We start from the raw sequence: 57,671 nt of genomic DNA, 5'->3' as shown, positions 1-57,671 counted from the left end.
ATAGTTTGTTAAAAAGGACATATGAATAGGGTAATCTTCATTACTGAAGCCTTGATAAAATTCAATTTCATTTTCTAAACCTGATGTGCCGCCACCCATATATTCTGCAGTAGCAATAATACCGTTCACTTTTGCGTTTTCTAAATATAAATTTTTCCCTTTTTCTAGATTGTCATTATTATAGAGAATTGGTGCTAAATAGCTGATATAAGGCATATAGGCTGTTTCGGTAAAGACGCCATTATAATTACCATCTTCAGTTAATCCACAACCAAATGTCTCTTTAGGAATTTTGTTAAATCCGAATTTTTCCATTGAACAAGTATTCATTACTGCACCATGACCTGTTCCATAGAGTAATACAACAGGTTTTTGATCTTCTAATTGATCAAGCTCTTTAGCAGTGATTGTACCGTGGCGCTGCTTATTATATCCGAAGAATAAAAAGGAATCTTTTTCTTTTTTAGCAACTTCTTTTTCTAATCGATTCATCATATCTTCAGGAGTGAGGCAAGCAGGCGCTACACCATATTTCCCAAAATCCCAATGTTTAAAATCAATTAAAGTACAATTTCCTAAAAAGTAGGAAGTAAGCATAGGATGTGAATGAGGTTCGACAAATCCTGGATATAAGTAATCATTTTCATAAGTCATTATTTTTTCAGCTTCAGGATATTTGTTAACAAGCTCTTCAAAATTACCAGTTTCAATGATTTTTCCGTTTTCTTCTACTACTCCTGTAGCAGTTGAAAAGTCATCGTCCATTAAATAAACTTTTTGTCCTTTGAAGATTTTCATTTTGTATCATCCTTTTCTGAATTATTTTTAATACCAGTAGTTCCTAATAGAAAGAGTACTGATATCAATCCCATAGTGTATAGAGCATATTTAGTAGATTGAATACGGCCCTGCGAGTTAACTTCTAATAATGTTTGTTTTTCTCGCTTAGTTAGAGGTACTGTATTAAATTGGTGAAGTAAATCGGCATCACTTTTGAAGGTGATTCTTTCATTTTGAATCTGTGATTTTACTTGTTCTGAAAGGTTAGATCCTTTTTGAATGGCAGAATCCCAACCAGCAGATAATGAAAACAACATGACCATTCCTAATATTGCTACACCGATTGCTTGACCAATATTACGTGAAGTTGTTTGAATCCCACCAGATTGCTCAGCATCTCGAGTATTAATTGCTGTAGCAACAATTGTTGAGCTTTGTGAACTGATAAGTCCCATTCCAATCCCTGCTATAATTAATCCGAAATACATAAGTTTACTAACGCCATTTGGTAATAAAGAGATACTCATAGGAATCACCCCTATACCAAGTAAAAGATACCCAAGGCGTAATAAATATTTAGGATGAACATGAGGGAAATATTTTGGTGTAAGTAAAGAGACTAAAAACATAGGTAATCCCATAAATCCCATAGCAAATCCTGTTTGTAAGGCGTTAAAGCCGTTAACAATCTGTAGATAAGGATTGACGATCATAATCATTCCACCTAGATAGAAGAAAACGATCGCAGAAGCATATAGGCCCTCCCGTACTTGGGCATTTGAAGTAAAGGAAGATGGAATTAATGCGCAACCATGTTTTTTCTCAACATATTTTTCTACTTTTAATAAAAAGCTCAGTATAATAAGTCCTAGTATAGCTAGTGGTAATGAAGGTGAGTATCCAAACACTGTGAATGGAGCGTTAATGGGTTGAACTAATCCCCAAACATTTATTTTTGAGATCCCAATTAAAAATAAAAAGAGACCACAAGCGGCAATCATGATACCTAGATAATCTAAACGTAATTTTGATGATGATTTTGGGATTTTAGGAATTATGCTAGAAGCAATTAAAACGATAGCGAAATAAGTTGCTAAAAAACCAAATGCTATTCGAAATCCAAAATTATCAATTAAGATTCCTGCTATAATTGGTCCGGCTGCAGAAGCAATCCCTGTTGCTGCACCGATTGCCCCAAACGCAAATGCACGTTCTGTTCTAGTTTTGTATATTCCCGGGATCATTCCTAATACAGAGGGAATCATCAAACTAGCACCTAACCCAACAATGAGCCTTCCCCCCCATGTGAATAACATTATATTGTGGGAAATTGCCAACATCACTTCTCCAACAAATATAAGAGCTGCTCCAATTCGAAAGTTTTTATTCCAACCGATGATAATTCCTAACATGCCACCAACAACCATAAATGCTCCTGCACAAAGCGAGTAAACCATATTGGCTAGTTGAATATCATTCATTGAAGCATTCAATGCTGAAATTAACGAATTTGTTGCAACACTTAGGACAGAATTATCGGCAGATGTTCCAATTTGTGCACACATTAAAACTAATAGCGGTGCCATCAAAAATGTTTCTTGTTTTTCCTGAGCCAGTTTCATAAAGCTAACGTCCCTTCCATGTTAATTACCTTCATTTTGCTTGCAAGCAAATTAGCTGTATTCTTTCTTACTAATATGGGTTTATTTTAGGATATAATCATCATATGAGAAATAATTCATTTTACCGTAGTTCCGGTAAAATAAGGAGAAGTCTGTATGAATACTAGGCAAAAAAAATTAGCAGAAATGTTATTGGATCATAAAGGGGATTATCAGGTCATTGATTACTACAAACAAAAATTAGCCTGTTCAGAAAAAACAATTCGGAATGATTTAAAAGTGATTCAAGAATTTATTTCGAATCATCATATCAAGGCGTCTCTTAGTAAGATACCCGGCAGAGGAGTTTGTCTATCCTTAATGGATGAAGAGGTAGAACATCTAGAATACTTATTGGATATTTATCGACTTCAAATTGACTCACGTTATGCTTTATTTTACGACACTTTTCATAAATTGTTATTTAGTCCTACTGCGATTTCTATTCCTGAGTTGGCAGAAATGGTGTTCTCAAATCCAAATACGATTAAGTATGAACTCAAGCATTGGGAAACCCTATTGGACAACTTTTCATTAAGTCTAAACAAAAGAAAGGGTTTAAGAATTACCGGTGATGAAAAAAAAATTCGCTTGTTCGCACTGTACTATTTTTTTGGTTTTTCAAATAATGCCTTTTCTTATGAATTTATGAGAGCTCCAAAAGAGCAAATAGATTATGTCCATCAGCACTTTATTTCTCAACTTTTAAACGAAATGAAAGTCACCTTCACTTCAAATGCTGTTTTGCATCTTGCTATGTATTTAAAAATAATGATTGGACGTTTGGAAATTCAATGTCCCATTACAACTCATTATCAAACAAAAGTTCAGGATCATGAAATGGAGTCTATCAATTTGGTTCAAAAGTTATTTTTACAACATTACAAGATGCCTTTACCGAAGGAGGAATGTATGTTTCTTTTAAATCTCATGCAGATTGGTACGAAGCAACTTACAATGGAGCAAATTCAGAATTTCCAACCTACCGCTATTGTGAAAGGCGCTATTGAGTCTTTTATTAAAGAGCTAAAAAAGATAATCGCTTGTTCTCTTGATTCGTTAACGATTAAAGCACTCCAAGTAGAATTTGATCGCGCTATCACTCGGTCGACGAATGGAATTCGCGTAATCAATACACTTTATAATGAAATCATACAAAAAGATCCCTTTTTATTTGGGATTATCAGTTTTATATTTAGATCAACGCCAACTTTAAAAGCACTGAATTTTAATCGAATGGATATAAGCCGTTTTGTCATGATCATCAAAAATAATATTGATCAATTTTTCCTTGAATATCCAAAGCTGAATGCGGCGCTTATATCTAATACGGGACTTGATCAATTGTTTTATGCAAAACAAACAATTGAAAAGTATCTTCCATTTGTAAAAATCAATCATTTTCTGTCTCCAAAACAGTTAGAAACGTTTGCGATACCAATTGATTTTGTCATCTCTTTTGAATATTTAAGTCACTCCATTTATCCAACTATTTATACGGATTATTTGCTTACCTATGAGAAATTGATGATTTTAAAACGAAAAATACAAGATATTACCTCCAATGACAATGATTTAAAAGAAACTGTTTATCCATCAGTCTTATTATCGAAAAATACTATTTATTATTTAGTGGATTTAAAAGCTTTTCTAACAAAATTTTTTAATGAACAGAATTATAAAATCGATGCATCACTTGTTCAAGATATGATTGATCAAGCTGCTTTTACAATTGAAGATACGCTGTATGTTATTTTATTTTCACTAGATATTGGTAAGAGAGAGAAAATCATTTTCCAGTTAAGAAGACAATTAATTGTTGGAATGAATCAAGTCGTAAATGTTATTGTTTTCGTTGCCGACTTAAATGAAGTGTATAAATTTTATGGTAGACCTGATATTCTTTTCACGAGAATCAATTAATTTTAACGGTTTATCATAATTAAGAATTCTCCTTAAGTGAATATAGAATATAAAAGAGTATTTGCCTTTTTAAGAAGAACATGTAAATTGAAATCAGTTTACTTCATTTGATTATTTCTCAATGCAAGTACTAAAAATAATACAAAACTATTCTATGAAATAGTCATGATACAATGGATATATGGTATAAAATGTAAGATGGTGACTTGGGGGGATAAACATTTGGGGGAGGATATGTGGTATAATTTTAAAAGTTTATAATGAATGAAATATGGAGGACTATACTTATGGCAATACTTGTAACGGGTGGAGCAGGATATATTGGTAGTCACACATGTGTAGAGTTGTTAAATAGCGGTTATGAAATTATCGTAGTAGATAATCTTTCTAATAGCTCAGAAGAAGCAATCAATCGTGTGAAGGAGATAACAGGTAGATCGTTTCCATTTTATAAAGAAGACGTTTTAAATCGTGAAGCACTTCATGCAATTTTTGAAGAAAATACGATTGAAGCGGTGATTCATTTTGCTGGCTTAAAAGCAGTGGGAGAATCGGTTGAAATTCCGCTTACGTATTATCATAATAATATTACAAGCACATTAGTGTTATGTGAAGTGATGGAAAAGCATAATGTGAAAAAGATGATCTTCAGCTCATCTGCAACAGTATACGGTATTCCAGAGACATCACCAATTACAGAAGACTTCCCGTTAAGTGCAACCAATCCATACGGTCAAACGAAATTAATGATTGAACAAATTTTACGCGATGTCGTTGTGGCAGATCCAGAATGGAGCGTAGTATTACTTCGATACTTCAACCCATTTGGTGCTCATGAAAGCGGGCGCATTGGAGAAGACCCAAATGGTATTCCGAACAACTTAATGCCGTATGTAACACAGGTAGCAGTTGGGAAATTAAAAGAATTAAGTGTATTCGGAAATGATTATCCAACAAAAGATGGCACAGGTGTACGTGATTACATTCATGTTGTGGACCTAGCAAATGGCCATGTGAAGGCTCTTGAAAAGGTGCTCAAGACAACAGGAATAGATGCCTATAACCTTGGAACAGGAACGGGTTATAGTGTATTAGAAATGGTGAAAGCTTTTGAGAAAGTTTCCGGAAGAAAGGTACCTTATAAAATTACAGAGCGCCGTCCTGGAGATGTGGCAATATGTTATGCAGATGCATCGAAAGCAAAAAGAGAACTAGGATGGGAAGCAAAACGTGGACTCGAGGAAATGTGTGCGGATTCTTGGAGATGGCAAGTTAATAATAAAAATGGGTATCGAGAAGAGGAATAAAAAACATACTAAGATTAGTAGCACAGACCATGACTATGGTCTGTGCTACTATTTTTTTATAGTAGAAGTGAGGAATAAATCGGAGGCAGCCTTTTTCGTTACATAAAATCAGACTTCCATCCATTTTCCTTGTTTCTTTAGTAAGTTTAAAAATAAGAGAATCTCACAGGAATTTCATACTTTTTGTGAGGAAATTTAGTAACATAAAAGAGGTTATTGATTTCGTTATTTTAAAATAGGGAATGGGAAGGAATGACGGATATGGTAAAGATATTAGTTTTAGGGGGAACACGTTTTTTTGGCAAACGGTTAGTTGAGAAACTGTTGCAAGAGAAACATGAGGTGACGATTGCAACGAGAGGGGTAACAGCAGATGAGTTTGGCAATCGCATAAAGAGGCTTATTGTAAATCGTGAAGATGAGGAAATGCTGCAAGAATTATTGGATGGAGAGTTTTATGATGTTGTGTACGATAATTTATGTTATAACCCTAATACAGCAAAAATAATATGCAATGTCCTGCAAAAGAAAGTAGGAAAATATATTATGACGTCTTCAATGGCTGTTTATGAGCCAGCATTATCTCTGAAGGAGGATGATTTTGATTCGTATCAATATCCAATTGTTTATGGAGATAGAAAGGATTTCTCTTATGAAGAAGGGAAGCGATTAGCAGAAGCTGTTCTATTTACATATGCGACATTTCCAGTTATAGCGGTTCGATTTCCGGTTGTAATCGGAGAAAATGATTATACAAAGAGGTTGCAGTTTTATGTAGATCATATTGTAAAACAAACCCCTTTTGGAGTGGAGGATATAGAGGGAAGAATGTCCTTTATACATGAGAAAGAAGCAGGAGATTTTCTAGCATGGCTTAGTACAATAGAGACGGAAGGGCCGATTAATGCATGTAGTAATGACACGATTTCTATGCGTGAAGTGATTGAATATATTGAGGAACATACAGGTATAAGAGCCTATATTGAAACAAAGAGAGATCCTATAGCCCCATATAACGAAATACTAAATTGTACGCTTGATAATACGAAAGCAAAAGAGTTAGGATTTCGATTTAATTGGGTAAAAACGAATATAAATGATGTACTGCAATATTATATTGAACAGCTAAGGTAATTTATACATAAATCCCCCGGTGGCAATCCAGGGGATTTTGGAGGATTTCGATGATACTAGTTTACATTACCAAATTTACCTTATACGCATGACTAACGTTTCTGTGATTGAATTGCTTGTAAATACTTTTCATTCACACGGTCCCAATTGACCGTATTCCACCAATTTGTAACGAATTCTGGACGACGATTTTGATACTTCAAATAATAAGCGTGCTCCCATACATCGATTACAAGTAGCGGAATTTTTCCTTCCTGTAGTGGTGTATCTTGATTTGGTGTACTCATAACAGAGAGTTGTTCCCCATCCAGTACAAGCCATCCATATCCACTTCCGAATCGACTAATGGCCGCTTTGGAAAGCTGATCTTTGAAGTTATCAAAGGTATTAAAGTAATAATCAATGACTTTTGCAACGTCTCCATTAGGTTCGCCTCCGCCTTTCGGACTCATGACCTCCCAAAAAAGGCTGTGGCAGTAATGCCCACCACCATTATTTCTGACTGCTGTCATAATATCGGGTGGTAGTTCATTTAAATGGCTCAGTAATTCTTCTAAAGGCTTGTTCTGCAATTCTTTATAATTTTCTAAAGCAGCATTTAAATTTTTAACATATGTTGCGTGATGCTTTCCATGATGAAGCGCCAAAGTGTCACCATCAATGTAGGGCTCTAATTCATCATAGTCATATGAAAGCTTAGGCAAATGAAATGAAGACATAAACCTCCCCCCCTTTTCTTCTGAAGTTGCCCATGGTAAAAAAAATTTACCTAACTCAAAAATACACTTGTTTTTTGAATAAGTCAACAATAAAACAAACAATTCTATTTATTTTCTGAAAAGGATTGTTTGTTAATAATGTAAAATAATTTGGTTTGTTCCTACGTTTCTTTTTGCTTATACTGTAAAATAGTAGCGTTTTGTTGAAACAAAAGGAGATTTTTTATGAATAAAATGAGGGTATTAATAGATGAGGCAAGAAAATTTATTACAACTTGCTATCAAGAACTCGGTAAAGAAAAACAAATAGAAGAACGTATGAATCAAGTTGTGTTGGAAATCGAGCAGACAGGTACATATGAACATACTTTTGAGGAACTAGTTCATGGGGCACGGATGGCCTGGCGAAATAGTAATCGATGTATTGGAAGACTGTTTTGGAATAAAATGCATATATTGGATGCTCGGGAGATCAATGATGAGGAAGGTGTATATCGTGCACTAATTCATCATATTCAATATGCGACAAATGGTGGGAAAATTAGGCCAACCATTACGATTTTTAAGCAGTATAGAGATGAACAGAATCATATTCGCATCTATAATCACCAATTAATTCGCTATGCAGGATATAAAACGGAAACAGGTGTGATTGGGGATCCGCATTCCTCTTCCTTTACATCTTTTTGCCAGAAACTAGGATGGAGTGGGGAAGGAACGAATTTTGATGTGTTACCACTTGTATTCTCAATTGATGGGCAAGAACCTGTATATAAGGAGATTCCGAAAGAAGAAGTAAAAGAAGTAAATATTGAACATCCAGAATACCCATTCTCCTCTCTTAGAGTGAAGTGGTATGGTGTACCGATGATTTCAGATATGCGTTTAGAAATTGGCGGAATTTCTTATACAGCAGCTCCTTTTAATGGATGGTATATGGGGACTGAGATTGGTGCTCGTAATTTAGCTGATGTGGATCGTTATCATTTACTGCCAGCTATTGCAGAAATAATGAATTTAGATACAACTAGAAATAGTACGTTATGGAAAGATAAGGCGTTGGTCGAGTTAAATATAGCTGTCTTATATTCATTTAAAAAACAGGGAGTAAGTATCGTTGATCACCATACAGCAGCGCAGCAATTTGCTCAATTTGAAAAACAAGAGGCGGCATGTGGTCGCGTTGTGACTGGAAATTGGGTATGGCTAATTCCGCCATTATCGCCAGCTACCACTCATATATATCATAAACCTTATCCAAACGACATTTTGACCCCTAATTTTTTTCATAATGTTAAGAAATAAAAATGAATCACGAATATCATTTTATCCAAAATGTAAAGAGCTCGTTCAAAACATAACTTTTGGACGAGCTCTTTTTGCATTTTTTAGTAGAAGCAAAGTTTTGTGTCGAATTGCTCATATAGGCTGCTTTATGGGACAAACCTTTTTATTAATCCAATTCTTTTCCTTTCGTTTCAGGAACGCATATAAACATGGTGAGAAGGCCTAGTGGATAAATGATAAAGACAAGGGATAGAGCACCAAATAAATTACCGCCTGTCGCCAATAATCCAATAATAACTGGTCCCAATCCAGCTAAGCCGCGTCCAGTACCGAAAATAAAGTTTTCAGCTGTGGAACGTGCTTCGGATGGATAGTTTTCAGCTAATATTGCTCCGAATCCTCCCATCATGCCGTTTGCAAAGAAACCAAGTAAGGCGCTTCCCCACAGTAATAATGTTGCGTCTGTAAAGAGGAAAAAGTAAATCAAACAATATATAGTACCGCCTATATAGTAAAGGGAAAATGTTTTACGGCGTCCAATTTTATCAGCCAAAATGCCAAATGTTGCGATTCCAATTAACATTCCAATTGTAGAAATGAACATCCAGCCGCTTGCTTTTGCCAATGTATAGTTATATTTATTTGCCAAAATTGTAGGCATCCATGTAAAAATACCATAGTATCCAAAGTTTTGGATGAAAGACATAATAATAAGTCCAATTGTTGTCATCGTTACTTTTTTACTAGAAAATAGCTTACGTAAAGGAAACTTCTTCATATGTTGGAGCTCTTCTGCTTCCATAGCTGTTAAAGTTCCTTGGCGCTCTTTTTGTAACAATTCTTTTTTATATAGTTGTTTTTGTTCCCAAATTTTCGGTTCACTTAAGCTTTTACGAACATATACGGCAAGTAAAGCTGGAATGAGACCAAATAAGAAAACAGCTCTCCAGCCGAAGTGTGGAACGATAAAGGCTGGAAGGAGTGAAGCAACGAGTACTCCAAACTGCCATCCAAGTGCAACAACGGAAGTTGCTTTTGCCCGCATTTCCTTAGACCATGTTTCTGTTACAATCGCCATTCCGATACCAAATTCTCCACCAACACCCATTCCTACTAGAAAACGAAGTGTTAATAATTGCCAATATTCTGTTGTGAAATAAATGAGTGCAGTTGCAAGTGAAAATAATAAAATAGTAAAAGCCATTGTTCGAATGCGACCCAATAAGTCAGCGATAAATCCAAATAAATAGGAACCAATTAGCATCCCAATAGTTGTTGCTAATGTAAGGTTTCCGCCTTCTACTGGTGTTAAGTGAAATTCTTTCAAAATGTAAACGAGTACGAAGGATAGAAGTAGCATATCTAATCCCTCTGCTGCATACCCTAATGCAGAGCCAAGCAATGTTTTATAACGTTTTGCTTTTGATTCATTTGTTATGTCCATTATTACTCCCCCTTACTTTTATACAGTCACTATGGAAGAATAATAAAAGGCCTTCTCACGTCAGTTGTGTGAGAAGGCCTAAAGAGCAGGCGTATCCATTGGAAAGAATGGGCCTGCTTTTTTTATATTCCGACTTCCTTCTCAACCTCACGGGGTTGTGTTAAAGGACTGCAATTAAATTACCTTATTATTAGCACTCTTCGATTCTATTGTCAAATATGAAAGATAGTTTTTAAGGATATTATTGTGAAAGATTATAAATGATAGATGATTTTCCTTGACGTTCACTTCATTATTTTTCGATAATAAAATGAACAAAATAAATAAAGGAGGACTAAAGATGTTAGATTTAGTACTCATGATGATTGAGCGCGTTGGATTAATTGTTATATTAGGTTTTTTACTTTCGCATATTCGAATTTTTCGACATCTCCTTCATAAACAAGATGGATATAAGGATAAGCTTATGCTAATTTGTATTTTTTCATTATTTACAATTGTAAGCAATTACACAGGAATTGAAATTGCAGGAAATACAATTATGAATGAAAATTGGTTACAAGGCGTTTCCTCGTCAAGTACGATTGCAAATACGCGTATTATGGGTGTCGGAATTAGCGGTTTACTAGGGGGACCCATTGTCGGAATTGGTGTTGGGTTTATTTCTGGTATTCATCGCTATATGCTAGGGGGGACGACAGCTTTTAGCTGTGCTATTTCATCTATTTTAGCAGGGATCATTACAGGATATATTGGCCGAATTTTTCAAAAGCATAATCGTACAGTTACACCTAAGTATTCAGCGTTTTTAAGTGTGGGTATTGTTTCGGTGGAAATGGTTATGATTTTATTTATTGTGAAAGATGGATGGAATATAGTGAAAACGATTGCGATGCCGATGATTTTTGTAAATGGTTTTGGTAGTTTTATTTTACTTTCCATGGTGCAAGCAATTTTGCGACAGGAAGAGAATGCAAAGGCATTACAAACGCATAAAGTGCTTCGAATTGCTGATAAAACATTACCTTACTTTCGTCAAGGGTTGACAGAAGAATCATGTAAACATGTGGCACAAATTATCCATTGTTTTACGGGAACGGATGCGGTATCCTTAACAGATACAAAAAAAATATTAGCGCATGTGGGATTAGCATCGGATCATCATATCCCTTCGCATAGTTTAATTACGGGATTATCAAAAAAAGTATTACATACAGGGAAAATAATGAAGGCGAAATCAAGAGAAGTCATTAACTGTCAGCATGAAGACTGTCCATTACAAGCGGCAATTGTTATTCCTTTAACATCGCACGGCAATACAATTGGGACATTAAAGTTATATTTTAAAAATCCAAATCAGTTAAGTCGTGTAGAAGAGGAACTAGCAGAAGGATTAGCAAAAATTTTCTCGACCCAGCTTGAATTAGGGGAAGCAGAGCTGCAAAGTAAATTGCTTCAAGATGCTGAAATCAAAGCGTTACAAGCACAAATTAACCCACATTTCTTATTTAATGCGATTAATACAGTTTCAGCACTTTGTCGTACAGATGTAGAAAAAGCAAGGAAGCTCTTACTACAGCTTAGCGTCTATTTTCGTTGTAACTTACAAGGAGCGCGGCAGCTGTTGATTCCACTAGAGCAAGAGCTGAATCATGTGAATGCGTATTTATCGTTAGAGCAAGCGAGATTTCCAAATAAATATGAGGTTAAAACCTATATAGACGAAGGATTAAAGACAATGTTAATTCCACCATTTGTGCTTCAATTGTTAGTTGAAAATGCTCTTAGACATGCATTTCCGAAGAAGCAACCGATTTGCCAAGTAGAAGTGTATGCGCACGTTGAAGATGATTTGATTCATTTTAAAGTGAAGGATAACGGTCAGGGGATTGAACAAGAGCGTTTAGAACAATTAGGAAAAGCTGTTGTAACATCCAAAAAAGGAACAGGTACAGCTTTATATAACATTAACGAACGGTTAATAGGGTTATTTGGGAAAGAAACGACACTTCATATTCAAAGTGAATTACAGAAAGGAACCGAAGTTTTCTTTGCAATTCCGATTCAATATGTAGAGGGGGAAGGAAGTAGTGGTAAAGGTATTAGTAGTAGATGATGAAATGTTAGCAAGAGATGAGCTGAAATATTTATTACAACGAACGAAAGAAGTAGATGAAATTGAAGAGGCAGATTGTATAGAAGATGCTTTAGAAATATTGATGGATGATAAACCAGATATTGTTTTTTTAGATATTCAGCTTTCAGATGATAACGGATTTGAAATTGCAAACATACTAAAAAAGATGAAAAGTCCGCCAGCTATTGTATTTGCGACAGCATATGATCAATATGCATTACAAGCATTTGAAGTCGATGCATTAGATTATATTTTAAAGCCATTTGATGAAGAACGCATCGCACAAACATTAAAAAAATATAAAAAGAGAAAGCAAAGTGAAATAGAAAAGAAGGTAGATATGAAAGTACCGGATGTAACTGCTGAGATGCATAAACTTGCACTTCCAATCGAAGAATCCATTGTTCTTGTAAGTATGGAAGATATTGTCTATGTAGGACTTGTAGATGGAAAAGTAACTGTAAAGACAATTCGAGAAACATATGTAACTCATGATACGCTTGTTATTTTGGAGAAAAAATTACCACAAACGATGTTTATGAGAGTTCATCGTAGTTTTATTGCAAATGTAAATCATATTTCAGAAGTACAACCTTGGTTTAACTCTACTTATAATTTAATTATGAAAGATGGATCGAAAGTACCAGTAAGTCGTACATATGCAAAGGAATTAAAAAAACTGCTTCGTATTTAAGAAGCAGTTTTTGTATTTCATCCTGTAATTTTTGTAACTGATTCTCCATATTCGACGTTCCGATTTGTAAACGCTTACCTAAGCGTTTACATCATATACAATAAAGGTACCAAATCGAAAGAGGTGGCCAAAATGAGTACAAAAAAAGTATATAGTTTTTTATCACAAGCATTTATTTTTTCAGCTATTATGTTAGTTTCTCATATGATTGCATCACATTTACCAATTCCAATGCCTTCTTCAGTAATTGGATTAGTCATTTTATTTAGCTTATTATGCTTAAAGATTATTAAATTGGAACAGGTTGAGTCACTTGGAACGGCATTAACAGGCATTATCGGCTTCTTATTCGTTCCATCTGGAATTTCCGTTATCAATTCTCTTGGGGTAATGGGGCAATATTTTGTACAAATCATCACTGTAATTGTTGTTGCAACAGTTATTTTATTAGCAGTAACAGGTTTATTTGCTCAATTTATTCTAGGAAAAGGTGGAAAAGAACCGATAGATACAAAACAATTAGACACTTTAGGTAAAGGACATAAGCACGGAAAAGTTGCGTAATAGATTGTATACGTGGTTAGGAGGTAATGGACATGGCAAGTACAATGACTCCATATTTCGGAATTGTTGTTTCATTAATTGCATACGGGATCGGAACATTCTTATTTAAGCACTCAAAACAATTTTTCTTATTTACACCGCTATTTGTAGCAATGGTATTAGGGATTGGCTTTTTAAAGGTTGGAAATTTCACATTTGAAGAATATAATACTGGTGGTAAAATCATTAGCTTCTTTCTAGAGCCAGCTACAATTGCTTTTGCAATTCCATTATATAAACAAGCTGATAAATTGAAAAAATATTGGTGGCAAATCTTATCTGCTATCATTGTCGGTTCTATTTGTTCAGTAGTGGTTGTGTTCATTGTTGCAAAAGCTATTCATTTAGATACAGCTATTATGAATTCTATGTTGCCACAAGCAGCAACAACAGCAATTGCATTGCCTTTATCAGAAAGTATCGGTGGTATTCCAGCCATTACATCTTTTGCTGTTATCTTTAACGCGGTAATTGTATATGCGCTTGGAGCATTATTCTTAAAAACATTTAGGGTCAAAAATCCAATTGCGAAAGGATTAGCATTAGGAACAGCAGGACACGCACTCGGCGTTGCAGTCGGAATTGAAATGGGTGAAGTGGAAGCAGCGATGGCAAGTATTGCAGTAACAGTAGTTGGGGTTGTAACAGTTGTTGTTATTCCATTGTTTATGCCGCTGATTGCGTAATCAGATATCAGTTTAATCCTGATAGAAGCAAGCTATTTGTAGAACAGATTTCTACTGATAGCTTGCTTTTTATGTTACAGTAGTGGTATGACCTATTTTATTTTTCCTTAAATCTTTATTAATACTTTATATAATGCGTTCTGAAAAGGACTATTATATTGTAAAATAGAAAGGAAAGGCCAGATCTTAATCTAGCAGAAAGAAGATAAGAAATGGATTTTAATCAACACAAAAAATTTGTGGGGAAGAGAAAGAGAACCTACTTATGATAAGTCTTACTTTATAGGACAGGAGAGATTACTCGTCGATTATGCAAATGAAAAACCTGTTTCAAAGCAAAGGATTTCAAAGGTTACTGATACTTTTATTATTAGCTCTTATATTATATGGGCTAAAAAGCATGTTTAATTTAATTTTAATTACGTTTATCCTGACATATTTAATGGATCGATTCCAGAAATTTATTTCTAGAAAACTCGATCATTTTATGCTGATTAACCGAAAAATTATTATAGCGTTTTTATATATCATGTTTGTTGGTGGAATTACAATTACATTATTTAAATATCTACCTGTGTTAACAGTACAAATTTCACAATTAATTTATCAATTTAATGTATTCCTTAAAAATCCACCAGATAATGATATGATAAAGGCTTCTATTCATGCGATTAATCATATGGAGCTTTCGAAGTATATAGGGCAAGGTGTAGATATTATTTATAAGTCCATTGCAAATGTTGGGAAATTCGGTTTGCAATTTTTACTTTCTTTAATTTTGAGCTTATTCTTCTTGTTGGAAAAAGCACGTATTGTTGCATTTACAGAAAAGTTTAAAGAGAGCAAACTTGCTATTTTCTATAATGAAATTGAATACTTTGGGAAGAAATTTGCGCGTTCTTTTGGGAAGGTAATTGAAGCACAATTTTTAATTGCTATTGTGAATTGTGTGCTATCCGTGATTGCACTATGGATTTTAGGATTTCCACAGTTACTTGGTCTATCATTAATGATCTTTCTATTAGGTTTAATTCCGGTGGCGGGTGTAATTATCTCATTATTTCCACTTTGCATGATTGCATATAATATTGGTAGCATTACTTATGTTATCTATATATTAATTATTGTGGCTGTTATTCATGCGCTTGAAAGTTACGTATTAAATCCAAAATTTATGTCACAAAAGACGAACTTACCTATTTTTTATACATTTATGGTATTGATTTTTTCTGAGCATTTTCTAGGTGTTTGGGGGCTAATCATTGGTATCCCAGTCTTTATGTTCCTATTGGATGTTTTAGATGTCACGAGCGATGAAATCGAAAAAGGGGCTAATGAAAAAATAGAGTCTTAAAAAGCATCAGATAAGGATGCTTTTTCTTTTATCCTGCTATTTTAGGGCAGTAAGACTCCCACCTCAAAAGGTAGATGCCTGTAACAGCCCGATTGGTGAGGGTTCATAATCAGTGGGGATGAAAAAACAATGATTAGAGTTTCACTTTATAACTTCATTTCATATATGCCATACTGTAAGAAGAATACAAATAATTGAGGTGAAAGAAATGTCTATCAATGAAAAGGTAGAGCTTGCGACGTTTGCGGGAGGTTGCTTTTGGTGTATGGTTTCACCATTTGAAGAGATGGAAGGGGTTATAAGAATCATTTCTGGTTATACAGGTGGTCATAAAGAAAATCCAACTTATAAAGAAGTTTGTTCTGAAACGACAGGACATTATGAAGCAGTTCAAATTACATTTGACCCAGATAAAATGCCGTATGAAAAATTATTAAATATGTATTGGAGACAAATTGATCCAACAGATGCGGGTGGACAGTTTCATGATCGTGGGCAATCATATGAAACAGCTATCTTTTATCATAATGAAGAGCAACGGAAACTAGCTGAAGTATCGAAAAAGGAGCTTGCTGAGAGCGGGCGTTTTTCTAAACCAATTGTTACGAAAATTATTCCAGCATCTACATTCTATCCAGCTGAGGAGTATCACCAAGATTATCATAAGAAAAATGCATTCCGTTATGCATTGTATCGCCAAGGATCAGGACGTGATGCATTTATTAAAAAGCATTGGCCAAAAGATAATGCACATTTAAAAGAACAATTAACGGAGATGCAATTTTATGTAACGCAGGAAAACGGAACAGAACCTCCATTTCAAAATGAGTATTGGGATCATAAAGAAGAAGGACTATATGTAGACATCGTGTCTGGTGAACCGCTATTTACTTCCTTAGATAAATTTGATAGTGGCTGTGGTTGGCCAAGCTTTACAAAGCCTGTTATGGCAGCCAGTGTAAAAGAAAAAATTGACCTTAGTCATAATATGACGCGTACAGAAGTAAGAAGCAGGGAAGGCGATTCACATCTTGGCCATGTTTTTCCAGATGGACCAGGACCAAACGGTCTTCGCTATTGCATTAATTCAGCAGCACTTCGATTTATTCCAAAGGAAGACTTAGAAAAAGAAGGATATGGAGATTTTCTAATCTTGTTTCATCAAAAAAAATAACCTCGCGATTGCGAGGTTATTTTACTGTTTTCTTTCTAAATTTGCTGAGCACTTCATATACAATCGGAACAATGAGAAGTGTTAGTAATGTTGAACTTGTTAATCCGCCAATTACTGTTACCCCAAGTCCTTTTGAAATTAAACCGCTACCTTCAAATCCAAGTGCAAGAGGAATTAAAGCACCAATTGTTGCGATGGCAGTCATTAGAATTGGTCGTAAGCGCGTTGAGCCGGCTTCTAATAATGCTTCACGTGTTGATAAGCCTTCTTGTTCCTTATGAATGACACGGTCGATAAGCACGATTGCATTCGTGACAACAATACCGATTAACATAAGCGCACCAATCATTGCCGATACACTTAATGTTTCACCTGAAATGAGTAGAGCAACAAGTGCCCCGATAATTGTAAATGGAAGTGAGAATAAAATCGCAAATGGTGCAAGTGCGCCGCCAAATGTCACAACAAGAACGAAGTATACAATGGCAATTGCCGCTAACATCGCTAATCCAAGTTGTGTAAAGGATTCTTGAATATCTTTTGTAACACCGCCCATAGAAACTTCTACGCCAGAAGGAAGGTCCATTTTATCTATTTCCTTTTGAAGTGCCGCAGATGCTTTAGAAACGTCATCAGATGTTATTTTTGCGTTTACGGATGCGTAAATACGCCCATCACGATGTGTAACTGTATTGGAAGTTTCGCCTTCTTTCACAGTCATAACATCCTTAACAGCTACTTCGTTGCCAAGTGGGGTTTTCACTTTACGATTTGTTAAATCATCAATTGCTTCATAATCATGTTTATCTGCTTCTACATAAACATTGATATCTTTACCATCTTTTTTTATTGTCGTAAGAACAGGACGGTCATGTTGATTAGAAAGTTCCATGCCAACTTGAGCAGCAGTTAGCCCCATTTTACTTAATTTTTGCTGATCTGCGACTAACGTGTACTCTGCATATGTTTTGGAAAGGCTAGAATCGATATCTTTCAAATCCTTTTCTTTCTTCATGATATTTTGAATATCTTTCACGACAGGTTTGATGTCTTCTAAACGATCTCCGTATACGTATAGCTTAATTTCATTGCTGCCTCCGCTAGCTCCGAAGTCTTGGCTTTTCCATTCACCTTTTCCTGTCATCTTTTGTAAATCTTTCATCACCTGTTCTTTTTCTTTCTCAAAGTTTTTTATGTCATTATCGTATTGAACAAAGAACATAGCTTGATTTGTTTTACCTGGGCTCATTGGGTTTTCTCCGCCTAATGAGAACTGAATGGTTTTTACATCTTTTTTATTTTGAAAGTGTGTTTCGGCTTTTGTTGCGATTGCTTTAACGTCTTCTAATGTTTGCCCTGGATCAGGGTTATAGGTTGCAATCATCATTTTTTCTTCTTCATCTGGTAAGAAGCTTACACCGATAACTGGTACAAGTGCAAGACTACCAACCAATAGAAGAACAGCGATACTAGATGTAATGATTTTATGATTAAGTGCCCAATTCAGTACGCGCTTGTAGCCGTTTGCTAATTTACTTGGTTTCTCTTTATGGTGTACCTCTTTTTCTCTCATACTTTCTTTCTTAAATAAAGAATGAGCTAACATCGGTACAATGGTGATGGCCACAAGTAACGAAGCGAGTAATGCAAATACGATCGTTAAGGCAAATGGTAAGAACATTTCACCAATCATACCTTTTACAAGCCCAAGAGGTAAAAATACCGCAATTGTTACAATTGTTGAAGACATAATAGGAATAAACATTTCTTTTGTTGCTACGCGAATTAAGTCTTTTCCGCGTAATGGTTCTTCTGGTAAAGACATGCGGCGGTAAATATTTTCAATTACAACGATTGAATCATCGACAACGCGTCCAATCGCAACTGTCATTGCCCCAAGTGTCATAATATTGAGTGTAATATCCATTTGCTTCAATACTAAAATAGCAATGAGTAAAGAAAGCGGAATGGAAACAACAGAAATTAATGTTGTTCGAATGTTTCGTAAGAACAACATGATAATAATGATAGCAAAGATGGCACCAAATATTGCTTTGCTAAGCATCGTATCAACTGATTTTTCAATCGGTGTACCTTGATCGAATGTCGAAATAATCTCTAAATCTTTATATTTTTTTTCAATATCTTTCACTTTATCTTTTACAGCATTTACAACATCAACTGTATTTGCATCAGTTGCTTTTACAACTTGAATACCGATCGCTTCTTTACCATTTGTACGAGAAATGGATTCAGCTTTCCCAACTTCTTTCACATCAGCGATTTCTTCAAGGTTGACAGTTGGAATACCAGCAGTCATGCCCGGATTCATTTGTGGTGCTTCTGTTTGAGGAGAAGAAATCGCTCCGGGCCCACTTTGGTTGCTTGCTGCTGAAATAGTAGGGATCTTCATTTCTTTTAAGGCTTGAACTGTTGTAATATTTCCATCTACAACAACTGATTTTTCGCTATCTTTAAATGTGTATAGACCAAGTGGCAGAGATACATCAGAACCTTTAATGATATTTTTAACCGTATCCTCACTTAAGCCTAATTCTTTCATTTTATCTTTTTTAAAGACGAGTTGTACTTCATCTACTTGTTGTCCTGAAATTTGAACAGAGGCAACACCATCAAGGCCTTTTAACGCTGGAACAATACTTTTTTCAACCTTTTCAGTTAAAGTAGCTAAAGGTTCGTCTTTACTCGCTACACTTAATGCAATAACAGGAAAGGCATTAAAGTTTACACGAGAAACCTTTGGGTCCTTTACGCCTTCCGGTAGTTTTACATTAGCGATTGCTTCTTTTACTTCAGTTTCAGCTTTCTCCATATTTTTATCAAAATCATATTCTACTTGAATAGAAGATGCATTTTGATAAGAGGAGGAGCTTACAACGTTCACCCCGTTTAAATTTTGCAGTTGCTCTTCCATCGGCTTTGATATTTTATCTGCAACTTCTTGCGGAGTAGCTCCAGGATAAACCGTTGTTACTGTTACAACAGGGGTGGTGATATCAGGAATTGTTTCTAATTTCATATTTAAACCAGAGTAAATTCCCGCAGTGGTAACAATAATGGTTAATAGCCAAACTGCGAACTTATTTTTTAACGAAAAGTTAATGATCTTGTTCATGTTTGCGCTCCCTTATTATGTATTGACCAATCGGTCAGTCTAACACATAATATAACTGACTGAATGGTCAGTCGTCAATAAAAAGAAATGTTATAATACTGTTAAGATAAAGTGGAAATAACAACTATAATGTAAAATTATGATGTAAAGTTCTATTAGGAGAGAAAATATGAAAGAAAAAGAACGCTTAATTATTGAAATGGCAATGAAGTTATTTGCAGCGAAAGGTGTTAACGCAACATCCGTACAAGAAATCGTGACAGCGTGCGGGATATCAAAAGGAGCTTTTTATTTATATTTCAAATCAAAAGACGAATTGCTTCTAGCTACTCTTAAATATTATTATGAAAAAATTCAAAGTAAAATGATGAAAATTGACAAAGAATCATTACTACCACGCGAAAAATTTGTCAAACAATTATATTGTCAGTTTCATGATATACAAACGCATAAGGAATTTATTATTATGCATGCAAGGGAGAATGCAATTCCATTTAATAAAGAAGTAGAAGCATTTATGATGAACATGAAAATGGAGTCACATGCATTTTATCGAAATAGTATATTGTCTATTTATGGTGAAAAGGTCACTCCGTATTTGTTAGATCTTGTAGTGATAGTAGAAGGGATTTCCCGAGCGTATTTAGAATTAATCATTTTAAATGAAACAGAAATTAATTTAAATCATGTTTCCACATTTATTTTAAAAAGAATGGATGACATTGTAGAAGGTCTTGTAAATTCTGGTGAGGAACCTGTTTTGCATGAAGAACAATTAGGACAACTTCTTTGCAGTTCAGACTTAATAAAAGAGCAAGTGAAGGAACAATTTCTACAGGAAATTATTATGTTTAAACGTAATTTAGCTGATGAATTAGAAAATGATGAGTTATTAGTTACATTGGATGTTTTAGAAGCAGAAATGAGAGTAGCAAATCCAAGAATACCAGTGATTCAAGGAATGTTAGCAAATTTAAAGCGTTACGATAATTTAATGGATTTTCGACTTCGATTAGCGAAATATTATGAGATAGATATAATTTAAAATCAATAGAGGTGAATCATAACAGATCCACCTCTATTGATTATTTGTCAGATTGTGCCCATTCTTCTACATTCCAAACTTTTGTTACCCAATCTTGGTAAAAGTCAGGTTCGTGACATACAAGAAGAATCGTTCCTTTGTATGCTTTCATTGCTTTTTTTAGTTCCTCTTTTGCTGTTACATCCAGGTGGTTTGTTGGCTCGTCAAATAGTAACCAGTTACTTTCTTTACCCATGAGCTTACATAAACGAACTTTTGCTTGCTCACCACCGCTTAATTGACTCAATGGGCGCGTAATATGTTCATTTTTTAAACCGCATTTTGCTAACATTGCTCGAATTTGATGTTGATCTAAATTCGGGAATGTATTCCAAACATCATCGATAGGTGTTATATGATCAGCTTTTACTTCTTGTTCGAAATATGCTGGTTCTAAGAAGTCACCAAGGCTTGTTTTTCCGCTTAATGGCTTAATTTTACCTAAAATTGTTTTTAATAATGTTGATTTCCCAACACCATTACATCCAACAATTGCAATTTTTTCACCGCGTTCAATTGTCATTGTTAGTTTCGGCAATAGTGGATGTGTGTAACCAATTTCTACATCTTCTCCTTCAAAGACAAAGCGGCTACTTGCGCGAGATTCTTTGAAAGAGAATTCAGGTTTAATCGCGGTTTCTGGACGATCGATTCGCTCCATGCGATCAAGCTGTTTTTGACGGCTTTTTGCTCGGCCTGTTGTAGAGTAACGAGCCTTATTTTTCGAGATGAACTCTTCTTGCTTTTTAATAAATTCTTGCTGTTTTTGATACGCTTGTAAATGTTGATTTTTATTGATTTCAGCTAGTTCTAAAAACTTCTCATATGTCGCTGTATAACGCGTCATTTTGGAGAATTCTAGATGGAAAATGACATCCACACATTTGTTCATAAACTCTGTATCATGAGAGATTAACAAGAATGCATGCGGGTATTCTTTTAAATAGTTTGTTAACCATTGAATGTGTTCAACATCTAAATAGTTAGTAGGTTCATCTAGTAATAATACTTGTGGTTGTTCAAGCAGTAACTTTGCAAGCAATACTTTTGTACGCTGCCCACCACTTAATGCAGAAACATCACGATCTAGACCAATTGCATCAAGACCGAGGCCACGCGCAGCTTCTTCAACTTTAATATCTAGTAAATAGAAACCACCAGCTTCAAGGGCATCCTGAATATTAGCCATTTGGTCTAAAAGCGCTTCTAATTCTTCCGGTGTCGCTGTAGCCATTTTTTCTGTAATGATATTTAATTCTTTTTCTTTCTCAAATAAAGGTAAGAAGGCATCTGTTAGAACGTCACGAATTGTTCGGCCAGGTGTTAAGATTGTATGCTGATCTAAATAGCCATAATGTGTACCAGGCGTCCACTCGATGCGCCCTTGGTCATGAATAAGTTGTCCAGTAATAATATTCATAAATGTTGACTTTCCAACACCATTTGCACCAACTAATCCAACATGTTCATTCGCTAATAAACGCATGGATACATCTTTAAAGAGAGTACGATCACCAAATGTGTGTCCTAAATTTTCAACTGTTAATAAGCTCATAGTATCCTCCGTCCATTTCAAAATAGTATCTTGAATCATGATACTAAATTCTCGAATATAATGCTATCCTTTCAGAATGTATAATTTTTCAAGAAAAGGTTGCGTATTTTATAAAAAGGAATATATATGAAGAAAAATGTTATGTAGGGATTATGATAGTAAAAAGTTACTTCTAGATGATATAGAAGTAACTTTTTCTTTTTCCTATTAGACTTTTTGTTTTACTTCACTTACTTTTTTCTCTGCCACAATAAAATGTGGTCTGCGTTTTGTTTCATAGTAGATACGGCCAATATATTCACCAATGACGCCTAAGAAGATGAGCTGGATACCACCGATGAATAATATAGCGGAAATTAAAGTGAAGTAACCAGGTACATCAATTCCATCGATCATAATCTGTATAAATGTCGTGATTACGTATAAGATTGCTAAAAGTGTTGTTAGTAATCCAAGGTATATAGATAAGCGTAATGGTTTATTATTAAAAGAAATAACGCCATCTATTCCGTAATTCAACAACTTAGAAAAAGTCCATTTACTTTCTCCATCAGAACGTAATACATTTTCATATTCAATGATTAATTCTTTAAATCCAATCCAGGAGAATAAACCTTTAGAAAATCGATTGTATTCGCTTAAAGAGAGTAATGAATCTACTGCTCTTCTACTTAAAAGTCTAAAATCGCCGATACCATCGACTAATTCAATATCAACAAACGTATTCATAACTTTGTAGTATAGACGGGAGATGAAAGAACGCATAGGGGAATCACCTGTTCTTGTTCTTTTTGCAATCACTTGGTCATATCCGTCATTGTAACCTTCTAACATATCCTTTATTAAAGCAGGCGGGTGCTGTAAGTCAGCATCCATAATAACAACTGCATCGCCTGTAGCATATTTTAAGCCAGCCAACATGGCAGCTTCTTTTCCAAAGTTTCTGCTAAATGATATATAGTGTACAGCTGAATCTGAATTTGCTAAATCTCGTAAAATATCCAATGTATCATCTTTACTACCATCATTAACAAAAACAAATTCATAATCGGTATCTAATTTATGAACTTCAAGAGAAGTTTCTGAATAAAAAGCTCGAAGTACTTTTTCTTCATTGTAACAGGGTACTATTATTGAAAGAGTCATCTTTGACCCTCCTTGTTTGTAATAGTGCTATGATTCAGGATATTCCTTATTTGAGAAGAAGGAATGGCCTGAACTGGATGTATGTTTACTTATTGTTGTGTAAAAAGGTAAGCTCTTTATTTCTTTTTTTGCGTCCGAAAAATAATAAAGTGGAGCAAATGATGAATGAAATAATGGATATAATCAAACCTAATTTGAAGTAAGGTGTGACATACTTCATTTCAATTACATGAGATCCTTTTTGAATTGGAACGCCTATGAATGCAGAGTTTGCTTTCGTAAATTCTGTCTCTTTCCCATCTACTTTTATAGTCCAACCTTTACTATATGGAACAGACAGATAGAGTAATCCGTCTTTACTTGAGTTAACTTGACCTTTTAAATAGTTATTTTTATAAGAGATATTTTGAAGTCTATTTTCAGTTAATTTTTTAGTTTTTTCTTGGATGTTTTCGTAATTCACAATGTTGACTTGCAGGTCTTGTAACTCATATTCACCTGGTCCAGGGATTTTATCAGTAATAGAAATCGTCAATTCGTTTGGATGATTGTTCTTTCCAAGATTATAAACAAATCTTTCTAATGGGTATGCATATGCACCTGCATCGTCTCCTTTACTCATGTCTTTTCCATTCACAATTGCATGGAAGGAGCCTTTATTTTTAATTTTTAATTCCACAAGAAGGTCTCCTACAACATTAGGTGGATTAATAGGTACTATTATGCGACCATCTTCATGAACCGTAAGCATATTGTTATTGTTTTCAATATTTTCGAATTGGATCTGCTCGGTTTTAATCGGTACTGGTTTGACATCAAGCCTTTTTGTATCAAAATGTTTTAATGAAAAATCTTTTATGTTATCAACGACTACAGCATCCAACAACAATTGATCTCGCTCAGCAAAGTTTAGTTTAGAAAACTCTTTATCATCTATCCCTGATTCATACACATATCCTAATGGCAACGCATATTCATTTTTATAAATGTTATATGGCCCTACTTGTTTTAATTGTTTATAGCCATAAGGAATATTAGCTGCATCGGTATCTGCGCTTAATATGTAATATTTCACACCTAACATATTTTCAAGAAGGAGTCGGTTATCTAATTGGAAAAACATAGAAGGTGTATCGAATCCTTGAAAAACATTGTATTTATTTTTCATAAAGTCATGAACATAATAATTGATTAGGCTATGATAAGCACTTGCACCATGATATTCCTGAAGCATTGGTGTATTACGAAGGCTGCCCGGATTAATAATACGGTAAAAATCTTTATCATGATCTTGAATATAGCGAATAGCAGCAATTTCATCTTGATTATCGTATCCAGATGCATGTAAAGATTCTTTTGTAACATTTCGTTGTCCAAAGGGTTTGCTTAGTACATTTTCTGAATACATGTAATTGATAAAAATTACATTGATAAGAACATTTAGGATCACTAAGAACTGTAAGAAAATTTTAGACAGATAGCGCCATAAACATATTGTGAGGATAGAAATTACGATGACACTTATCAACATATGATCGACTTCGTCTAATGGCTGATCATTGATGTTTACTTTTCTCATGAATGCATAAATGAACAAGCCAGTAGCTAACAATGCACTTATGAGATACATCAATTTATTCTCTTTTTTATGAAGGAGCATCCAGTCTAAAATGTACGCGACCGTTTGGGCAATTATAAATGAAAATAAATAGTACCAGCGATATTGCATAGCGGAAAAACCATTAAAAACAGAATAAGTATATGGAATCATGTAAAGAATAAGCATAAAGAATGTAAATAATACTTTATTCAATACGAATTTATCACGTATAAATAAACCGATTATAATTAAGAATAAAATCAAGACAGGAAGTGCTAATTGATAGTATTCCGCGTTATTGATGAAGAAAATACTTTCCAGCAAATTTTTATAAAATGTCTCTTCAAAGAATAAAGGAATATCAAATTTCTTTGTGAGTCGATCAGCATTAAATACAGCATTTACAGATGGAAGAAAGAATACGGCTACTAAACCGAGTGATAATCCATATAAAAAAGTAATCCTAATATAGTAAGTTAGGAAAGATTGAATCGTTTTATTTTGCTGTGTCGTAAAGTATTGAAAAAATGCATAAATATAAATGAAAATACTGGTTATAAAAGCAAAATAAAAGTTAGATGCTAGCATTAAAGCGGTAGCAAATAGAAATAGTCCTTTTTTTCTTTCTATAATATATCGATCGAATCCCCATAATACGAGTGGTAGAAAAACGATAGCATCCGCCATAAAATCCCAAAGTAAAGAGTGACGAATAAAAGTAATACATCCACCGTATATAATGGCAGAAATAAAAGATGAAAAGGTTGTTTTATGGTGATAACGCAAAGAACCGTACATAAAGAGCATCGCTAAAAAACTTTTGAAAATGCTCATATATAATTTCATATCATAGATTTGCTCTATATTTAACTTAGGAAGCAATAATGTGATCCAAAAGAATGGCGCCGTACTATAGTAATAACTGAATTCTCCAAATAAGTCGCCGCCTAATCCATAATTCCAGGACCAAAAGAAATTACCATCTTTAAAAGCATGTTGCAGGAGAAAAGTAAAGAATCCGAATTGAGATAATGCATCTCCTGAACCAGAAAATATTTGATCTGATGTTAAAAAGAAGTAATGAAAAATAAAAGCACATAGTAATAACAATGGAATGATAATAAAAGTGCTTTTATGGAAAAAGGTCTTATTGTCTTTTTCAAAATACATGAAAATTCGAGTTCCTCCCTTTAAATCAAAGTCGTTTTATATCATATTTAATTAGCGTAAATCATGTAAAAACACACCGTTTATGGACAGGGTGTGTTTTTAGTTTTTGCGTGAAAAGATATACTTTTCATACATTGGATTATGATGGATATCTATCTTTCAGTATAAAGTATTATCAGAAAGTAAGTCAATTTAACCTAGAAGCATCATTACGGTGATTTACCCCTGTTATTCATGGACAGTAAGGCGTCGCCAATGTCTACGAAATAAAATAAAAACTTCAATGTCCTTTTCATATCATAAGATGAAAAAAGGACGTTGAAGTTTAAGCTTCTTTACGAAGTACCTTTTTATTTACAAATTCTAAAATTAATTTACGGATTTGTGGATCAATAACAAGTCCAATCATACCAAATAATAAGCCTGTAAGTATGAGAGCAACTAATGACGGTAGAGTAACGAATATCATACGATATGCGCAATAGCTAATAGCAAAGGCTAAGGAGTTAAAGAGAATTCCTTTGAATAGAAGTTCAATACCTTTATGAATAAATAGAGTAAATCCGATTAACAAGGTAACTTCTGTAAGAATAGCTGAAGTGGCAGCTCCCATCATTCCGAATTTACTACCTAATACAATATAGCTAATGATGGCAACGACTAAACCAATTGCCATTGTTAATGTACGCTTCCATTGCTGACCAATCGTTGTTAAGTTATCAGCAAGGGGATAGTTAATGGATTGTAAAATAACCATAAATGCTAAAATGGCGAGGGCATTACCAGCTGGTGCATACTCTTCGCCCAATAAGCTAACAATCCAAAAATTTGGATCAGCAATAAATGGAATCGAAATCCCCATTCCTAAAAATGACATCAACTTTAATTCAAAATGTGATAGCTTTCGATGTTCTTCCACATTTTTCTCATTTCCAAAAGCAAATAGTTTCGGATAAAATGCTGCGGCGATGACACCAGGGATTTGATAAAGAACAGCTGGGATTTTGGATGCAGCACCGAAAAATCCAACCTGTTTTAATGTTGATACTTTTTCCAAAATAATCGGACCAAGCTGTGGCAATAGCATAATAATAATGCCATTAATTGTGAAAACGAGCAGTTGATCTAAAATTCCGGGGTCCCAGCCCTTATGAATCGTTGTATAACGAGTTACCATTATAAAGGCAATCAGTCCTGTTACAAGGCTTGACGCTCCATACATTGCTGCAACCATCATAAGTGACCACTTAAAGCTCATGCCGAGTAAAAGTGCCACTGCTGCTGTTACACCTTGTAATACAGAGATAATAGCAGTAAATTGCATGCGTTCTGTTACTTGGAAGTAAGCCATTCCGACACCTTGTAAAGTGGCACCAAACATTGTTGGCAATACAACTAAATATACCATTGCACGTAAATAAGCATTATCATAGAAAAATTGTGCGAAAATGGCAAAGAGAATCGAAATAATAACGGCTAAAATGAAGCGAACGCGTAGATAACTGCTGATAAGCTCGCTAATATTAGCGTTTTGTTTTGTCCCCTCACGCATAAAAGTATGTGTTAAACCAGCATCTGTAAAGTAACAAATGACAGCAGAAACAGCTAGTGCCGCTGTAAACATACCATAATCATGAGGTGAAACATATCTTGCAAAGAGAATGGTTGCAATTGCAAGTACAAACCGAACGATAATATTTCCTACAAAAAGATAGGATGCATTTTTTAGGATTTTATTTGTTTTCATTGCAAATACCTTTCTATTCTTTGGACGCTGTATGTCCAGTTTATAAAATGGAAAGAATGTGTAGCATGATTCTGTTTTAAGAAAACAGAAACTTCATTCGAACAAACCAAAGCATTGCATATAATTTTTTGCTTCGTTTTCCGTTTTTAGAATAAATTTTACGGCAATATTTCTTTATATCCTGTTTGATTAATTGAACTTGTGACTTTTCTAGTTTTGCATTCTCTTTAATATAGATACAAGCATTATTGATAACAGTATATGGGAATAGATATGTTTCAATCATTTGAATCAGTTCCTCAGAGTCTCTTGTTATCAAATCTGAAAATTTATGATGAATCCAGTCATTCATTCGATGAAATACTTCTAATTCTTTTTTTGTTTTTAATTCATAATCTTTATATTTAGAAGATAGATTTCCTTCTGATAAGATTCGATAATAAGTTAAATATTCCGCTACATAGCACACGTTTGTGACACTCATGAGTTTAAATAAAAATTCTAAGTCTTCTCCCCAACTGCAGCCAGGTGTAAAACGGATATCATGATTCATAACGATAGAGCGTTTAAAAATCCACGTACTTGTTTGGGCAACAACTTGATGTGTTAAAAAGGCTTTTGTCATATCGCCTTTTATAAAGTTGGTTACATGTTCTACCTTCTCACCTGTTTCTTCATAGAAGTTCATATAGCCGCAATAACAAGCATCCATATTGTTTAAATGCATACTTTGTACTTGCTTTTCTATTTTACTTGGATGCCATAAATCATCGCTATCAAGAAAAGCAACATATTCACCATTAGCGTGCTCAATTCCTGTATTACGAGCAACAGATACACCTTGATTTTTCTGATGGATATAGCGAACCTTCTCTGGATGTTTTCGCTGAAGTTCTTTTACAATTGTGGGTGATTGATCTTTACTACCATCATCTACAACTATAATTTCAATGTTTTGATAAGTTTGATTTAGTATAGATTGCATCGTTTCTTCAATATACTTTTCCGCATTATATAGCGGGATTACAACAGAAACGAGTTGTTTTTGTTCCGTCATAGCGTTTTATCTCCTCTAGTTTTTTATGTTTTGTATCATATATACAAGCCTTTTATAAAGGAAGAAGATTACAAGAACATCTGTATAAGTTTACCGCATATAAACTTTGTAAATCAACTTTACTAATTATTATACCTTGTTTAAAAGAGCGGATGTTATATAATAGTAATAATTTAGATGGGAATGTCATTTGCTCTGTTGTAACAAAGAGATGTACGTATGTAACCAAAGGGAGGGACTTCCATGTTAGAACAGCCGACTCAAAAGGTCAAATGGGCTCTTTTGAGTATGATTTTGCTTATAGGATTTTTGTTTCGCTTTTTGACTTTAACAACGTATGGTGTTGACTTAACAATTGCTAGTGATGATATAGGTTACCAAAATAGTGCAAAGGTTTTATTGGATACTGGTATGCTAACATATCATGACCCAGCTAAACCAACTATTCATATTATGCCAGGGCAATCGATGTTATTAGCCTCTATATTTTATCTTTTTGGTAGTGGTGCTAGTGGACTATTTATAGCTAAATTAGTAATGATGCTTTTTGGTGTAGCTAGCATTTATATGACTTATAAAATTGCCACGTACATCTTAAATCCAGCATCGGGATTGATAGCTGCGCTTCTATTAGCTTGTTATCCTCCAGAGGTAGTAGTGGAAAATTTAACATTAACAGAGGGACCATTTCTATTTTTTTCACTTGGTTTATTATATTGGAGTTTAAAGTTAGCCAATACTCACGCAATGAAAGACCTTTTCATTGTATTACTCTTTTATTTTTTAGCTTTGTATTTTCGGGTGCAAATCGCATTATATCCAATTTTACTCTTTGTGTACCTTTTAATAAAGCGCTATCCATTTCGTATTATGATGAAGCAAGCGATCGTTAGTTTTGTATTATTGTGTATTATCCTTGGGCCCTGGTGGGCTCGCAATTATATTCAATTTCATCAGTTTATTCCTTTAACTGCTGGAGCAGGAAATCCTTTATTACTTGGAACTTATCAAGGAGAAGGGTATCCAAAAGAAAAGGGTATGGATGAAATTGAGGCGGAATTGCATGAAAAATATCCTCATATTGAGGCGCATGAATTTATGCAAATGGAGAAAGAGATTGCAGTGAATCGCATGAAGGAATGGTAAGAATCTATGCTAAGAAGTTATCTTGTTTTAAAACCAGAAATTCTATGGGAAAAGCCTTATTATTATCCAGGTCATAATATAAAGATATTTGATATTTCAGGGGAAGGTATGAAAGGATTTTTTGAGTTTATTAAACAATTATTTTTCATTTGTACAATTCTTTCATTCGTATTATGTTGGAGAAAATGGAGAGAGTATATATTTTTATGGATTCTTCTTCTTTTTCAAACATATTTCACGTCTTTATATGTTGCCTATGAACGCTATGCACTACCATTAATGCCGCTTTTATTTATTATAATAGGAATAGGAATTACAGTGGCTATAATGAAAGTAAGAAAACTCTTTTTAAAGAAAGAGTCTACTGTGACAGGGTAATAAAACCCCCTTCTATTTTATGGAAATAGAAGGGGGTATTTAAATTTGGAAATAGATTGTTTATTGTTCGTTTAAGCGAGATAATTGTTGTTCTTGGCTTTTTAATTGTTGTTCTTTATGCTCTAATTGTTGTTTTAATAATGCGTAATCTTGCGTTAATGTGACAAGTTGATGATGAAATTTAGAAATCTTTCGCGTTAAGTCAAAAATTAACACGAAGCAGAATAAAAGCCCGAATAAAAATAAGACAGATGGAGGATACTCCACTTTTAACAACTGGCCAATCCAATTTATAATCTTATCTGTAGAGCTTAAGATAGCCATAGAGATACAAACAAAAATCCATAAAATAGAGTACTTTGTTTCCAAAGTTCCTTGACGGATAGAATTAATAATTAGAAAAAATAATAATAGAATAAAGATAAATGAAAAGGTAATTATAGGCATTCATTATCAACCTTTCACGATTTTTTGCATTAAGATAGCTAGACTTACTTTAATCATGTAATATGCGGATTTAAGAGGTGTAATAGAAGATTGTCCACCTTGTCTTTCTTGCATATTGACAGATATTTCGTTAATGCGAAGTTTTTTCTTTTTTAAGTGAATCAGAACTTCGGGTTCTGGATAATCCTTTGGATAATTATGTGCAAAAATTTTAATCACTTCACGATTAATAGCACGGTATCCAGAAGTTGGATCCATAAATGTTTGTTTTGTTAATAGTTTTAATAAGGCAGTGAAATAGAAAATGCCAATTCTTCGTGAAATGCTACCTTTATATGCTGTTTTTTCTGTAAAGCGAGAACCTAACACCATGTCGCATTCATCTTCAGCAATTGGTTTGATAATTTTGTATAAATCATCAGGATTATGTTGTCCATCGGCGTCGAACTGAATTGCAATGTCATATCCATTTTCATAAGCATATTTGTAACCAGTTTGTACAGCGGATCCAATCCCTAAGTTGTATGGTAAATTTACAAGATGTACAGGAAAATTTTTTACGATATCAGATGTTTTATCTTTTGAACCATCATTTATGACACAAATACTAAGTTGTGAAAAATGTTGTTTTAGTTTTAAAAGTCTAGTTAGCGTATCAGCGATTGCTTCCTCCTCGTTATAAGCAGGAATAATAATCAATGTTTTTGGTATTGAAATTGGCACCTCAACAGACATTATCGCACCATCCCTTGTATATTTAATATATTATAGTTCTTTTTAAATGCACTTTATCTAATATACCACTAATAGTATACCAAAATAAAGGACAAGCTGAAGTGGGATTTACAAAGAAAAGGGAGTATATTCCATTTTTTTCAGTTGGTAAGACTTCACTTCAACATTCCGTAAAAGTAAGGAAGTTAGATAGAAGAGATATGAAGCCCTAGAATAAAGAAAGTTCTACTTCATCAATCTTGATTTTATTTATTATTATTTTATTGTAATAAAAAAATACATGCAAAGAAAAGGAATCATCTTTGCATGTACGAGAAATTATATATTCCACGGTTTATTTAAAGTTAATACTTCAGCCATTTCTTTACTTTTTAAACGACCTTTTTTACGATTTTCTGCACGCTCTGCACCAGTTGTATAGAGCCAATGTTCTTCATCAGTTTCTGGAAGTACTTGTGGCACAGAAGATGGTCTGCCATCTTTTAGTGCAACGAATGTGATGAAACAAGTGGTAGCAATACGACGTTCACCAGATAATAAATTTTCTGCGACGACCTTTACGAATACTTCCATGGAAGATTTTCCTGTGTAACATACAAACGCTTCATAACAAACAGAATCAGCTTGATGAATCGGTGTTAAGAAATCGACAGAATCAATAGATGCTGTTACACAATGCTTACGGCTATGTCTAGCTGCTGCAATCGAAGCAACGCTGTCAATTTCTGCTAATAATTTTCCGCCAAATAAAGTTTGATGATTGTTTAAGTCATTTGGAAAAACTCTTGTTGTTTTAATTGCTTTTGATTCCCTCATAAATTTTTTTTCCATATAACCATCTCCTATTTTCTGTTTTCAATCAGAGTGCTATGTTTTTTAGTATAAAAGGAATGTAATATTTGTCGGATTTTACTTCCGTTATAAATAAGTAAAATATGATAGGAAAGGAAGAATCACACTTTCGTATTTGTATGCATGTAACTGAAAGAAAATTTATTTTTATATAGATTGTAGTGTAAAAGAGGTTTCGCTTACATTGCAAGTAAAAAATGATGAACTCCCGATTTGTCATATAAATTCCCTATCAGCTATGTACTCATTCATGATAGAATCGTTTTGTCATAACTGGAGATAGAGGTGCTATGGACATATGAATCAAATCCAAACAGGTTTTTCATCTTTTTTTAGCAAAATGATTATTGGGTTACTGCTCGTGTTTTATGGTTATTCTTGGTGGTCATCTTTTGACGCGGCAAAGCAATTTTTTGGGGGAAGTACAACGAGTATGGTGATTGTGTTTATTATATTTGTTATACTTCTTTTATTGATTGCATCTATTTTGCAATATCGTTTTACAAATCAACAATTTCTTATTTTTCTCGTTAGCATAACGATTCTTGTTAGGCTTGGATTCGTTCTATTTGGAGACGCCCCGCTTATAGGCGATATGAAGTCGATGTATGAGTCTGCAAAACAAGTTGCGCTTGGAAATCGTATTGGTGCTGTTGCACAATTGCCTTTTATTCTTTACCAATCACTATTAATTCGTATATTTGGAGATACAATCTTCGTTTTACAATTATGCAATATTTTATTTTGTACCGGAACTGCATTTTTCATTTACCGAATAGCATCTATTGTATTTCAAGAAGAGTGCGGACGTATCGCGGCGGTCGTTTATGCTTTATATATCCCAAACATTCTTACTAGTGCTCTCTTAACAGCAGAACCGTTAGCAACATGTTTATTTTATTTTGCTTGTTATATCCTTTTACATAAAGGTTTGAGTCATTCTTATATGTGGATTTTTTCTGCAATTTTATTAGCATTCAGTAATATGATTCATCCTGTAGGTATCTTTTTAATGATCGTTGTGTTCGTATATGTCATGTTAATCGAAGTGTTTCAGGCATTACAAAAACAAAGTGTACTACTAAAAATGATAGGTCTAATTGTTATGTTTTATGTGATGCACTTTGGGATAAGCTATTGGATGCAAACGATAGGAATGCCTCAATACACAATCTCTAATGAGGCATATGTACAATCAGTCTTAATCGGAGAGCGTAATAATCAGCAGCAGGAAATGAAAAGTTCAAATATAAAGGAACATATCGATCAACAGTTGAATGAGATAGAGGTTGAGCGGTATGCTTTTCTAAAGCCAAGCATAGATCAATTATCAAGCGAAGGAATGAATTTTGTACTGTTTAAGTATGAGAAACTTACATATATCGTTATTACCTTATTTACAGCAATTGCTCTCCTGCATTTGATGATTAGAAAGCAGAAAAATGAGGGATACATGCTATTTATATTGCTTATTGTTGGATATATTGGGATGAAACTTTTTCATTCTAATACCGTATATGAAAATTTAATACTACCTGGGTTATTTATTGTACAAAGCCTTGGGGCTTATATGAGTTATTTCTATTGTCAAAAAATCTTTTTTAAAAAATAAAGTGAACCGCAAAGAAATAATTGAACATGTATTCGCAGATGCAAAAGAAAAGCATGGCATGCGTTGGACAACGTTGTTAAGGGGACTTAAGAAATTGTCAATGCAGGCCATGCTTACTTTCGCTTCCATGAATTTGAAGAAGACAGCCTAAATTATAGGGCTAGTAGAGCACAACTCTCATTACTATGAAGAAAAGTTCTTATAAAATCACAAAAGGGGTTCGGAATGAGAACATTCCGAACCCCTTTTGTCGACAAACTGAAATGGGCTGTCCTACAATATGGAAGATAGAGTAAACACTATATAAGAAATGAATGTAAGAAAAACAAGAAAACATATAAACTGAGTATTAGATACATGCTGTGCTATTCTTTTTTTCATGTTAATTGGTTTTATTTTTTAAATGTGAATTATCAAGTTGAAACTCACCTTTCCAAGATCCAGCTACTTTTCCAATTTTATTTATATTTACATCTAATGTAAGGGGTTGTTTAAAAGCGTCTTTTTCTTCAGGGCTTGCAACAAATGTAATAACACCTTCTGGTTTATCATTATCACGAACGCCTAAATGTTCCAATTTTTTACCTGCTATGATAAGGTCAAAAGGAAGGAAATCATCTGAACCTTGGATAAAGGGTGTCTCAAATTCAAATGGTACTAAACTTCCATCCGCTTTTTCCATTCTATAATGGATTGATATACGTGAATCCGCGATATATAACTCTTTGAAATGTACTGTAATACCTTGATCTGTAATTTTTTCATCCATAGGAATATATTTGCCATTCTTCATCATATCTTGTGTGACACCATTTTCATCTTTTATTCCTTCATTTACAACCTTATCATTTGTAACTGCATCAGAAAAATATGAGGCAACATTTGTAGCCGCCACTTGTATTTGTGGAATCATTGCCGTTGTAAAAAGTCCTATTGAAGCTACTGCTGTGTAAATGAAACGTTTTGATTTTTTATTTATGTTTGTAAATAGCCCCTTTTTCTGTTGTTTTTTATGATTTATATTAGAAACATTGTCTAGTTTTGAACGATTTTCAAATGTTTTCCATGCTTGTTCTACATCAATTTTGAGTTCTTGTGGTGAATATGCCGATTCTTCATCTAGCATTACATTCTCCCATTGGTTTAATTTACTAATTTCTACTAATAAATCCTGACATGCTTCACATGTATCTAGGTGTTTTGTGAATTCTTTTCTTGTATCATGAGAAAGTTCTCCATCAATATATGTTTGAATAAATCCGATATCATTACATTTCATTTGTTATGCCTCCTCCATTTGTTTATAAATCTTGCGAAATTTCATTTTAGCTCGGACTAATAATGTTCCAATAGAAGATATTTCAATTTGAAGTATTGCTGCTATTTCTTTATATTGAAAACCAGAGAATTTCATTAGTAAAAGAGTTCGTTCTCGATCATTCATTTTATTTAATATCATTTGGACTTTTGTAAATTCTTCTTTTCTTATCCAATCATCGTCTAATGATGAAACATTTTGCACGTCATGGTATTGTATTTCTTTATTAATCTTTGCTTGATGTCTTTTTTCGGATCGTAGATGGTTATAAGCTGCATAAGTAGAAGATTTAATCAACCATCCAGGTATGTTTTCAATTGCTTTCCAATCACTATGATATAATTGTAAAAATACTTCTTGTGCTAACTCTTCAGCGATAGGTTGATTTTTAACAATCCATAGGATCTGTTTCACAGCGTAAACATAGTATTGTTTAAATATGTCTTCGAAGGTCATATCAGAAGCATGACTTTCTTTTTTTTCTATGGTTAACATGTTAGTTAAAACCTCACTTTCAATTTGATGCCTGTATTATATAGAAACCAGAAAAACAGATTTTGTGACAGTTTTTCTTCTTTTTTTATTATGTACTTAAAAAGCATTCCTCTAATTAAAAGATGAATGCAAAAAAGGAGGCTGGTGCAAAAAAACTTTGAAATATCTGTAATTAATCTCTGAAATTTGGATATTATGATACTAGTACTCTAAAAAGGACAACTTCACTTACAGGTGAAGTTTGTCCAAAGGCAGGCTTACCTCATCACAACTTGTCAAAATATGAAAAAATAGCCCTCCATCTAACCAAAAAGGGGAGAGTGGAAGGCTATTTTTCTAAATTCTATTATTTTATGTTGTTTTTTTTCGTTATTTTCGGATGGTAAGACTCCACATTTAAGATTCGGAGTAGGTGGAATGAAATTTTTTTATCAGTAGGGAAGAGAACTCCAACGAATATTACCTAGTTAATTCCATTTGCAAATTCTCGGCAGTTAAAGCCATTTGCGAAGAATCGTCTTGAATCCTCTTCATAACCTGAGATATAACTTTTAGTTCATTTTCAATTTCTTTGTTTTGTTCTTTTGAATTTGACATATCATGAACAATTTCTTGGAAATAATGATCCGTTTCATGCATGCTAGCTGTTCCCTCAGATACAAGGGAGCTAATTTGTTCCACAGATGAGGAAACATGTATGATTTGCTTATTTGTTTTCTCAACTAGCTTTGTAACATTTGTGATAGATTCCTTCGTTTGTTCAGATAATTTACGAATTTCATCTGCCACAACCGCAAATCCTTTGCCAAACTCTCCCGCACGTGCAGATTCAATGGCTGCATTTAATGCAAGCAAGTTTGTTTGTTCAGCAATTGATTTTACAATATCGATGATTTCATTAATTTTTTTAGAAATGTCAAGAAGTTCCCTTGTGTCTGTAATAATTGTTTCCATATTAGATTGAATACTTTCCATTCGCTTATTTTGGGTGTCCAGCTGGTTTTTGCCCTTATTTGCCTTTTCTTCAGAGGTTATTGCTAACTCTGTACCTGTTTTGGCGAGTTCAACAATCTTTTCCGATTGAGTCGTTAATTCATGAATAGAGGCACTATTTTTTTCGGAAATGGCTGCAAGTTCCATGGCAATATGTTTAATCGTCATTGCAGTGATTTCTTTTTCTTTCTCATGTTCTTTTTGAATCTTTTCATATTCCGATTCATAAGCTGCAATAACAAGTTCTTGTTCGAGTGTGAACAATTTATTTATTACATTTAGAGAATAAGAGAAATCATCTATCGTTGAAATGTTTTCTTTTAAGATTTTCATAACAGAACGGAATAGTTCTTGATAGGCAGCTGTATACCATTTTCTATGTAATCCAATTTTGACATGTTTTTTAGCAATTCGAATACGACGTTCTATAAACTCTTCATCGATATTACCACCAAATAACTCCTTAATATGTTGCATTAAAGTTTGCTTTAATTTTGTTACGGAACTATAGCGTTCAATGATTTCAGTTAAGCGTGGCTGCTTTGTAATATTGCTATAAAATTTATCTGTTATCCATTCTAGTTGCTCGTAAATAAAAGGTTGTAATACTTTCACAACTTGTAGGTCTTCTTTCGTAATATGAAGCATATCCATCTGCGTCTTTAATTCAGAATTTGTCACATGGAAGGTTATTTTTTGATGTCGACTTAATTCGATAATACTTGTACTGCTATGTGAATCCTTTTTTTTGAAAGCCCCAAACATTGCTCTTTCCCCCTGTTATATAAAACGTTTTCATTTTGTATTCTTGTTTCATTATAACCATTTTTCTAATATTACTCTATATTAATATCTAATATAATAAAATAAGAGAACTTCTTTTGAAATTCTCTTAATGACCTTTAGTTATTTTCGCATGTGTTTTAAAGAAAACGGGGAAATGTACATTATATATAACTGTGACTACGCGTATGATGAATGTTACGAGTAAACAGACATAGAAAGCTAATACGTGTGCACCTAGCCCATATGTAATCAAGAAGCTAATTGCACCGAGGATGGAAGCAATGGCGTAAATTTCTTTGCGAAATACATAAGGGATGTCTTGTGCACAAATATCACGCATAATCCCTCCGCCAATACCTGTAATCACACCCATTGACACAACTAAAAAGGGAGCATCAACATGATGTAACATTGCCGCATTAGCACCGATTGCAGTGAAAACGCCTAAGCCAACCGCATCAGAAAGCATAATCACAACTTGTAATTTGTTAATACGCTCGAAAAACATACAAGTAAAGAGTGCAGATAATACACTCACAAAAAAGTAAATTGGTTTTATAAATGCAACGGGAGGTAGGTTACCAATCAAAATATCACGGATAATTCCGCCACCAAGTGCAGTAGCTACAGCTAAACAAAGGACACCAAAAAAATCTAGATCTTTCTTTAAACCAACTAATGTACCAGAAATAGCAGCGGCGATAATACCAAGAAACGTAAAGATATCGATTAATAACATGGCTTAAATCCCTTCCTCCTAAAGATATTCCAGAGAAAAAATATACACTAAAGTTATCGAAATAACAATTACTTTTCGTTACATGTCAAAAAACGTATGAAATACATAAAGAAAGCGTTTGAAAATGTCATAAAAAGAAGATATATATTGGAAGAGGAATGGATGCATAGATGAAGGAAATATGACATAAAATGAATCGTTTTATAGGTGTTTTAAATAGTTGTAATTCAATAAATATAAATAAATAGATTTTTCATAAATCTTATTTTATATTATAGTTAAAACTGGAAATTAGTAGTATATCGATAGTGTTTATTATTATTACAAGAAGAAGGAAGGAGGTTTTTTATCCCAATGGAGAGAAGTAGGGATTGGAGCTAGGATAAAAATATTTCTCAATTTAAATATGAGTTATGTTATAATTGCTAGGTGTATTTAAATGGAATAAATAATGTCTACATGATAATGTAATGATTTTTATGGAGGTCTAAGAATGTTGACAAATCAAACTAGGATTAGGTTTGAGCAATTTTTGCTTTTTTTTATTATTTTACAACCTGTTTTAGATTTATTAACTTCGCTTAGTATTATCGTATTAAAAATAAATACAACATTCGGAGTAATGGCAAGATTTCTTGTTATGACTGTTTGTGGTATTTATATTTTATTGCAGGCAAAAGAAAAAGAGAATAGAAAGTTTTTGATTTATCTAGTAGTACTAGGTTTAGTATTGTGCCTAGGTTTTATAAATAATAAGCTAAATAAGAATCCGATTATAATGGGCGAAGAAGTTAAATTCTTTGCAAAAGCATTGTATGTGTATATTATGCTGTCTTCATACATTTTAGCTTTAAAATCATTGAAGAAACTTACAAATATTGGTGAAAAAGTTAGGGATAACATTATGTATTCTACATTAATTATCAATATTGTTATGGTTGTTTCTATTGCAACATCTACAGACTTTGGCAGTTATCAATGGATGAAAGTTGGTTCTCGTGGATGGTTTTATGCTGGAAATGAGTTAGGATCTATTTTAGCGATCATCTTCCCGATTGTAGTATTATATTCTGTTCAGAAGACAAAAGGGATTACGAGTATTTTATATTGGATTCCGTCGCTATTGATGATTTATTCTTTAATTCAAGTTGGTACAAAAGTAGGTATGGGTTCAATTGGTGCAACATTGGCAGCAGCTATTATCATTCTTCTCCTTCAAGTATTATTTGATAGAAGAAATCCAAACAAAAAGGCACTATTGCTTAATAGTATTATTGCTATTGTTTTATTAGCAGGTGTGATTGGAACGTTTAAGAAGACACCTTTAGCACAAAACATGGGTATTCATAATAACTATTTAGCAGAGCAAAATGCGGCACAACAACAACAAAAGGAAAAAGAAATTAAAGAAAAATTAAAAGAACAGCAACGGAACAAGGAAAAAGGGAAAGAAATAGAGAAAGTTGAAGAAGAAGTTAAAAAGGAACTTCAGAAAGAACAGCAAAAGGAAAATCAAGAGAACCTCATATTCAGTGGACGTCAAGTATATGCGGAAAGACATCAGCAATTCTTTAAAGAAGCTCCAATGTCACAAAAGTTATTAGGAATGGGTTATGCAGGTAATTTTAAATACAACGAACAAAAACAACCAGATCCAAAGTTAATTGAAATGGACTTCCATGATTGGTTTTATGATTTTGGAATCATCGGCTTTTTGTTAATGATGATCCCATTCATTTACTATGGATTTAGAATCTTATTCCGTATGATGACAAGATTTAAAGACATCGTTAATATAAAATATGGAATGCTTGCAACAAGTTTAGCTTTAGCTTTAGGTATTGCATATATTGCGGGACATATTTTGACAGCACCAGGGGTTGGAATTTACTTTATAGTGGTGTTAGCTTACCTCATTGTAGATTTAGAAATTGAATGATAAAAATAAAAGCTAACTTTTGTTAGCTTTTATTTTTTAGTACAGTAAAATAAAAGGTAGATAGAAATGTGGCGAGGATTTAAAGGAGGAAAAAAGAATGAGGATATTGCATATGAATGCAGGAGCAGAAGACGGGGGAGGAAAGACACATATTATTTCACTTCTCGATCAGTTCCCAACCGATGAAGTAGAACTGGCAGTATTTGAAGACGGGATTGTTGCGAGGGAAGCAAGGGAGATAGGAATCAAAGTTCATGTGTTCTCACAGAAATCTCGCTACGATTTATCTATTTTAAAAAATATAAGTAGATTCATTAATGAGGAACAATTTGATGTTGTCCATACACATGGTCCTAGAGCAAACTTTTACGTTTCTCTTATGAAAAAAAGAATTGCTGCAAAATGGGTGACAACCATTCATAGTGATCCGTTTCAAGACTTTACAAAGCAAGGTTTAAAAGGATGGATTTTTACGAAATTAAACTTAAAGGCTTTAAAGGATATAGATTTATTCTTTGTTGTAACAAATCGTTTGAAAAAGAGTTTGGAACAATTGGGAATTTCTAGTGAAAAGATGCGTGTTATTTATAATGGAATTGAATATGATAAAGAAAAAGCGCAAGGTTATGATAAAAAAGAAAAGTTTCATATTGAAGAAGATGTATTTACGGCCATTCAAGTTGCGCGCCTCCATCCAGTTAAAGGGCATGAAGTATTATTTGATGCATTAAATCAGACTTCATTGACTAAAATTAAGGTGTTATTAGTAGGCGATGGTCCATTAGAGGAAGACTTAAAGGCTTTAGCGAAAGAAAAAGGAATTGAAGATAAGGTTCAATTTTTAGGGCATCGTCAAGATGTGAAACAGTTATTTGCATCGGCTCATATTAACTTATTAACATCTCATAGTGAAGGGTTTCCGTTAGTTCTATTAGAAGCAGCAAATCAACGTGTACCATCTATTGTAACAAGAGCTGGTGAAATTGAACCGTTAATCGTAGATGACACATATGGATGGGTTGTTCCAGTAGGTGATGGGAAAGCTTTGGCGAATGCTTTAGAACAAGCGTATGAAAAATGGAAAACAGGTGAACTTGCTGTAATGGGAAAACGGATTTACGAGCATGCTGCAGCAAATTTCTCACTGAACAAGTTATATGAGGATACGAAAGAAACATATAAACAATTAATAGCGAAATAACCTTGAATAATAGAGAGGATTGTAATTATGGCAGTACAAACAGTTGATATTTTAGGTGTTCCTTTCTCTACAATGACGATGGAAGAAACTGTACAATACCTTATGAAACAGTTGGAAGTTGAACAAGCTCATACATTTCAAGTTGTAACAGCAAATCCTGAAATTGTCATGTGCGCAAAAAAAGATTCAAGTTTCCAAAAAACACTTTTACAAGCAGATGTAATTACACCAGATGGCATTGGTGTTGTAAAAGCAAGCGCTATGTTAGGGACACCGCTTCAAGAACGAGTAGCAGGCTTTGATTTAATGAATCATTTATTTGGAGAACTTTCAAAAGAAAAGAAATCTGTATCCGTGTTCTTGTTAGGTGCAAAGCCGCATGTTGTGAAAGGCGCTGCCGATTACTTAAAGAAAACATATTCGGCTATAAACATTGTTGGTTTGCAGGATGGCTACTTTAAGCCTGAAGAAGAAGAGAATATTATTTCGCGTATTCAAGAAGCAAAACCAGATCTACTACTTGTTGCACTTGGATTCCCAAGACAAGAAAATTTCATTCAAAATAATAAAAATCGATTACAAGCAAAGATGGCAGTCGGTGTAGGTGGAAGTTTTGATGTTTGGGCTGGTGAGGTAAAGCGCGCACCAAAATGGATCCAAGCCATTCACTTAGAGTGGTTCTATCGTTTATGTAGTAATCCAACTCGTTGGCGCCGTCAGCTTGTATTGGCAGAGTTTTTAAAGGAAGTAATGCGTTCGAAGAAGTAGCGAGGTCTCGCTGCTTTTTTTTATACATATGAACACGGTAGAGTCGACTACCATCCATTTATGACGTAAGTAATGAAAGGATAAATCTAAGGGAATGATAAAGTAAAGCGTTAATTAGTAAGGCCTCTCTATATTCATGAGTCGAACTTTTACAAGCAACTATACTCCCGCTTAACTTCTTTGTTTTCAGTCGAATTTTTGAGGGGAGTCTTACTATCGCTAAAATGGCAGAATAAATTTGTTTTACTTATGCAGTACACATGTGTAAAATTATGTGTAAAGACACCTGTGTTAGGAGGACTTCTAGTGGGGAAGGCAAAAGAAATTTCAAAGCGAAAGCTTCTCGGAATAGCGGGGCTTGGATGGCTATTTGATGCAATGGATGTCGGAATGCTTTCATTTGTCATTGTATCTTTACAAAAAGAGTGGGGATTAACAAGCCAGGAGATAGGTTGGATTGGTAGCATAAATTCTATCGGTATGGCAGTAGGAGCCCTTTTATTTGGAATAATGGCGGATAAAAGGGGACGAAAATCAGTCTTTGTTATCACTTTATTGCTTTTTTCGATCGGTAGTGGTTTGACGGCTTTAACAACAACAGTAGGCGCATTTCTTATTTTGCGTTTTTTCATTGGTATGGGGCTTGGCGGGGAACTCCCAGTTGCTTCTACACTTGTATCTGAAAGCGTAGAGGCACATGAACGCGGAAGAATTGTCGTTTTACTTGAAAGTTTTTGGGCAGGCGGATGGTTAATCGCTGCGATTATTTCATATTTTGTCATCCCGAAATATGGTTGGGAAGTAGCGATGGTTTTAAGTGCAGTTCCAGCCATTTATGCTCTGTATTTAAGATGGAAGTTGCCAGATTCACCTAAGTTTGAAAAAGTAGAAAAGAGACAATCTGTTATGACCAATATAAAAGCTGTTTGGTCTAAAGAGTATCGGAAAGCCACTGTTATGCTATGGATTTTATGGTTCTGTGTTGTTTTTTCTTACTATGGTATGTTTCTTTGGTTACCAAGCGTAATGGTATTAAAGGGATTTAGCTTAATAAAAAGTTTTGAATACGTATTAATCATGACGCTAGCACAACTACCTGGATATTTTACAGCTGCGTGGTTTATTGAACGTGTGGGTCGGAAGTTTGTATTGATCACGTATTTAATTGGTACAGCTTGTAGTGCTTATATATTTGGTATTGCAGATTCTGTAACGATATTAGTGGTAGCAGGTATGTTTCTATCCTTCTTTAATTTAGGGGCTTGGGGTGCTTTGTATGCATATACGCCTGAGCAATATCCGACAGCGATTCGTGGAACAGGAGCAGGTATGGCTGCTGCATTTGGTCGTATCGGAGGAATTTTAGGTCCACTTGTAGTAGGATATTTGGTTGCCTTGCAAACATCCCTTTCATTCATTTTTACAATCTTTTGTGCCTCTATTTTAATGGGAGTACTTTCAGTAATCGTACTTGGACAAGAAACAAAGCAGCAAGAATTAATATAAGAAAAAAGGAAGTTGTGGCGACTTCCTTTTTTCTATTTTTATGTGGAATCATGATCAGTAGAAAATAAAGTTTAAAAAAGGGTTTATTTCCAATGAAAGCGAATGTATAAAACAAGACACATGGATCAAACAATTAGGTGGTTGGGCAAATGAAAATTTTATTTATTACGGACGAGGTAGAAAGACGAAATAGATTAATTGAATTATTTACAGAAAATATACGAAATGTAGAATGTCTAGAAGCAATCACTGGAACGGAGTCTTTACATATCGCAAAGAAGCATGCTCCAGATTTCGTCTTTTTAGATACGCAGCTAAAGGACGGAACAGGATTTGAGTTTTCCAACTTGTTGCGAGAGCAAAATTGCAATATGAAATTTATATTTATAGGGGAGAATGTTGAGGAGGCTGTTATGGCTTTTCGTTTTCGAGCATTTTATTATTTGCTGCGACCATTTCATCAGGATGATGTATTATTTTTAGCGCACAGAATGGAGCAAGAAATTGGAACGAAAACGAGAAGTTACTTACGGAAGCTTCCAATTGAAAGTCAGGAAGGGATTACGTACATTTTTCCCGAGGATATCGTATATGTAAGCAAGAATAAAGAAAATAAAACAGTGTCTATTTATACAACAAATAATCATTATATTTCAACGTATACACTTCAAGAGTTAGAAAATAAATTGGCTACATATGATTTTTTACGTGTTCATAAGAGTTATTTAATTAATGTTATATATGTAAGGAAACTAAAACCTTATTATAATGGAACGTATAATCTTTATTTGGAAAAGTATGATGAGCAGTCGATTCCTGTTAGTCGAAACTATGTAAAACAACTTCGGAATAGAATTGAATTGTAACAAGTTGTGAGAGAATATGAACATGATAACATAAGAATCCTTCATGATAAGGAGGATTCAAATTAAATATTCAGAAAATTTAGTACAATCTCCACTAAGAAGTTATATTGGGGGGATTGTATGTGAAGGCATTCAAATCAATTTTGCTTTGGGGGATAATTTCAGTATTAGGAGCTATCGGATTTGGAGTGATTGCTTTATCACAGGGGGAAACGATTAATGCCATTTGGTTATTAGTTGCTGCGGTTTCAGTATATGCCGTTGCATATCGATTTTATAGTAGATTTATCGCGAGAAAAGTATTTGAACTAGATCATAATCGACAAACACCAGCTGAGACATTGAATGATGGAAAAGACTATGTACCAACGAATAAATGGGTGCTATTTGGTCACCACTTTGCAGCAATAGCAGGAGCTGGTCCTCTAGTAGGCCCTATCTTAGCAGCGCAGATGGGGTATTTACCAGGAACGATTTGGATTATTGTTGGGGTTGTTATTGCAGGAGCAGTACAAGATTTTGTCATTTTATTTGCTTCAATGAGACGAAATGGAAAGTCGTTAGGAGAAATGATTAAGGATGAGATTGGTCCTATTACAGGGTTAATCGCAATGATTGGGATTTTAGGTATTATGATTATTTTATTAGCTGTATTGGCTTTAGTAGTTGTGAAAGCACTTATCGGAAGTCCGTGGGGGATGTTTACGATTGCAGCAACCATCCCAATTGCTATTTTAATGGGAGTATATATGCGCTATATTCGTCCAGGAAGAGTGGGAGAAGGATCGGTTATTGGAATTATTTTGCTCATTTTAGCCCTTATTGGTGGACAGTATGTAGCTGAAAATTCTACCCTTGCAAGCATGTTCACGTTTAGTGGTGAAACAATTGCTATCATGCTTATTGTATATGGCTTTATCGCATCTGCACTTCCCGTTTGGATGCTGCTTGCACCGCGTGATTATTTAAGTACATTTTTAAAGATTGGTACAATCGTTGGATTGGCAATTGGCATTGTCATTGTTGCGCCAGAATTACAAATGCCTGCTGTTTCGAAGTTTATTGATGGAACAGGTCCGGTATTTTCAGGGAACTTATTTCCATTTTTGTTTATTACAATTGCTTGTGGTGCTGTATCAGGATTTCATGCTTTAGTTTCTTCAGGTACTACGCCAAAAATGATTGAAAGAGAAGGGCATGCACAACCGATTGGTTATGGGGCAATGTTAATGGAATCATTCGTTGCAGCAATGGCAATGATTGCAGCATGTGTGTTAACACCAGGAACTTATTTTGCGATTAATAGTCCAGCAGCTCTTATCGGTACAGATGTAACGCAGGCTGCACAAGTGATTTCATCATGGGGATTTGCAATTACACCAAATGAGCTAAAAGAACTGGCAACAAATGTAGGAGAACAAACGATATTATCTCGAACAGGTGGTGCACCAACATTAGCAATCGGAATGGCTTATATCTTTTCGCAAATATTGGGTGGTACAGCGATGATGGCATTTTGGTATCACTTCGCCATTTTATTTGAAGCACTATTTATTTTAACGACAATTGATGCAGGAACACGTGTAGGCCGTTTTATGATTCAAGATATATTAGGACATGTATATAAGCCTTTTGCAAGAACAGATTCTACAGTAGCAAATGTGATCGCTACAACATTATGCGTATTAGGATGGGGTTACTTCTTATACCAGGGAGTAGTTGATCCTCTTGGTGGCATTAATACATTATGGCCACTCTTCGGTATTGCTAACCAAATGCTAGCTGGAATTGCTTTATTACTTGGAACAACTATTTTATTCAAAATGGGCAAAAAGGTATACGTTTGGGTAACATTGATCCCCACAATCGGATTGCTAATTGTAACAATGACAGCTGGCTATCAAAAGCTGTTCCATGAAAACCCTAAAATTGGATTTTTATCGCATGCAAAAGTATTTCAAGATGCATTGGATGAAGGGAAAATATTAGCACCAGCAAAAAATATCGCACAAATGAAACAAATCATTTTCAATGATTATATTGATGCAGCACTTTGTGGAATTTTCATGTTAGTTGTCATAGCAGTTCTAATTTCTGCAATTCGTATATGGGTTCGTGTGTTGCAAAACAAGGCGATACCATTAAAAGAAGCGCCATATATTCCAAGAGATGAAAGTGAGTCGAGAAATTATGCTTAAAAAATTCGGAAACATATGGGGAGCAAGAAAACAATTCATTAGCTTGCTTGTTGGAGTTCCAAGTTATGAAACATATGTCATTCATATGAAAGAAAATCATCCTGGAGAGCCTATATTATGCCGAAAACAATTTTTTGCAGAGGCACAAGAAGCAAGATTTAATGCAAAAGGAGGAAAAGTATCAAGATGTTGTTAAAAAAGAAGAGTGAGGTTTCACTCTTCTTTTCTGTTTACGTTTCACGTGGAACAAAAATAAAAAATAAAGCTACCGTTTGATAGCTTTACTTTTGCGTTGTTATACAAGTTCTTTTCCGGCAAATTTACGATATGCACCGTGATGTGTTGGGCCTACATATTCGTTGATTTTAAACGAATGACGAATCGCCGCAGTAATGAATTCCTTCGCAACTTTTACAGCTTCTTTTACAGATTTACCTTTTGCAAGTTCAGCTGTAATGGCTGCTGAGTATGTGCAACCTGCACCATGTGTATTTGTTGTATCAATTTTCTCTGATTCTAAAAGTTCAAATGTTTCACCATCATATAATACATCAATTGCTGTTTCTGTACCTAATTTGCTACCGCCTTTAATTAGTACATATTTTGCACCTAAAGCATGAATTTTTTTTGCTGCTTCTTTCATGTCTGCAAGAGTAGTAATTTTCACACCACTTAATTGATATGCTTCAAATAAATTTGGTGTTACAATTAATGCTTTTGGTACAAGAACATCACGTAAGCAGTCATTTGTTTCCGGATGCAAGGCTTCGTCTGCCCCTTTACAAACCATAACTGGATCTACGACAACGTTTTTTAGATTATGTTTTTCGATTGTCTCAGCAACCATTTCGATAATCTCTACGGATCCAAGCATGCCTGTTTTTAATGCATCTACACCGACACCTTCAATTGTTGTTTCCAATTGTGGTTTTAATGTAGAAACAGGGATAGGAAATACGTTATGTGCCCAGCTATTATGTGGATCCATTGTTACGATTGTTGTAAGAGATGTCATTCCGTATACACCAAGTTCTTGGAATGTTTTTAAATCTGCTTGTATTCCGGCACCACCGCTTGTGTCAGAACCAGCAATTGTAAGTGCTTTATTTAATGTCATTGTAAAAGCCCCCTCAGGTGATATAATGATAACTGCATTTTTAATCATTATATCAATGTTGTGAATAAGTACAAAGTAAAAAAGTGGATTGTTCCATTGAAAGGATATCTATTTTTATCATAAACTGTAAGTTTATGTTCACTTAAATGTAAAGTTGCTTTGTTATATATGGAGGATGAAATAGGAGGAGAGTCAGAATGTTGATGGTATCTACAGGTTCCGTACCAACAAAAACCATTACAGGCATTCTTGGATTAGTAACGGGAAGTGTTGTTCAATCACGTTGCGTTGGAAAAGATTTATTTGCGAGTTTAAAGTCAATTGTTGGTGGAGAACTAGTCAGTTATACAGAAAGGCTAGAGGATTCTAAGAAAATAGTAAAAGAACGTATGGAGAAAGAGGCAAAAGAGTTAGGGGGCAATGCCCTTGTTGGTCTGCACTTTGAGATGGCCGCTGGGCAAGGTTCTTCAGAATTAATCGGTTATGGCACAGCTGTGATTATAGAGTAGTTACTAAGGGATACTTGCTTGTTATTGTGATATAGGATAGTTATATAGTTTTAATTTTTTGAAAATAAAAATAAACAGTTAATATATTGTTTTATAAAGATTCAGTAAATAAATTGACATTAGAAAATAATTGCTATAAAATCATTGGTAATTGCATAGTCTTATCAAGAAAAGGTGGAGGGACAGGCCCTATGAAGCCTTGGCAACAGCCGAATATCGGAATTGTGCCAAATCCTGCAGGTAATAAATCCTGAGAGATAAGAAGGAATTTTAGAGCGTGTTTTTAAACTGCTTCTTTCTCATTCAGGAAAGAAGCAGTTTTTTTATTTGTTTTATATAAGAAGGGAGTATGAGAAATGAGCGAATCATGGGGAAAAGGAACGATCTGTGTGCAAGGGGGATATACACCAAAGAATGGGGAGCCGCGCGTTCTACCACTTTATCAAAGTACAACATATAAATATGACACCTCAGATGATTTGGCGGCGCTTTTTAATTTAGAAGCAGAAGGGTATATCTATACGCGTATTGGGAATCCGACAATTGCAGCATTTGAGCAGAAGTTAGCAGAACTAGAGGGTGGTGTCGGTGCTGTTGCAACAGCTTCCGGTCAGGCTGCTATTATGCTTGCCATTTTAAATATTTGTAGCAGTGGTGACCATTTACTTTGTTCTTCAACTGTTTATGGAGGAACTTTTAACTTATTTGGAGTTAGTTTGCGTAAGCTTGGAATTGATGTTACATTTTTTAATCCGAACTTATCCGCTGATGAAATTGTGGCGCTTGCCAATGATAAAACAAAGCTTATTTATGCAGAATCACTTGGAAATCCAGCTATGAACGTTTTGAATTTCAAGGAATTTTCTCGTGCTGCAAAAGAACTAGACGTACCGTTTATTGTTGATAACACATTAGCAACGCCATATTTATGTCAGGCGTTTGAGCATGGAGCAAATATTGTGGTCCATTCTACAACAAAGTATATTGATGGGCATGCAAGCTCATTAGGTGGCGTTGTAATTGATGGAGGGAATTTTGATTGGACGAATGGAAAGTATCCCGAACTTGTAGAACCTGACTCAAGTTATCATGGTGTAAGTTATGTGAAGGATTTTGGGGAAGCAGCATATATTGTAAAAGCGCGTGTTCAATTGTTAAGAGACTATGGAAATTGTATGAGCCCCTTCAATGCATATATTAGCAATATTGGTTTAGAAACGTTGCATTTGAGAATGGAACGCCATAGTGAAAATGCTCTTACAATTGCAAAGTGGCTTGCTAAGCATGAGCGTATTGAGTGGATTAATTATCCAGGATTAGAGGGTAACGAAAATTATCCATTGGCACAAAAATACTTATCGAAAGGTGCAAGTGGAGTTTTAACGTTTGGAATTAAAGGCGGACTAGAAGCGGCGAAAGAATTTATAGCAAATGTGAATTTGGCAACGCTTGTAACACATGTTGCAGATGCAAGAACTTGTGTTATTCACCCTGCTAGTACAACACATAGACAGTTAACGGAAGAAGATCAACGTTTAGCCGGTGTTACGTCAGATTTAATTCGTTTATCAGTTGGTATAGAAGATGTTTCTGATATTATTGCTGATTTGGAAGCAGCTTTAATTGGAGGCAAAACAAATGCCAATCATAATTGACAAGGATTTACCAGCTCGTAAAGTGTTGCAAGAAGAAAATATTTTTACCATGACAAAGGAGCGAGCAGAAAAACAAGATATTAGAGCTTTAAAAATTGCAATTTTGAACTTAATGCCCAAAAAGCAAGAAACCGAGGCACAATTACTTAGATTACTCGGTAATACGCCCCTCCAATTGGATATGCATTTACTTCATATGGAGTCGCATATTTCTCGCAATGTAGCGCAAGATCATTTAACAAGTTTTTATAAAACATTTCGCGATATTGAAAAAGAGAGATTTGATGGGCTTATTATTACAGGAGCTCCGATTGAAACTCTTCCATTTGAAGATGTGGATTATTGGGAAGAACTCAAGAAAATCATGGATTATTCGAAAACGAATGTAACGTCTACATTGCATATTTGTTGGGGAGCACAAGCTGGATTGTACTATCATTATGGGATTCCTAAATATCCGCTTGCAGAAAAAATGTTCGGTGTGTTCGAACATGAAGTACTTGAGCAACATGTGAAATTATTACAAGGATTTGATGAGCTCTTTTTTGCACCGCATTCTCGTCATACAGAAGTACATGCAGCAGACATAGAAAAGGTAGAAGACTTGAAATTGCTTGCGATTTCAGAAGAAGCGGGTGTTTATCTTGTTATCGGACAAAATGGAAAACATATTTTTGTTCTTGGGCATAGCGAATATAGCTGCGATACATTAAAACGAGAATATGAACGGGATATACAAAGAGGATTGAATATAGCAGTTCCAAAAAACTATTTTAAGTATAATAATCCAGATGAAAAACCACTTGTTAGATGGCGAAGTCATGGCAATTTACTATTTTCGAATTGGCTTAATTATTATGTGTATCAGGAAACCCCTTATATTTTGTAAAGGATGCTATAACATGTGGTGGCGTTTTCTTTACGTAGACCAATTTTTATTTTTTGAATGTTCTAAATACATTGTTTTTCGGAATTTTAAACTATATAATGACATCTAAATACATTTTTTAGAGGGGTGAAGAGTGTTATGAATGAAATTCAGGTAGGGTTATTAGGACTTGGAACAGTCGGAAGCGGTGTGGTTCGTATTATTGAGAACCATCAGGATCGATTAATGCACCAAGTAGGTTGCCCAGTGAAAGTAGCAAAAGTACTAGTACAAAATATAGATAAAGAACGTGAGGTCCAAGTCCCCCCTAATTTATTAACGAAGCGTGCAAATGAAATTATAGATGATCCGAATATTGATGTTGTTATTGAAGTAATGGGTGGAATAGAAGAAGCAAAAGCTTACATTTTACAAGCTTTAAAGAATGGAAAACATGTTGTTACTGCCAATAAAGATTTAATGGCATTACATGGGGCAGAGCTTTTAACAGTAGCAAAAGAAAACAGTGCGGATTTATTTTATGAGGCAAGTGTTGCAGGTGGCATCCCTATTTTACGAAGCATTGTAGAGGGGCTTTCCTCAGATTTGATTACAAAAGTAATGGGGATTGTGAATGGTACAACAAATTTTATTTTGACAAAAATGTCTGACGAAGGGAGAGCGTATGACGACGTGTTAAGGGAAGCGCAACAGCTTGGATTTGCTGAGGCAGATCCAACATCAGACGTAGAAGGGTTAGATGCGGCAAGAAAGATGACGATTTTAGCAACTCTTGGTTTCTCTACCAATGTAGAACTTGGAGATGTGAAAGTGAAGGGGATTACTTCTATTACGGAAGAAGATATTGCATATAGCAAAAGTTTAGGCTATACCATCAAGCTAATCGGACTTGCAAAGCGTGATGGTGACAGGTTAGAAGTAACAGTTGAGCCAACGTTGCTTTCTAATACACATCCTCTAGCAGCTGTTCAAAATGAATATAATGCTGTATATGTATACGGGGAGGCAGTAGGAGAGACGATGTTTTATGGACCGGGTGCTGGAAGTTTACCAACAGCAACAGCGGTTGTTTCTGACCTCGTTGCCGTTATGCAAAATATTCGCCTTGGTGTAACGGGGAATAGTGCAGTTTCTCCACAGTATGAGAAAGTATTAAAAGAGCCTCATGAAATTTTTGTGAAAAAGTTTTTACGATTGCATGTAAAAGATGAAATTGGTGTATTTGCAAAAATTACATCGCTATTCTCTGAACGAGGTGTAAGCTTTGAAAAAATTATTCAAATGCCACTTCAGGAGAAAGGAAAAGCTGAAATTGTTATCGTTACTCATCGTGCATCTCTTGCAGACTATGAATATATTTTACATACATTGGGATCATATGAGGAAGTAGATTGTGTGAAAGCAAACTATCGAATTGAAGGGGATGCGAAGTAATATGGAAAGGCTTCACTGAATATTATGAAAGGCTAGGGGCTGGTTTGAAAGACTTGAGTATTGTAAGTGATACAAAACAGATGAATCCAGTTTCCAAATAATAAGAAGATTGTGCCTGACTATATTCAGGGAGTTGTTTTACAATAAAGCGGAAAAGGCCTATTGAGTTTTTCATAACTCAATAGGCTTTATTTATGCTGAAAAGCTTGAGCACAATGAAGAGAGAAACAACATAAAGGGGAAAAATCGCTTTTCAAATTGCGGTTTGGTATAATTAGGAACAATCTAAGGGAACGAAAAGGAGATGTCATATGAGGGCAAAATTAGTAAAGGTAATATTACTTCTTACGGTGGCGTCTTTTTGCTTATTTGCATACGGTTTTCTTTCAGGTATTCATGATGTATTAAATCCAAAAGCTTCGAATGTAGTTATGAAACGAGAAGAGGCGCAAGGAAAAGAAAAAAAGAAAGCTGGGACGTTACAAGTAGTTAGCTTAGGAGACTCGCTAACGAGAGGTGTTGGCGATAAAGAAGGAATTGGTTATGTTGGACGCATGAAAGAAGATTTGGAAAAAGGGGATAAGACAAAAGTTGCAATAACGAATTTAGCTGTTAGTGGAGCGAAGATGGCGGATTTGTTACAGCAAATCGAGAGTAGCGGCGCTAGATATTCCATTAGGCGTGCGGATCTTATTGTGCTAACAATTGGGGGGAATGATTTATTCCCAGGTTGGGAATCGCTTGAGAAAATAGACTTGGAAACATATCGCCCAGATACGGAAATGTTTCAAAATCAAGCAAGGAAAATTATAACAGAAATTCGTAAATTAAATGCGGATAGTCCTATTTTTTGGCTAGGGTTATATAATCCTTTCGAAGATGTAGAAGACTTAAAAGGTTCATCAAATATTGTTGTAGATTGGAATGCAGCGTTAGAAAAAATAGCAGTCAGTCATAAAAATGTATACATTGTACCGACATTCGATTTGTTTCAAAATCGCGGAAAAGAACTATTGTATTCAGATCATTTTCATCCGAATGAAATAGGTTACTCATATATGGCAGATCGCTTAGTGCAAAATGTTGTAAGTAAGCTGAAACTACAAGGGGGAGGGGCAAAATGACGACAATCCTTTCAGTAAGGAATGTAAAAAAGGTTATCGGAAAGAAGACGCTTGTAGAAAATATTTCATTTGATGTTAAACAAGGGGAAGTGTTTGGTTTTCTTGGACCAAATGGTGCAGGGAAAACGACAACCATTCGAATGTTAGTTGGACTGATTCAGGCAACGGAAGGTGAAATTTCTATCGGTGGTTATCATATTAAGGACAATTTTCGAGAAGCCATGCGACAAATTGGTAGTATTGTTGAAAATCCAGAGCTTTATACGTACTTAACAGGTTTTGAAAATTTAAAGCAATTTGCAAGGATGTTAGGCGGTATACCAGATGAGCGTATTTTTGAAATTGCAAAGATGGTTCATTTAGATGAAAGAATCCATGATAAAGTAAAAACATATTCTCTTGGAATGAAGCAACGCCTTGGAATTGCACAAGCTCTTCTTGGAAGACCGAAACTGCTTATATTAGACGAGCCAACAAATGGATTAGATCCAGCTGGTATAAGAGAGTTAAGAGAATTTATACATAAGCTGGTGAGAGAGGAAAAGATGAGTGTATTTATTTCAAGTCATTTATTAAGTGAAGTGCAAATGATATGTGATCGCGTAGCTATTATTCAGAAAGGCAAGATTATTACAGTTGCTCCTATTGAAGAGTTAATAAAAGCTGCAAGCGACCGCGTAGAGTGGATTGTTACACCCATTTTGAAGGCGAAAGATCTATTGGAAAAATCAGAAGAAGTGACTGAAATTAGCATAGATCATCATCGTTTACTATGCCGTATGGATGTGAAATCAATTAGCAGTTGGAATAAGCGGTTTGTAGAGAGTGAGATAGAGGTACATAGTGTGAAAGAACTTGTGTTTACATTAGAAGATCTATTTATTGAACTCACAAGAGGTGAGGCGCATGCGTGAATTTGCGAATCTTGTTTTGAATGAATCTGAGAAAATTTATCGCAAGAAACGTATTTTTGTGGTGATGTTAATATTAGTCATTCTCATTCCGCTTTTTGTATACGCGCAGTATAGAGAGATACAAACAACGCAAAAACGACTTGGGACAAATGATTGGAAAGTTGCACTTCAACAGCAAATTGTCGATTCGCAAAATCGTTTGAACAATTCTAGATTGCCAGAAGAGTGGCGGGATTGGCTTAAAGTTAGAGTAGAGCAACAACAATATTATTTAGATCATAACATTAATCCAGCAGCACCGGGAGCACCAACTTTTGTAAGGGCGTTCATTGAACAAGGGATTACATTGTTTATCCCACTTCTTGTCATGATTGTGACAATTGATATTGTATCGGGCGAAAGAAGTGATGGGACAATGAAACTGCTTTTAACTCGTCCAATTAGGCGCTGGAAAATTCTCTTGAGTAAATATGTTACGATGCTTTTGTTTATTTCGCTTATCGTATTACTTGTTGGCCTTTTCTCTTATATACTATCTGGCATTGTTTTTGGATATGCAGGATGGGACTTACCTGTGTTAACAGGGTTTGTCATTGATAAGGAAACATTAAATACGAATTTTGTACACTTAATCCCGCAATCGCAATATAATTTAATGGCGTATGGGTTAGCGTGGTTTGTAGCAATTGTTGTTGGGACAATCTCCTTCATGGTTTCCGTTTTGATTCGTAATACGCCCGCTGGTATGGGGATCATGTTAGCAGCTTTAATTGCTGGTGGTATTTTAAGTTCTTTTGCCACATCATGGGAAGGCGCAAAATATATATTCAGCGTCAATTTATCATTAACAGATTATTTATCCGGAAATTTACCAGCGCTACAAGGTTTATCGATGGGATTTTCGTTAATGAATTTAACAATTTGGGCAGTGGTCTCTCTCGTTGTTTCCTTTGTAGTGTTTACGAAGCAAGATATGGTTAATTAAATGAATCAGGAGTGAGGGTAATGAAAAAAATTTTAAAGAATGATTGGGAACCAATACTTGGACCAGAGTTTGAGAAGCCATATTATCAAAACTTAAGACAATTTTTGAAAGAAGAGTATAGTATGCGGGTCATATATCCAAATGCAAATGATATTTTTAACGCACTACATTATACGAGTTATGAGGATACAAAGGTTGTGATTTTAGGGCAGGATCCGTATCATGGACCAAACCAAGCACACGGATTAAGTTTTTCTGTACAACCAGGAGTAAGGGTACCACCATCTTTACAAAATATGTATAAGGAACTAAAAGCAGACATTGGATGTGAAATTCCGAATCATGGTTATTTAGTAAAATGGGCAGAGCAAGGCGTATTATTGCTTAATACTGTTTTAACAGTTCGCCAAGGAGAGGCGAATTCTCATAAAGGAAAAGGATGGGAACAGTTCACAGACCGTGTTATTGAGTTATTAAATGAGCGGGAAAAACCAGTCATCTTCATATTATGGGGGCGTCACGCACAAGCAAAGAAAAAACGAATTACGAATCCGAATCACTATATCATTGAGTCTGTACATCCAAGTCCGCTTTCAGCAAGCCGCGGCTTTTTTGGCAGCAAGCCCTTTTCGAAAGTAAATCGCTTTTTATCTAGCATTGGTGAAAAAGAAATTGATTGGCAAATTCCAAATTTATAATGTAACAATAAAAGGTAGCTTGTGTGAGCTACCTTTTATTGTTCATTTTTTAATTTTGCATCTAGTACGAATGTGCCAAACGGAATAACGGATGCAAGAAGTGCACCAAGAACCCATAAAATAGATTTACGGTTTGCAATCGTTACTTGAATGACTGCAAAGATAAATAAAATAAATAATACACCGTGAGCCATACCTGTAATTTTCACAGCTGCTGCAAATCCTGCAAAATATTTTAATGGCATCGCTACAAATAATAGTAATAGAAAAGAAATCCCTTCGACAAATCCGATTGCTCTTAATCGTCCAACTGGTGTAGATAACATGAGATAGCCTCCTTAAATATAAGCTTGTATATAATAAATTTGTATTCGTTTCCAAAATAAAATAGTCTTTTTTGTTTCATTATATACAAAAACAAAGTTTGCACTATGATAATATTGTAAAGTTCGAAATATCTTCACAAAATCTCTTATATTTAAAGAAACTCTCCCTTTGAAATATTTGACTTCAAAGGGAGGGGATGAATGATGAAATTAAGCAATTACTTCATTTTTTAGTACAAATTTCTCAACTACTTTTGCAACACCATCGTTCATATTTGTATCTGTTACATAGTTTGCGATGGCTTTAATATCATCTGGAGCATTGCCCATTGCAACGCCAAGGCCAGCAAATTCAATCATTGTCTGATCATTATAGCTGTCACCTATTGCAATGACTTCTTCGCGCTTAATACCAAGCTTTTGGATAAGTTGGTTTAAGCTTGTTCCTTTTGTAACACCAGCTTCTGTGAATTCCAAGAAGTATGGTTTGGAACGCATAACACTTAGCTTTCCTTCTAATTGTTTTTGGAGTTTTTTCTCTACTTCAATCAGGCGCTCTGCTTCTTTATTCATTAATACTTTTACAACAGGTTCTTGTACAGCCGCGACAAAGTTATCTACTTGGATAATTGGCATACCTGTA

The 57,671-nt window shown here is 34.6% G+C and carries 47 protein-coding genes, 4 pseudogenes and 1 riboswitch (2 of these 52 running past the window's edge); of the genes and pseudogenes, 30 read left to right on the top strand and 21 right to left on the bottom strand.

Annotated features, from left to right (window positions below):
* Both MR059_RS09995 and MR059_RS09990 read right to left on the bottom strand, forming a co-directional pair.
* Window positions 1-798: the 5' end (the start) of an amidohydrolase family protein gene (locus MR059_RS09995; protein ID WP_012096413.1), read on the bottom strand. Its footprint begins 885 nt before the window's first position; only the first 798 of its 1,683 coding nucleotides appear in the window; its start codon is at window positions 796-798; its stop codon lies off the left edge, out of view.
* Entirely contained in the window at window positions 795-2,402 is a 1,608-nt protein-coding gene (locus tag MR059_RS09990; RefSeq protein ID WP_012096412.1) for an MFS transporter, read from the bottom strand. Before MR059_RS09990 ends, MR059_RS09995 begins: the two co-directional genes overlap by 4 nt.
* A gap of 156 nt (window positions 2,403-2,558) precedes the next feature.
* Between MR059_RS09990 and MR059_RS09985 the strand changes: the two genes are divergently transcribed.
* The 3 genes from MR059_RS09985 (at window position 2,559) to MR059_RS09975 (ending at window position 6,805) form a co-directional block, all read left to right on the top strand.
* Complete coding sequence (locus MR059_RS09985) at window positions 2,559-4,364, top strand: BglG family transcription antiterminator (RefSeq protein WP_012096411.1); 1,806 nt, start codon at window positions 2,559-2,561, stop codon at window positions 4,362-4,364.
* 287 nt (window positions 4,365-4,651) lie between these two features.
* Window positions 4,652-5,671: a UDP-glucose 4-epimerase GalE gene (gene galE / locus MR059_RS09980; protein ID WP_012096410.1), complete on the top strand. Its 1,020-nt coding sequence runs from the start codon at window positions 4,652-4,654 to the stop codon at window positions 5,669-5,671.
* A 261-nt stretch (window positions 5,672-5,932) separates the two neighbouring features.
* The gene (locus MR059_RS09975) at window positions 5,933-6,805 is read left to right on the top strand and encodes an NAD-dependent epimerase/dehydratase family protein (protein WP_048723594.1); all 873 of its coding nucleotides are present in this window, start codon (window positions 5,933-5,935) and stop codon (window positions 6,803-6,805) included.
* A 92-nt stretch (window positions 6,806-6,897) separates the two neighbouring features.
* On the opposite strand, the gene sodA is transcribed toward MR059_RS09975, so the two are convergent.
* A complete protein-coding gene (gene sodA, locus MR059_RS09970) occupies window positions 6,898-7,524 on the bottom strand; it encodes a superoxide dismutase [Mn] (RefSeq protein WP_012096409.1) in 627 nt (208 codons plus the stop codon).
* A gap of 225 nt (window positions 7,525-7,749) precedes the next feature.
* On the opposite strand from sodA, the gene MR059_RS09965 reads away from it, so the two are divergent.
* Window positions 7,750-8,829, top strand: a complete 1,080-nt coding sequence (locus MR059_RS09965) for a nitric oxide synthase oxygenase (RefSeq protein ID WP_012096408.1) — start codon at window positions 7,750-7,752, stop codon at window positions 8,827-8,829.
* Window positions 8,830-8,977: 148 nt separating this feature from the next.
* Here MR059_RS09965 and MR059_RS09960 read toward each other — a convergent pair whose 3' ends face one another.
* Complete coding sequence (locus MR059_RS09960; RefSeq protein WP_012096407.1) at window positions 8,978-10,255, bottom strand: MFS transporter; 1,278 nt, start codon at window positions 10,253-10,255, stop codon at window positions 8,978-8,980.
* 340 nt (window positions 10,256-10,595) lie between these two features.
* Between MR059_RS09960 and MR059_RS09955 the strand changes: the two genes are divergently transcribed.
* The 7 genes and pseudogenes from MR059_RS09955 (at window position 10,596) to msrB (ending at window position 16,903) form a co-directional block, all read left to right on the top strand.
* On the top strand, window positions 10,596-12,371 hold the full coding sequence (locus MR059_RS09955) for a sensor histidine kinase (protein WP_242161741.1): 1,776 nt from the start codon (window positions 10,596-10,598) through the stop codon (window positions 12,369-12,371).
* Window positions 12,346-13,086, top strand: a complete 741-nt coding sequence (locus tag MR059_RS09950) for a LytR/AlgR family response regulator transcription factor (protein ID WP_012096405.1) — start codon at window positions 12,346-12,348, stop codon at window positions 13,084-13,086. The genes MR059_RS09955 and MR059_RS09950 overlap by 26 nt, the downstream gene beginning before the upstream one ends.
* A 132-nt stretch (window positions 13,087-13,218) precedes the next feature.
* A complete protein-coding gene (gene lrgA, locus MR059_RS09945; protein ID WP_012096404.1) occupies window positions 13,219-13,650 on the top strand; it encodes an antiholin-like murein hydrolase modulator LrgA in 432 nt (143 codons plus the stop codon).
* A gap of 32 nt (window positions 13,651-13,682) precedes the next feature.
* Window positions 13,683-14,375 (top strand): antiholin-like protein LrgB, encoded by a 693-nt coding sequence (lrgB, locus tag MR059_RS09940; RefSeq protein ID WP_012096403.1) that lies wholly within the window; start codon window positions 13,683-13,685, stop codon window positions 14,373-14,375.
* Between the two features lie 310 nt (window positions 14,376-14,685).
* The gene (locus tag MR059_RS09935) at window positions 14,686-15,729 is read left to right on the top strand and encodes an AI-2E family transporter (protein ID WP_012096402.1); all 1,044 of its coding nucleotides are present in this window, start codon (window positions 14,686-14,688) and stop codon (window positions 15,727-15,729) included.
* Window positions 15,730-15,937: 208 nt separating this feature from the next.
* A pseudogene (msrA, locus tag MR059_RS22260) lies at window positions 15,938-16,402 on the top strand (peptide-methionine (S)-S-oxide reductase MsrA); the annotation flags it as partial.
* 15 nt (window positions 16,403-16,417) lie between these two features.
* The gene (gene msrB, locus MR059_RS22255; RefSeq protein WP_373367238.1) at window positions 16,418-16,903 is read left to right on the top strand and encodes a peptide-methionine (R)-S-oxide reductase MsrB; all 486 of its coding nucleotides are present in this window, start codon (window positions 16,418-16,420) and stop codon (window positions 16,901-16,903) included.
* 16 nt (window positions 16,904-16,919) lie between these two features.
* Here msrB and MR059_RS09925 read toward each other — a convergent pair whose 3' ends face one another.
* A complete protein-coding gene (locus tag MR059_RS09925) occupies window positions 16,920-20,039 on the bottom strand; it encodes an efflux RND transporter permease subunit (protein ID WP_087095638.1) in 3,120 nt (1,039 codons plus the stop codon).
* Between the two features lie 169 nt (window positions 20,040-20,208).
* Here MR059_RS09925 and MR059_RS09920 point away from each other — a divergent pair, with 169 nt between their 5' ends.
* Window positions 20,209-21,084 carry a TetR/AcrR family transcriptional regulator gene (locus tag MR059_RS09920; protein ID WP_012096399.1) on the top strand — a complete coding sequence of 292 codons (876 nt, stop codon included), beginning with the start codon at window positions 20,209-20,211 and terminating at the stop codon, window positions 21,082-21,084.
* Between the two features lie 40 nt (window positions 21,085-21,124).
* Here the strand turns inward: MR059_RS09920 and MR059_RS09915 are convergent, their stop codons facing one another.
* The 5 genes from MR059_RS09915 to MR059_RS09895 all read right to left on the bottom strand — a co-directional run bounded on the left by MR059_RS09915 (window position 21,125) and on the right by MR059_RS09895 (window position 29,398).
* Complete coding sequence (locus MR059_RS09915; protein ID WP_081428421.1) at window positions 21,125-22,735, bottom strand: ABC-F family ATP-binding cassette domain-containing protein; 1,611 nt, start codon at window positions 22,733-22,735, stop codon at window positions 21,125-21,127.
* A gap of 150 nt (window positions 22,736-22,885) precedes the next feature.
* On the bottom strand, window positions 22,886-23,824 hold the full coding sequence (locus MR059_RS09910) for a glycosyltransferase family 2 protein (RefSeq protein WP_012096397.1): 939 nt from the start codon (window positions 23,822-23,824) through the stop codon (window positions 22,886-22,888).
* 85 nt (window positions 23,825-23,909) lie between these two features.
* Window positions 23,910-26,594 carry a YfhO family protein gene (locus tag MR059_RS09905; protein ID WP_048723572.1) on the bottom strand — a complete coding sequence of 895 codons (2,685 nt, stop codon included), beginning with the start codon at window positions 26,592-26,594 and terminating at the stop codon, window positions 23,910-23,912.
* 325 nt (window positions 26,595-26,919) lie between these two features.
* Window positions 26,920-28,341, bottom strand: a complete 1,422-nt coding sequence (locus MR059_RS09900; RefSeq protein WP_012096395.1) for a flippase — start codon at window positions 28,339-28,341, stop codon at window positions 26,920-26,922.
* Window positions 28,342-28,417: 76 nt separating this feature from the next.
* The gene (locus MR059_RS09895; protein ID WP_012096394.1) at window positions 28,418-29,398 is read right to left on the bottom strand and encodes a glycosyltransferase family 2 protein; all 981 of its coding nucleotides are present in this window, start codon (window positions 29,396-29,398) and stop codon (window positions 28,418-28,420) included.
* 243 nt (window positions 29,399-29,641) lie between these two features.
* Here MR059_RS09895 and MR059_RS09890 point away from each other — a divergent pair.
* Window positions 29,642-30,922, top strand: a pseudogene (locus tag MR059_RS09890) (ArnT family glycosyltransferase).
* 60 nt (window positions 30,923-30,982) lie between these two features.
* Here MR059_RS09890 and MR059_RS09885 read toward each other — a convergent pair.
* The 3 genes from MR059_RS09885 to MR059_RS09875 all read right to left on the bottom strand — a co-directional run bounded on the left by MR059_RS09885 (window position 30,983) and on the right by MR059_RS09875 (window position 32,935).
* The gene (locus MR059_RS09885; RefSeq protein WP_012096392.1) at window positions 30,983-31,369 is read right to left on the bottom strand and encodes a DUF2304 domain-containing protein; all 387 of its coding nucleotides are present in this window, start codon (window positions 31,367-31,369) and stop codon (window positions 30,983-30,985) included.
* A gap of 6 nt (window positions 31,370-31,375) precedes the next feature.
* On the bottom strand, window positions 31,376-32,104 hold the full coding sequence (locus tag MR059_RS09880; RefSeq protein ID WP_012096391.1) for a glycosyltransferase family 2 protein: 729 nt from the start codon (window positions 32,102-32,104) through the stop codon (window positions 31,376-31,378).
* A 318-nt stretch (window positions 32,105-32,422) separates the two neighbouring features.
* Window positions 32,423-32,935 (bottom strand): acyl-CoA thioesterase, encoded by a 513-nt coding sequence (locus tag MR059_RS09875; protein ID WP_242161740.1) that lies wholly within the window; start codon window positions 32,933-32,935, stop codon window positions 32,423-32,425.
* A 319-nt stretch (window positions 32,936-33,254) separates the two neighbouring features.
* Here MR059_RS09875 and MR059_RS09870 point away from each other — a divergent pair, with 319 nt between their 5' ends.
* Entirely contained in the window at window positions 33,255-34,568 is a 1,314-nt protein-coding gene (locus tag MR059_RS09870; protein WP_012096389.1) for a glycosyltransferase family 39 protein, read from the top strand.
* A gap of 7 nt (window positions 34,569-34,575) precedes the next feature.
* Window positions 34,576-34,719: pseudogene (locus MR059_RS09865) on the top strand (transposase); the annotation flags it as partial.
* 231 nt (window positions 34,720-34,950) lie between these two features.
* Here the strand turns inward: MR059_RS09865 and MR059_RS09860 are convergent.
* The 5 genes and pseudogenes from MR059_RS09860 to MR059_RS09845 all read right to left on the bottom strand — a co-directional run bounded on the left by MR059_RS09860 (window position 34,951) and on the right by MR059_RS09845 (window position 38,899).
* Complete coding sequence (locus tag MR059_RS09860) at window positions 34,951-35,847, bottom strand: DUF4179 domain-containing protein (RefSeq protein WP_048723568.1); 897 nt, start codon at window positions 35,845-35,847, stop codon at window positions 34,951-34,953.
* A 3-nt stretch (window positions 35,848-35,850) separates the two neighbouring features.
* The gene (locus MR059_RS09855; protein ID WP_087095635.1) at window positions 35,851-36,381 is read right to left on the bottom strand and encodes an RNA polymerase sigma factor SigX; all 531 of its coding nucleotides are present in this window, start codon (window positions 36,379-36,381) and stop codon (window positions 35,851-35,853) included.
* Window positions 36,382-36,840: 459 nt separating this feature from the next.
* On the bottom strand, window positions 36,841-37,647 hold the full coding sequence (locus MR059_RS22250) for a methyl-accepting chemotaxis protein (protein WP_370684842.1): 807 nt from the start codon (window positions 37,645-37,647) through the stop codon (window positions 36,841-36,843).
* Window positions 37,645-38,022 (bottom strand): annotated as a pseudogene (locus MR059_RS22245) (protoglobin domain-containing protein); the annotation flags it as partial. The pseudogene MR059_RS22245 and the gene MR059_RS22250, both read right to left, overlap by 3 nt.
* A 244-nt stretch (window positions 38,023-38,266) precedes the next feature.
* The gene (locus MR059_RS09845) at window positions 38,267-38,899 is read right to left on the bottom strand and encodes a trimeric intracellular cation channel family protein (protein ID WP_012096383.1); all 633 of its coding nucleotides are present in this window, start codon (window positions 38,897-38,899) and stop codon (window positions 38,267-38,269) included.
* Between the two features lie 493 nt (window positions 38,900-39,392).
* Between MR059_RS09845 and MR059_RS09840 the strand changes: the two genes are divergently transcribed.
* The 7 genes from MR059_RS09840 (at window position 39,393) to MR059_RS09810 (ending at window position 47,573) form a co-directional block, all read left to right on the top strand.
* A complete protein-coding gene (locus MR059_RS09840) occupies window positions 39,393-40,838 on the top strand; it encodes an O-antigen ligase family protein (protein WP_012096382.1) in 1,446 nt (481 codons plus the stop codon).
* 97 nt (window positions 40,839-40,935) lie between these two features.
* Window positions 40,936-42,039, top strand: coding sequence for a glycosyltransferase (locus MR059_RS09835; protein WP_087095633.1), 1,104 nt, complete (start codon window positions 40,936-40,938; stop codon window positions 42,037-42,039).
* A gap of 27 nt (window positions 42,040-42,066) precedes the next feature.
* A complete protein-coding gene (locus MR059_RS09830) occupies window positions 42,067-42,807 on the top strand; it encodes a WecB/TagA/CpsF family glycosyltransferase (RefSeq protein WP_012096378.1) in 741 nt (246 codons plus the stop codon).
* Window positions 42,808-43,113: 306 nt separating this feature from the next.
* On the top strand, window positions 43,114-44,313 hold the full coding sequence (locus MR059_RS09825) for an MFS transporter (RefSeq protein WP_012096377.1): 1,200 nt from the start codon (window positions 43,114-43,116) through the stop codon (window positions 44,311-44,313).
* Window positions 44,314-44,462: 149 nt separating this feature from the next.
* Window positions 44,463-45,179 (top strand): LytR/AlgR family response regulator transcription factor, encoded by a 717-nt coding sequence (locus MR059_RS09820; RefSeq protein WP_012096373.1) that lies wholly within the window; start codon window positions 44,463-44,465, stop codon window positions 45,177-45,179.
* A 122-nt stretch (window positions 45,180-45,301) separates the two neighbouring features.
* A complete protein-coding gene (locus MR059_RS09815; RefSeq protein ID WP_087095632.1) occupies window positions 45,302-47,377 on the top strand; it encodes a carbon starvation CstA family protein in 2,076 nt (691 codons plus the stop codon).
* Entirely contained in the window at window positions 47,370-47,573 is a 204-nt protein-coding gene (locus tag MR059_RS09810; protein WP_012096371.1) for a YbdD/YjiX family protein, read from the top strand. Before MR059_RS09815 ends, MR059_RS09810 begins: the two co-directional genes overlap by 8 nt.
* A gap of 99 nt (window positions 47,574-47,672) precedes the next feature.
* On the opposite strand, the gene pdxK is transcribed toward MR059_RS09810, so the two are convergent.
* Window positions 47,673-48,494: a pyridoxine/pyridoxal/pyridoxamine kinase gene (pdxK, locus tag MR059_RS09805; protein WP_012096370.1), complete on the bottom strand. Its 822-nt coding sequence runs from the start codon at window positions 48,492-48,494 to the stop codon at window positions 47,673-47,675.
* Between the two features lie 197 nt (window positions 48,495-48,691).
* Here pdxK and MR059_RS09800 point away from each other — a divergent pair, with 197 nt between their 5' ends.
* From MR059_RS09800 to MR059_RS09765, 8 genes are all read left to right on the top strand, one after another.
* Window positions 48,692-49,003: a YbjQ family protein gene (locus MR059_RS09800; RefSeq protein WP_012096369.1), complete on the top strand. Its 312-nt coding sequence runs from the start codon at window positions 48,692-48,694 to the stop codon at window positions 49,001-49,003.
* A gap of 158 nt (window positions 49,004-49,161) precedes the next feature.
* Window positions 49,162-49,267, top strand: a riboswitch (SAM riboswitch).
* Window positions 49,268-49,359: 92 nt separating this feature from the next.
* Entirely contained in the window at window positions 49,360-50,658 is a 1,299-nt protein-coding gene (locus tag MR059_RS09795; protein WP_012096368.1) for a bifunctional O-acetylhomoserine aminocarboxypropyltransferase/cysteine synthase, read from the top strand.
* Window positions 50,642-51,547, top strand: a complete 906-nt coding sequence (metA, locus tag MR059_RS09790; protein WP_012096367.1) for a homoserine O-acetyltransferase MetA — start codon at window positions 50,642-50,644, stop codon at window positions 51,545-51,547. The genes MR059_RS09795 and metA overlap by 17 nt, the downstream gene beginning before the upstream one ends.
* A gap of 138 nt (window positions 51,548-51,685) precedes the next feature.
* Entirely contained in the window at window positions 51,686-52,981 is a 1,296-nt protein-coding gene (locus MR059_RS09785; protein ID WP_087095630.1) for a homoserine dehydrogenase, read from the top strand.
* 311 nt (window positions 52,982-53,292) lie between these two features.
* Window positions 53,293-54,105 carry an SGNH/GDSL hydrolase family protein gene (locus MR059_RS09780; protein ID WP_087095629.1) on the top strand — a complete coding sequence of 271 codons (813 nt, stop codon included), beginning with the start codon at window positions 53,293-53,295 and terminating at the stop codon, window positions 54,103-54,105.
* Complete coding sequence (locus MR059_RS09775) at window positions 54,102-55,019, top strand: ABC transporter ATP-binding protein (RefSeq protein WP_012096364.1); 918 nt, start codon at window positions 54,102-54,104, stop codon at window positions 55,017-55,019. Before MR059_RS09780 ends, MR059_RS09775 begins: the two co-directional genes overlap by 4 nt.
* The gene (locus MR059_RS09770) at window positions 55,012-56,004 is read left to right on the top strand and encodes an ABC transporter permease subunit (RefSeq protein WP_012096363.1); all 993 of its coding nucleotides are present in this window, start codon (window positions 55,012-55,014) and stop codon (window positions 56,002-56,004) included. The genes MR059_RS09775 and MR059_RS09770 overlap by 8 nt, the downstream gene beginning before the upstream one ends.
* 20 nt (window positions 56,005-56,024) lie before the next feature.
* Window positions 56,025-56,702 (top strand): uracil-DNA glycosylase, encoded by a 678-nt coding sequence (locus MR059_RS09765; protein ID WP_012096362.1) that lies wholly within the window; start codon window positions 56,025-56,027, stop codon window positions 56,700-56,702.
* 35 nt (window positions 56,703-56,737) lie between these two features.
* Here the strand turns inward: MR059_RS09765 and MR059_RS09760 are convergent, their stop codons facing one another.
* Both MR059_RS09760 and MR059_RS09755 read right to left on the bottom strand, forming a co-directional pair.
* Window positions 56,738-57,028 (bottom strand): DUF3817 domain-containing protein, encoded by a 291-nt coding sequence (locus MR059_RS09760; RefSeq protein WP_012096361.1) that lies wholly within the window; start codon window positions 57,026-57,028, stop codon window positions 56,738-56,740.
* A gap of 210 nt (window positions 57,029-57,238) precedes the next feature.
* Window positions 57,239-57,671 carry the 3' portion of a Cof-type HAD-IIB family hydrolase gene (locus tag MR059_RS09755; RefSeq protein ID WP_012096360.1) on the bottom strand. Its footprint extends 389 nt past the window's final position, so only the last 433 of its 822 coding nucleotides appear in the window; its start codon lies off the right edge, out of view — the gene reads right to left on this strand; the stop codon is at window positions 57,239-57,241.

Origin of the sequence: Bacillus cereus group sp. BfR-BA-01522 (assembly GCF_022662635.1) — a bacterium.
In the GTDB taxonomy this organism is placed as follows: domain Bacteria; phylum Bacillota; class Bacilli; order Bacillales; family Bacillaceae_G; genus Bacillus_A; species Bacillus_A cytotoxicus.
This window is presented reverse-complemented; position numbering and strand designations above follow the sequence as displayed.

Coding starts and splice junctions, on each gene's coding strand:
- MR059_RS09990 (WP_012096412.1), bottom strand. CDS start 2,402: ATGAAACTGGCTCAGGAAAAACAAGAAACATTTTTGATGGCACCGCTA.
- MR059_RS09985 (WP_012096411.1), top strand. CDS start 2,559: ATGAATACTAGGCAAAAAAAATTAGCAGAAATGTTATTGGATCATAAA.
- galE (WP_012096410.1), top strand. CDS start 4,652: ATGGCAATACTTGTAACGGGTGGAGCAGGATATATTGGTAGTCACACA.
- MR059_RS09975 (WP_048723594.1), top strand. CDS start 5,933: ATGGTAAAGATATTAGTTTTAGGGGGAACACGTTTTTTTGGCAAACGG.
- sodA (WP_012096409.1), bottom strand. CDS start 7,524: ATGTCTTCATTTCATTTGCCTAAGCTTTCATATGACTATGATGAATTA.
- MR059_RS09965 (WP_012096408.1), top strand. CDS start 7,750: ATGAATAAAATGAGGGTATTAATAGATGAGGCAAGAAAATTTATTACA.
- MR059_RS09960 (WP_012096407.1), bottom strand. CDS start 10,255: ATGGACATAACAAATGAATCAAAAGCAAAACGTTATAAAACATTGCTT.
- MR059_RS09955 (WP_242161741.1), top strand. CDS start 10,596: ATGTTAGATTTAGTACTCATGATGATTGAGCGCGTTGGATTAATTGTT.
- lrgA (WP_012096404.1), top strand. CDS start 13,219: ATGAGTACAAAAAAAGTATATAGTTTTTTATCACAAGCATTTATTTTT.
- lrgB (WP_012096403.1), top strand. CDS start 13,683: ATGGCAAGTACAATGACTCCATATTTCGGAATTGTTGTTTCATTAATT.
- MR059_RS09935 (WP_012096402.1), top strand. CDS start 14,686: ATGCAAATGAAAAACCTGTTTCAAAGCAAAGGATTTCAAAGGTTACTG.
- MR059_RS09925 (WP_087095638.1), bottom strand. CDS start 20,039: ATGAACAAGATCATTAACTTTTCGTTAAAAAATAAGTTCGCAGTTTGG.
- MR059_RS09920 (WP_012096399.1), top strand. CDS start 20,209: ATGAAAGAAAAAGAACGCTTAATTATTGAAATGGCAATGAAGTTATTT.
- MR059_RS09910 (WP_012096397.1), bottom strand. CDS start 23,824: ATGACTCTTTCAATAATAGTACCCTGTTACAATGAAGAAAAAGTACTT.
- MR059_RS09905 (WP_048723572.1), bottom strand. CDS start 26,594: ATGTATTTTGAAAAAGACAATAAGACCTTTTTCCATAAAAGCACTTTT.
- MR059_RS09900 (WP_012096395.1), bottom strand. CDS start 28,341: ATGAAAACAAATAAAATCCTAAAAAATGCATCCTATCTTTTTGTAGGA.
- MR059_RS09895 (WP_012096394.1), bottom strand. CDS start 29,398: ATGACGGAACAAAAACAACTCGTTTCTGTTGTAATCCCGCTATATAAT.
- MR059_RS09885 (WP_012096392.1), bottom strand. CDS start 31,369: ATGCCTATAATTACCTTTTCATTTATCTTTATTCTATTATTATTTTTT.
- MR059_RS09880 (WP_012096391.1), bottom strand. CDS start 32,104: ATGTCTGTTGAGGTGCCAATTTCAATACCAAAAACATTGATTATTATT.
- MR059_RS09875 (WP_242161740.1), bottom strand. CDS start 32,935: ATGGAAAAAAAATTTATGAGGGAATCAAAAGCAATTAAAACAACAAGA.
- MR059_RS09870 (WP_012096389.1), top strand. CDS start 33,255: ATGAATCAAATCCAAACAGGTTTTTCATCTTTTTTTAGCAAAATGATT.
- MR059_RS09860 (WP_048723568.1), bottom strand. CDS start 35,847: ATGAAATGTAATGATATCGGATTTATTCAAACATATATTGATGGAGAA.
- MR059_RS09855 (WP_087095635.1), bottom strand. CDS start 36,381: ATGTTAACCATAGAAAAAAAAGAAAGTCATGCTTCTGATATGACCTTC.
- MR059_RS09845 (WP_012096383.1), bottom strand. CDS start 38,899: ATGTTATTAATCGATATCTTTACGTTTCTTGGTATTATCGCCGCTGCT.
- MR059_RS09840 (WP_012096382.1), top strand. CDS start 39,393: ATGTTGACAAATCAAACTAGGATTAGGTTTGAGCAATTTTTGCTTTTT.
- MR059_RS09835 (WP_087095633.1), top strand. CDS start 40,936: ATGAGGATATTGCATATGAATGCAGGAGCAGAAGACGGGGGAGGAAAG.
- MR059_RS09830 (WP_012096378.1), top strand. CDS start 42,067: ATGGCAGTACAAACAGTTGATATTTTAGGTGTTCCTTTCTCTACAATG.
- MR059_RS09820 (WP_012096373.1), top strand. CDS start 44,463: ATGAAAATTTTATTTATTACGGACGAGGTAGAAAGACGAAATAGATTA.
- MR059_RS09810 (WP_012096371.1), top strand. CDS start 47,370: ATGCTTAAAAAATTCGGAAACATATGGGGAGCAAGAAAACAATTCATT.
- pdxK (WP_012096370.1), bottom strand. CDS start 48,494: ATGACATTAAATAAAGCACTTACAATTGCTGGTTCTGACACAAGCGGT.
- MR059_RS09800 (WP_012096369.1), top strand. CDS start 48,692: ATGTTGATGGTATCTACAGGTTCCGTACCAACAAAAACCATTACAGGC.
- MR059_RS09795 (WP_012096368.1), top strand. CDS start 49,360: ATGAGCGAATCATGGGGAAAAGGAACGATCTGTGTGCAAGGGGGATAT.
- metA (WP_012096367.1), top strand. CDS start 50,642: ATGCCAATCATAATTGACAAGGATTTACCAGCTCGTAAAGTGTTGCAA.
- MR059_RS09785 (WP_087095630.1), top strand. CDS start 51,686: ATGAATGAAATTCAGGTAGGGTTATTAGGACTTGGAACAGTCGGAAGC.
- MR059_RS09780 (WP_087095629.1), top strand. CDS start 53,293: ATGAGGGCAAAATTAGTAAAGGTAATATTACTTCTTACGGTGGCGTCT.
- MR059_RS09775 (WP_012096364.1), top strand. CDS start 54,102: ATGACGACAATCCTTTCAGTAAGGAATGTAAAAAAGGTTATCGGAAAG.
- MR059_RS09770 (WP_012096363.1), top strand. CDS start 55,012: ATGCGTGAATTTGCGAATCTTGTTTTGAATGAATCTGAGAAAATTTAT.
- MR059_RS09765 (WP_012096362.1), top strand. CDS start 56,025: ATGAAAAAAATTTTAAAGAATGATTGGGAACCAATACTTGGACCAGAG.
- MR059_RS09760 (WP_012096361.1), bottom strand. CDS start 57,028: ATGTTATCTACACCAGTTGGACGATTAAGAGCAATCGGATTTGTCGAA.